The organism is Aneurinibacillus terranovensis DSM 18919 (genome assembly GCF_000430625.1).
Classification (GTDB): domain Bacteria; phylum Bacillota; class Bacilli; order Aneurinibacillales; family Aneurinibacillaceae; genus Aneurinibacillus_B; species Aneurinibacillus_B terranovensis.
Genome location: NZ_AUMJ01000009.1, coordinates 1 through 57,671 on the forward strand (window position 1 = coordinate 1; position 57,671 = coordinate 57,671).

At 47.2% G+C, this 57,671-nt stretch carries 45 protein-coding genes and 2 pseudogenes (1 of these 47 running past the window's edge); 8 read left to right on the top strand and 39 right to left on the bottom strand.

From position 1 onward, the window contains the following. Both H525_RS22405 and H525_RS28865 read left to right on the top strand, forming a co-directional pair. Positions 1 to 1,052: pseudogene (locus H525_RS22405) on the top strand (MFS transporter); the annotation flags it as partial. A 116-nt stretch (positions 1,053 to 1,168) separates the two neighbouring features. Beyond that, positions 1,169 to 1,303, top strand: a complete 135-nt coding sequence (locus tag H525_RS28865) for a hypothetical protein (RefSeq protein ID WP_281172560.1) — start codon at positions 1,169 to 1,171, stop codon at positions 1,301 to 1,303. A gap of 236 nt (positions 1,304 to 1,539) precedes the next feature. On the opposite strand, the gene H525_RS0101200 is transcribed toward H525_RS28865, so the two are convergent. From H525_RS0101200 to H525_RS0101270, 16 genes and pseudogenes are all read right to left on the bottom strand, one after another. Beyond that, the gene (locus tag H525_RS0101200) at positions 1,540 to 2,532 is read right to left on the bottom strand and encodes a zinc-dependent alcohol dehydrogenase (RefSeq protein WP_027414675.1); all 993 of its coding nucleotides are present in this window, start codon (positions 2,530 to 2,532) and stop codon (positions 1,540 to 1,542) included. Positions 2,533 to 2,616: 84 nt separating this feature from the next. Beyond that, entirely contained in the window at positions 2,617 to 3,924 is a 1,308-nt protein-coding gene (locus H525_RS0101205) for an MFS transporter (RefSeq protein ID WP_027414676.1), read from the bottom strand. Between the two features lie 301 nt (positions 3,925 to 4,225). Further along, entirely contained in the window at positions 4,226 to 5,134 is a 909-nt protein-coding gene (locus H525_RS22410) for a LysR family transcriptional regulator (RefSeq protein ID WP_051330716.1), read from the bottom strand. Between the two features lie 197 nt (positions 5,135 to 5,331). Then, positions 5,332 to 6,531, bottom strand: coding sequence for a CaiB/BaiF CoA transferase family protein (locus H525_RS0101215; RefSeq protein ID WP_027414677.1), 1,200 nt, complete (start codon positions 6,529 to 6,531; stop codon positions 5,332 to 5,334). A gap of 22 nt (positions 6,532 to 6,553) precedes the next feature. Then, positions 6,554 to 8,311: a thiamine pyrophosphate-binding protein gene (locus H525_RS0101220; RefSeq protein WP_027414678.1), complete on the bottom strand. Its 1,758-nt coding sequence runs from the start codon at positions 8,309 to 8,311 to the stop codon at positions 6,554 to 6,556. Between the two features lie 42 nt (positions 8,312 to 8,353). Next, positions 8,354 to 9,781, bottom strand: a complete 1,428-nt coding sequence (locus tag H525_RS0101225; RefSeq protein WP_027414679.1) for an aldehyde dehydrogenase family protein — start codon at positions 9,779 to 9,781, stop codon at positions 8,354 to 8,356. Between the two features lie 23 nt (positions 9,782 to 9,804). Next, positions 9,805 to 10,653, bottom strand: a complete 849-nt coding sequence (locus H525_RS0101230; protein WP_027414680.1) for a citryl-CoA lyase — start codon at positions 10,651 to 10,653, stop codon at positions 9,805 to 9,807. A gap of 67 nt (positions 10,654 to 10,720) precedes the next feature. Then, positions 10,721 to 11,158, bottom strand: coding sequence for a type II 3-dehydroquinate dehydratase (gene aroQ, locus H525_RS0101235; protein ID WP_027414681.1), 438 nt, complete (start codon positions 11,156 to 11,158; stop codon positions 10,721 to 10,723). Positions 11,159 to 11,252: 94 nt separating this feature from the next. Next, complete coding sequence (locus H525_RS0101240; protein ID WP_027414682.1) at positions 11,253 to 12,089, bottom strand: sugar phosphate isomerase/epimerase family protein; 837 nt, start codon at positions 12,087 to 12,089, stop codon at positions 11,253 to 11,255. Positions 12,090 to 12,794: 705 nt separating this feature from the next. Then, positions 12,795 to 13,046: pseudogene (locus tag H525_RS28370) on the bottom strand (group II intron reverse transcriptase/maturase); the annotation flags it as partial. 58 nt (positions 13,047 to 13,104) lie between these two features. Next, positions 13,105 to 13,296 (bottom strand): hypothetical protein, encoded by a 192-nt coding sequence (locus H525_RS0101245; RefSeq protein WP_027414683.1) that lies wholly within the window; start codon positions 13,294 to 13,296, stop codon positions 13,105 to 13,107. A 616-nt stretch (positions 13,297 to 13,912) separates the two neighbouring features. Beyond that, a complete protein-coding gene (gene glmS / locus H525_RS0101250) occupies positions 13,913 to 15,748 on the bottom strand; it encodes a glutamine--fructose-6-phosphate transaminase (isomerizing) (RefSeq protein WP_027414684.1) in 1,836 nt (611 codons plus the stop codon). 427 nt (positions 15,749 to 16,175) lie between these two features. Then, positions 16,176 to 16,727: a DJ-1/PfpI family protein gene (locus H525_RS0101255; RefSeq protein ID WP_027414685.1), complete on the bottom strand. Its 552-nt coding sequence runs from the start codon at positions 16,725 to 16,727 to the stop codon at positions 16,176 to 16,178. A gap of 135 nt (positions 16,728 to 16,862) precedes the next feature. Further along, positions 16,863 to 17,021 (bottom strand): hypothetical protein, encoded by a 159-nt coding sequence (locus H525_RS26865; protein WP_211236951.1) that lies wholly within the window; start codon positions 17,019 to 17,021, stop codon positions 16,863 to 16,865. Between the two features lie 22 nt (positions 17,022 to 17,043). Next, on the bottom strand, positions 17,044 to 17,208 hold the full coding sequence (locus tag H525_RS26870; RefSeq protein ID WP_155837056.1) for a hypothetical protein: 165 nt from the start codon (positions 17,206 to 17,208) through the stop codon (positions 17,044 to 17,046). Between the two features lie 44 nt (positions 17,209 to 17,252). After that, positions 17,253 to 18,272: an NADP-dependent oxidoreductase gene (locus H525_RS0101270; RefSeq protein ID WP_027414686.1), complete on the bottom strand. Its 1,020-nt coding sequence runs from the start codon at positions 18,270 to 18,272 to the stop codon at positions 17,253 to 17,255. Positions 18,273 to 18,608: 336 nt separating this feature from the next. Here H525_RS0101270 and H525_RS0101275 point away from each other — a divergent pair, with 336 nt between their 5' ends. Together H525_RS0101275 and H525_RS0101280 are read left to right on the top strand one after the other, a co-directional pair. Next, positions 18,609 to 18,908, top strand: coding sequence for a hypothetical protein (locus tag H525_RS0101275; protein WP_035099586.1), 300 nt, complete (start codon positions 18,609 to 18,611; stop codon positions 18,906 to 18,908). Positions 18,909 to 19,022: 114 nt separating this feature from the next. After that, entirely contained in the window at positions 19,023 to 19,574 is a 552-nt protein-coding gene (locus H525_RS0101280) for a DUF309 domain-containing protein (RefSeq protein ID WP_425387629.1), read from the top strand. Positions 19,575 to 19,619: 45 nt separating this feature from the next. Here H525_RS0101280 and H525_RS22415 read toward each other — a convergent pair whose 3' ends face one another. Continuing rightward, positions 19,620 to 20,645, bottom strand: coding sequence for a glycosyltransferase family protein (locus H525_RS22415; RefSeq protein WP_051330717.1), 1,026 nt, complete (start codon positions 20,643 to 20,645; stop codon positions 19,620 to 19,622). Positions 20,646 to 20,937: 292 nt separating this feature from the next. On the opposite strand from H525_RS22415, the gene H525_RS0101290 reads away from it, so the two are divergent. Next, complete coding sequence (locus tag H525_RS0101290; protein WP_027414689.1) at positions 20,938 to 21,957, top strand: DUF4855 domain-containing protein; 1,020 nt, start codon at positions 20,938 to 20,940, stop codon at positions 21,955 to 21,957. Positions 21,958 to 22,105: 148 nt separating this feature from the next. Here H525_RS0101290 and H525_RS0101295 read toward each other — a convergent pair whose 3' ends face one another. Together H525_RS0101295 and H525_RS0101300 are read right to left on the bottom strand one after the other, a co-directional pair. Further along, positions 22,106 to 22,972, bottom strand: coding sequence for a DapH/DapD/GlmU-related protein (locus tag H525_RS0101295; protein WP_027414690.1), 867 nt, complete (start codon positions 22,970 to 22,972; stop codon positions 22,106 to 22,108). Beyond that, positions 22,969 to 23,916 carry an NAD-dependent epimerase/dehydratase family protein gene (locus H525_RS0101300; RefSeq protein WP_027414691.1) on the bottom strand — a complete coding sequence of 316 codons (948 nt, stop codon included), beginning with the start codon at positions 23,914 to 23,916 and terminating at the stop codon, positions 22,969 to 22,971. Before H525_RS0101300 ends, H525_RS0101295 begins: the two co-directional genes overlap by 4 nt. 238 nt (positions 23,917 to 24,154) lie before the next feature. Here H525_RS0101300 and H525_RS0101305 point away from each other — a divergent pair, with 238 nt between their 5' ends. Continuing rightward, positions 24,155 to 24,796: a PIG-L deacetylase family protein gene (locus tag H525_RS0101305; RefSeq protein ID WP_211236952.1), complete on the top strand. Its 642-nt coding sequence runs from the start codon at positions 24,155 to 24,157 to the stop codon at positions 24,794 to 24,796. Positions 24,797 to 24,960: 164 nt separating this feature from the next. On the opposite strand, the gene H525_RS0101310 is transcribed toward H525_RS0101305, so the two are convergent. The 6 genes from H525_RS0101310 to H525_RS0101335 form a co-directional block, all read right to left on the bottom strand. Beyond that, a complete protein-coding gene (locus tag H525_RS0101310) occupies positions 24,961 to 28,458 on the bottom strand; it encodes an AAA family ATPase (RefSeq protein ID WP_027414693.1) in 3,498 nt (1,165 codons plus the stop codon). Between the two features lie 84 nt (positions 28,459 to 28,542). Further along, positions 28,543 to 29,715: an exonuclease SbcCD subunit D gene (locus tag H525_RS0101315; RefSeq protein ID WP_027414694.1), complete on the bottom strand. Its 1,173-nt coding sequence runs from the start codon at positions 29,713 to 29,715 to the stop codon at positions 28,543 to 28,545. 34 nt (positions 29,716 to 29,749) lie between these two features. Further along, a complete protein-coding gene (gene addA / locus H525_RS22420; protein WP_051330718.1) occupies positions 29,750 to 33,598 on the bottom strand; it encodes a helicase-exonuclease AddAB subunit AddA in 3,849 nt (1,282 codons plus the stop codon). Beyond that, entirely contained in the window at positions 33,579 to 37,148 is a 3,570-nt protein-coding gene (addB, locus tag H525_RS0101325; protein ID WP_027414695.1) for a helicase-exonuclease AddAB subunit AddB, read from the bottom strand. The genes addA and addB overlap by 20 nt, the downstream gene beginning before the upstream one ends. Positions 37,149 to 37,186: 38 nt before the next feature. Beyond that, the gene (locus tag H525_RS0101330; protein WP_027414696.1) at positions 37,187 to 39,322 is read right to left on the bottom strand and encodes a DNA topoisomerase III; all 2,136 of its coding nucleotides are present in this window, start codon (positions 39,320 to 39,322) and stop codon (positions 37,187 to 37,189) included. A gap of 7 nt (positions 39,323 to 39,329) precedes the next feature. Further along, on the bottom strand, positions 39,330 to 40,127 hold the full coding sequence (locus tag H525_RS0101335) for a helical backbone metal receptor (protein WP_035099594.1): 798 nt from the start codon (positions 40,125 to 40,127) through the stop codon (positions 39,330 to 39,332). A 178-nt stretch (positions 40,128 to 40,305) separates the two neighbouring features. Here H525_RS0101335 and H525_RS0101340 point away from each other — a divergent pair, with 178 nt between their 5' ends. Next, on the top strand, positions 40,306 to 41,097 hold the full coding sequence (locus H525_RS0101340) for a Cof-type HAD-IIB family hydrolase (protein ID WP_027414698.1): 792 nt from the start codon (positions 40,306 to 40,308) through the stop codon (positions 41,095 to 41,097). Positions 41,098 to 41,201: 104 nt separating this feature from the next. Here H525_RS0101340 and H525_RS0101345 read toward each other — a convergent pair whose 3' ends face one another. The 4 genes from H525_RS0101345 to cysK all read right to left on the bottom strand — a co-directional run bounded on the left by H525_RS0101345 (position 41,202) and on the right by cysK (position 46,915). Then, positions 41,202 to 43,241, bottom strand: coding sequence for a molybdopterin-containing oxidoreductase family protein (locus tag H525_RS0101345; RefSeq protein WP_027414699.1), 2,040 nt, complete (start codon positions 43,239 to 43,241; stop codon positions 41,202 to 41,204). Positions 43,242 to 43,481: 240 nt separating this feature from the next. After that, the gene (gene gnd, locus H525_RS0101350) at positions 43,482 to 44,378 is read right to left on the bottom strand and encodes a phosphogluconate dehydrogenase (NAD(+)-dependent, decarboxylating) (RefSeq protein ID WP_027414700.1); all 897 of its coding nucleotides are present in this window, start codon (positions 44,376 to 44,378) and stop codon (positions 43,482 to 43,484) included. Between the two features lie 282 nt (positions 44,379 to 44,660). Next, the gene (serC, locus tag H525_RS0101355) at positions 44,661 to 45,764 is read right to left on the bottom strand and encodes a 3-phosphoserine/phosphohydroxythreonine transaminase (protein WP_027414701.1); all 1,104 of its coding nucleotides are present in this window, start codon (positions 45,762 to 45,764) and stop codon (positions 44,661 to 44,663) included. A gap of 227 nt (positions 45,765 to 45,991) precedes the next feature. Further along, entirely contained in the window at positions 45,992 to 46,915 is a 924-nt protein-coding gene (gene cysK, locus H525_RS0101360; protein ID WP_027414702.1) for a cysteine synthase A, read from the bottom strand. Between the two features lie 139 nt (positions 46,916 to 47,054). Here cysK and H525_RS0101365 point away from each other — a divergent pair, with 139 nt between their 5' ends. Beyond that, positions 47,055 to 48,155 (top strand): deoxyribonuclease IV, encoded by a 1,101-nt coding sequence (locus H525_RS0101365; protein ID WP_027414703.1) that lies wholly within the window; start codon positions 47,055 to 47,057, stop codon positions 48,153 to 48,155. Positions 48,156 to 48,271: 116 nt separating this feature from the next. Here the strand turns inward: H525_RS0101365 and H525_RS0101370 are convergent, their stop codons facing one another. From H525_RS0101370 to H525_RS0101415, 10 genes are all read right to left on the bottom strand, one after another. Next, positions 48,272 to 48,460 (bottom strand): hypothetical protein, encoded by a 189-nt coding sequence (locus tag H525_RS0101370; protein ID WP_027414704.1) that lies wholly within the window; start codon positions 48,458 to 48,460, stop codon positions 48,272 to 48,274. A gap of 360 nt (positions 48,461 to 48,820) precedes the next feature. Then, positions 48,821 to 49,579 carry a DUF3050 domain-containing protein gene (locus tag H525_RS0101375; protein WP_027414705.1) on the bottom strand — a complete coding sequence of 253 codons (759 nt, stop codon included), beginning with the start codon at positions 49,577 to 49,579 and terminating at the stop codon, positions 48,821 to 48,823. Between the two features lie 163 nt (positions 49,580 to 49,742). Further along, on the bottom strand, positions 49,743 to 51,683 hold the full coding sequence (locus H525_RS0101380) for an ABC-F family ATP-binding cassette domain-containing protein (RefSeq protein WP_027414706.1): 1,941 nt from the start codon (positions 51,681 to 51,683) through the stop codon (positions 49,743 to 49,745). Between the two features lie 148 nt (positions 51,684 to 51,831). Beyond that, positions 51,832 to 52,854, bottom strand: coding sequence for a hydrogenase expression/formation protein HypE (gene hypE, locus H525_RS0101385; protein WP_027414707.1), 1,023 nt, complete (start codon positions 52,852 to 52,854; stop codon positions 51,832 to 51,834). Then, positions 52,851 to 53,981: a hydrogenase formation protein HypD gene (gene hypD, locus H525_RS0101390; RefSeq protein WP_245590373.1), complete on the bottom strand. Its 1,131-nt coding sequence runs from the start codon at positions 53,979 to 53,981 to the stop codon at positions 52,851 to 52,853. The genes hypE and hypD overlap by 4 nt, the downstream gene beginning before the upstream one ends. Next, a complete protein-coding gene (locus H525_RS0101395; RefSeq protein ID WP_027414709.1) occupies positions 53,965 to 54,189 on the bottom strand; it encodes a HypC/HybG/HupF family hydrogenase formation chaperone in 225 nt (74 codons plus the stop codon). The genes hypD and H525_RS0101395 overlap by 17 nt, the downstream gene beginning before the upstream one ends. Positions 54,190 to 54,203: 14 nt before the next feature. Further along, complete coding sequence (gene hypF, locus H525_RS0101400; RefSeq protein ID WP_027414710.1) at positions 54,204 to 56,606, bottom strand: carbamoyltransferase HypF; 2,403 nt, start codon at positions 56,604 to 56,606, stop codon at positions 54,204 to 54,206. Beyond that, positions 56,594 to 57,253 (bottom strand): hydrogenase nickel incorporation protein HypB, encoded by a 660-nt coding sequence (gene hypB / locus H525_RS0101405; RefSeq protein ID WP_027414711.1) that lies wholly within the window; start codon positions 57,251 to 57,253, stop codon positions 56,594 to 56,596. Before hypB ends, hypF begins: the two co-directional genes overlap by 13 nt. 6 nt (positions 57,254 to 57,259) lie before the next feature. Beyond that, positions 57,260 to 57,610: a hydrogenase maturation nickel metallochaperone HypA/HybF gene (locus H525_RS0101410; protein ID WP_027414712.1), complete on the bottom strand. Its 351-nt coding sequence runs from the start codon at positions 57,608 to 57,610 to the stop codon at positions 57,260 to 57,262. Then, positions 57,603 to 57,671, bottom strand: the final stretch of a protein-coding gene (locus H525_RS0101415; protein WP_027414713.1) for a hypothetical protein. 348 nt of this gene lie beyond the right edge of the window; 69 of the gene's 417 nt are visible here — the last part of the coding sequence; its start codon lies beyond the right edge, outside the window — the gene reads right to left on this strand; it ends in the stop codon at positions 57,603 to 57,605. The genes H525_RS0101410 and H525_RS0101415 overlap by 8 nt, the downstream gene beginning before the upstream one ends.

Here is a 57,671-nt window from a genome sequence, read left to right on the forward strand (position 1 = left end):
CTGGACGGCAGCCTGTCTTTTAACTGCGGTGGCCAATGGATGGGGATTAATTATATTATCCAGGGTGTTATTAGGGGTTGGTGAAGCTCCTTTTTTCCCGGCGGCTGCCAAGGCCACAAGTCATTGGTTTCCTAAAAATGAACGAGGGAAGGCGATCGCCTCCTATGACGCACAGTCTAAATTTTCCAATGCAATTGGGGCTCCGCTGATTGCCTTGATCGTGACGGAATGGGGATGGCGCGGCGGCTTTTATGCAACTGCGGTTCTTAGTCTTATCTACGCCGCTGTGTTTTGGGTGTGGTACCGTGAGCCACATGAAGATAAACGCTTAACAAAAGAAGAGTATAACTACATCGTCGAAGGCGGTTCGCAAAGTCCAAAAGAAGCCTCAGGAAATGCAATGGAAACTATACGGTACCTGTTGACAAAACGAAAGGTTTGGGCCGTGTTTATTGGTTTTGCAGCCTATGGATATTCCTGGTTTTTATTCCTCACCTGGCTTCCTGGATACCTCGCAACAGAGATGGGTATGTCGGTATTGAAATCCGGGTGGTATTCGTCGATACCATGGAGTCGTAGGTACAATCACAAAATTTTTCATTGGGGGTTGGCTCGTAGATCGTCTCGTAAATAAGGGCTACGATTCAGCACGTGTACGAAAAACTACTCTCATTATTAGTATGCTCTTCGGTTTGTCCATCATTGGTGCCGCATTTACCCATAATCCAAACATTGCCGTATTTTGGATTTCTATGGCGCTTGGTGGCCTTGTGGTTACGTCGGCGGTTGCCTACAGCATCCCGACCTTTATTGCACCGAAGGGAAGCGTGGGAACTTTAACAGGACTTTTGACCTTTGGAAATAATTCTATGGCTATTGTAGCCCCTATCGTCACGGGGTATATTGTTCAAGCCACCGGATCCTTTATGTATGCGTTCCTGGTAGCAGCAGCTCTTCTTGTCGTTGGGATTTTAAGTTATGTGTTCCTGCTCCCAGATTTGGAACCGATTGAAACTGCCATTCAAGAGGACTCGCAGCATATCTCAGCTTAGTTTATGAAACATCAATCTCCGGCGATTATGGAAAGAGCATCCTAAATTTTAAAGAGGATAATTAAAATCTTTATCAATCATTACCCTAGTTTCATAATGAGAAAAACTCGCGGGCGTTGCCGCTCGTCCTTTTTCTGCAGGGAAGCGAAACGGCCACACGCTCCACATCGAAAAAGCAACGTTCGGCACACTCCCGCGAGTTTTTCTCAGGTGACCCATGGAGGAAAGTATATGTTGCTTTAACACTGTAAAGCAACATATACTTTCTTTAACGTTAAAAAAAGCCTGTGGATTGACAAACATTAACCCACAGGCTTCGAATTTCTCTTACCTTTGATGGCATACTATACCCGCTGCCAAGATGACATACCGTCCGTATTACCAGTTTGAAGACAACATCCCCTCAAAATAAACGGCACTTGATGTTAAACGTCAGTTTACAATAAGGATAACTATCGACAGAACCTGGTGAGAAACCGTTTTGAGCCTAGTCATTATCTTTAAAATTCAGGACGACCTTCCCATAATCGCCGGAGATAGCTGTTTCATAGGCCATTTTATATTCTGTAAATGGCACAATCTTTGAAATTACAGGTGACACATTAAATTCTTTTTTCTTCAGATACTCTATGCTTTGCTCAAAGTCATGCGGGAAAGTATAAATAATACTCCCATGTAAAGTGATTTCATTTCTGACAATTTGTACAATTGGAAGGTCAGCTTGCTGTGCAAGCCCAATCAAAATAACGTCTCCACCTGGACGTACGAGTTGAACGGCCTGTTCAACTGCACTTTTAACGCCTGCCGCTTCAATGACAACATCAAACGCTTCATCCGTGATTTCTTCAGGATGAACCGCTTTTATGTCGCCCAAACTTCTCACTCTCTCCAACTTTACGGGGTTAATATCGATGGCCGTTACAACAGCGCCTAAATGATTTGCTAATGCTGCTGCTAACATCCCTTCATTTCCACACCCAATGATAGCAACTGTCATGCCGGGCGTTAGGCTCACCTTGTTAAGCGCATGAACAACAACGGCAAAAGGTTCAATTAAAACCGCTCTTTCATCAGCCATATCATCTGGAATTGGCAAAACATATTTTTCCGAAATAACGAGCTCCTCCGAGAATCCGCCATTGGTATTAACACCGATTGATTTCTTGTGACGGCATATATTCGTTTTCCCTTTTAGACAAAAATCGCACTCACCACAGAAGGAATTAGGGAAAATCACAACTCTCATACCTACTTTATAGTTCACATCTTTGCCGGCCTCTATTATGGTTCCTACTAATTCATGACCCGGACGAAGCGGATAAGAAGCATGCTTTAAGCTCCCTTTAAAGACTCCAAGATCCGATCCACAAATCCCCCCATAAATGACTTTAATTTTTACTTCCTCATTCGACAGTGAAGGTGCAGAATCACCCTCTCGTAATTGTAAATCACCCGGTTTATTTAAATATAATTCTAACATCTTCTTCGCCACCAATCTCTTTGTTGTGTTTGTTAATGCTTTCAATTTTTATTTAGTCGTTAATTTACCAATCTTCAGTATCTTCTATTCTACCATAAGCTCATTTGAAACATATTCAGATCCTTTCTGGGCAGCAGGTTCAATTTGTTCCAAATCCGTGAGCAGGAACGTGTAGCTTATAATCCCCAGGACAAGAAGAGCCGCTGCTACCAGGAACGCATACATAAAGGATCCGGTGGCTTGAACAATATACCCTGTGACGATAGGGGCTACAATGGCCATAGAATTATTTCCAAAGGTCAAAATTCCTGTCAAAGTTCCTACCGTTCCCTTTGGTGCAATAAAGGTCGGGATACTATAGGCAACCGCCGACGTAACGACAAGGCCACCAAGCGCCAGTGAAATCCAAAATACAGCGATGTTTGGGTTATGCGTAAATGCGGCACCAATGATGGATAAACCGAATAGCATACTAATAATGAGAGTAGTTTTGCGTACACGTGTTGAATCATAGCCCTTATTTACGAGACGATCTACCAGCCAGCCACCGATAACAATCTCTGATATTGTGCCTACAATCCACGGTATCGCTGAGTACCAGCCAGATTTCAATATCGACATGCCCATTTCAGTCGCAAGATATCCAGGAAGCCAGGTGAGGAATAAAAACCAGGAATATCCATAGGCTGCAAATCCAATAAACACGGCCCAAACTTTTCGTTTTGTCAACAGGTACCGTATATTGTCCATAACCGTACCCGTTGGGGCTTCTGCACTTTGTGAACCGCCTTCCCTGATATAGTTATACTCTTCTTTTGTTAAGCGTTTATCTTCATGTGGCTCACGGTACCACACCCAAAACACAGCGGCGTAGATAAGACTAAGAACCGCAGTTGCATAAAAGCCGCCGCGCCATCCCCATTCCGTCACGATCAAGGCAATCAGCGGAGCCCCAATTGCATTGGAAAATTTAGACTGCGCGTCATAGGAGGCGATCGCCTTCCCTCGTTCATTTTTAGGAAACCAATGACTTGTGGCCTTGGCAGCCGCCGGGAAAAAAGGAGCTTCACCAACCCCTAATAACACCCTGGATAATATAATTAATCCCCATCCATTGGCCACCGCAGTTAAAAGACAGGCTGCCGTCCAGATCATCGTACCTGTCCTCGTTACCCATTTCACCCCTATTTTATCTAATAAAGGACCTACAGGAATTTGAAGAAAGGCGTAGGACCATGCAAATGCAGATAAAAAGATTCCCATCTGGCCTGCCGTCAAATTAAATTCCTTTTTTAACAGTGGCATTGCGATTGACATATTGGTTCGATCAAAATAGTTCACGATAACCCCAACAGCTATTAAGAAGGCTATTGACCAACGATGTTTTTTCATAAATCTTCACTATCCCCTTATTTTTATTTTAGGTTACTCTTGTTTCGTCTAAATTTTATAACTTTCTGTAAGTTATCCAAGGCTATAGAAGTTAGCGCTTTCAATTTAATGTTAAATCCTCATATACTGAGGTATATACCGATCCACACTCCTTTTTCAGTTTAATTTTTAACCAATAAATGTTTTATTTCTAACTAATTAATTCACTCATAATATTCGAAAGTATTTGATGATTCTTTCTTTGTATACATTATAACCCGTCATGGAAACTTGTAAAAATAACTATAAATCATAAAAACAATCACTTTTTGTAATGGAAAGGTGTTGATTCGATCAAACAACTCCTTTCCTCTACAAATGTTTTAAATTGAGTTACGGCAGGGGACATGTAGACATTGTTCCGCCATGCCATATAAATGATTCTTCTGCATACTGGTTCACTTACGCGAAGGACTGAAAGTTTTGTCATATCCAAGCCAGGAACAAGGGGAATGAGGGCAACTCCAAAATCTGACGCAACCAGCCCAGCAATCGTTGCATCTCCAACACCTTCGAAAGAAATGGTGGGTTGGAACCCAACACTTCGGCAAAGCCTCTCAATGACATCACGTATACTACTTTCATGTTTATATGTGACAAATGGATCATTGGCTACTTCTTTCAAAGAAACTTGCTCTCTATGGGCCAAATTATGGTTCTTCGGAACAATTAGAAATAATTCCTCATTGACTATGGGTACGGTGTTGATATGGTCAGCTTGTTCATTCGGGGAACAAAATGCCAGATCTACTTCTGCAGACTCCAAATGATTCATAATTTTTTGTGTTGTATCTTGTGTTAATTGAAACTTTATACCAGGGAACTGTTCTCTGAACAAGCCAAGCAAATTGGGCACAAATCTTGACCCCAGTGTGTGAATAAATGCGAGTGATACAGTTCCGTGTAAAGGGTCAACCATATCCTTAAGTTCTTCTCTTGCAATATTCATTTCCTGCAGGATTTGATTGACATGCTTTAAGAATGACTTTCCATATTGATTTAAAATAACGCCGCGAATTTTCCGTTCAAATAATGGGACGCCTAATTCTTCTTCCAGCTTGGAAATAGACCGGCTTAGTGCAGGTTGGGTAAGAGCGAGTTCATCTGCAGCCCTCGTAAAGTTTTGAAACTTTGCCAATGTTTGAAAATATAAAAGCTGATACAAGTCCATTGAGTGCCCCTCCTGCAATTTGTTCTGATATAAAATCCATTATAAAGCAGGAAAAAAACACGATAAAGTTCCGCTTGCAAGAAGAAAAACAAAAAAGTACCTTCTTAACAAGAAAGCGGGCACTTCATAAACCCATTCAATGAGGTGAAAATTCAAGTAATGCCTCACTCTGTTTTGATTTACAGCACCAACCTCTTCTATATAATATTCTTTTTTTCTAAATCATTTATTTCTGCTTCAGTCAATCCTAACATTTTTTGAAGAACCTCATGATTATGTTCTCCCAGCTCAGGAGCAATGCTTCGGATGCTCCCAGGTGTTTTTTCAAACTTTGGCACAATCCCTGGCACTTTGATCTCCCCCAATCTTGGATGACTAACACTCACAATATTTTCTCTCGCTTTATATTGAGGATGTTCAAAAATATCTTTTATACTTAAGATAGGACTAACCGGAACGCCATGTTCGTCGAGTTTTTGTAATAACTCATCTCGATCTTTAGTACGTATCCAATCAGCAACAATCTTATTTGTCTCTTGATTGTTTTCCAGACGTTTTGAATTTGTATAAAATTTTTCATCTGACAGCATATCTTCCCGATTCATTGCCTTGGCTAATCGATTAAATGTAGAGTCGGTGCTTGTCACCAATACAATCCAATGATTGTCTTTCGTTAAAAACGTGCCTGATGGACTGGAATGCCCATTTAAACCAGGTGCTCTTTCCCTTACCTTACCGAGTTGGTCGTATTCGGCGACCAGAAACTCCATCATTCGGAATACGGTTTCATATAGGCCTATATCCACCATCTGTCCACTGCCATCCTGATTCGTATCCCGGTAATAAATAGCGGTTACGGCAGCAAACGCTACGTAAATCCCTGTAATATAATCAGTCAGAGAAAAAGAAGGACTAACAGGATGCCTATCAGTAAAACCTTGAAGATACGTAAATCCGCTAAATGCCGTAGCCGGCGTTCCAAAGCCCGCTTTTTCTCGATAAGGACCCGTCTGGCCGTAGCCAGAAACACGAACCATAACTAGATTGGGGTTATCCTTTTTCAGTTCCTCATATCCGGCACCCCATTTTTCTAACGTTCCAGGCCTAAAGTTTTCAATGACAATATCAACTTGCGAAGCTAGTTTCTTAAAAATTTCGACGCCCTCTGGTGTATGCAGATCTAATGTAACTGATTTTTTATTTCTAGATAATCCGGGCCAGCGAAGCGGTTCACCATCCCGAAAAGGTCCTACAGTCCGTAGGGTGTCCCCCTTTCCCGGCATCTCAATTTTAATAATCTCCGCTCCGAAGTCCCCAAGTAATACTGCCCCAAAAGGAGCAGCAATCATGGTGGAAACATCGAGTATTTTTATCCCTTCTAATGGCAATTGTTTCATTATGCTTTTTACCTCACTTTACTTAGACACTTACATGAGACTTCTTTTCATTAGGTGAATAAATGTCAAGAATATTCCAATGTCCGGTAGTCGGAACCGGATTGTTTAGCATGCCGACGTCAATCACAACTGGTTTATTGGATTCAATTGCCCGTTTGAGCGCAGGCTTAAATTCTGCCGCGGATTCAATTTTGATGCCTTCTACACCGTACCCCCGGGCAATGGCGGCGAAATCCGGAGAATAGGCCTCGCCATCTTTCTTAAATACAGTGCCATACGTTGTATCGTAGTGGGCTTTTTGCAAACCAGCAATTGTACCAAACGCACCGTTGTTCATAATAACCCAGACAACAGGGATATTTTCTTCGACAGCTGTAGCCAACACCGAAGGATTCTGCCCAAAACCGCCATCACCAACAAGGGAAACAACCACCCGGTCCGGTTGTGCCAGTTTGGCTCCTAAAGCGGCCGGAGCTCCAAATCCCATCGTACAAAAGCCGCCGGGCGTTAAAATGGTGCCTGATTCATATACAGGGAACTGCTGTCCAACACCATTCTTATTCCAGCCTACATCGGTTGTAATATAAGCATCTTTCGGCAGTACTTCACGAACCTCTGCCAGGATGCGTTCCGGCTGCATGGGATACGAGTTGCTTGCAATATTCTGTTTATTGCTGTTCCTAAATTCTTCTCGATAAACGGCAATTTCCTGTTTTAGCTTCTCATTCTGCAATCCATTGGGCAGGATTTTCTTCGCTACGCGGTTCAAAACGGTTAATGCCTGCTTCAAATCAGCCACCGCACCGATTTCCACTGGGTAATTTCTTCCCATTTCGTTCGGGTCGATGTCAATATGAATTAATTTGGTGGGCGGGAAGTTGAAGGTGTATTTCGATTCCCAAGAACTCGAATCCGCTTCAGCAAAGCGAGTGCCTAACGCAAAAATATAGTCGGCCTGCTTGCATTTATCATTAATAAATTTCGTGCCCCAGAACCCAGTCATCCCAAGCGTGAAGGGATGATCATCCGACACAGCCCCTTTGCCCATCAGCGAATAGGCCACAGGTATACTTAAACGGTCTACAAATTCCCTTAATTCTTCGGAAGCATTAGCGAGCATAATCCCGCCACCCACATAAAGAAGAGGATTCTTAGCGTTGATAAGCGTTTCAATGATTCTTGTTGCCGTTTCATCATCAATCGACGGTTTGTGTAACGTTTTCGTATGATGCCCCAGCTTTTCAAACAGAGCCACATCCACCTCTTTCGAGAAAATATCCATGGGTACAGAGACAAGCACTGGCCCCGGCCTTCCACTTTCCGCTAACTGGAACGCCTTCTCAATAATTTCAGGAAACAAATCCGCACGATCTACGCGCCAGGCACGCTTTACAAATGGGCGATAGATTTCATATTGAGAGGCATCGGCATGCAAATTGATTTCCTGGTGTGGATGCTTTCCGTAATAGTGACTCGGGACATCACCGGCAATGACCACCATGGGAATGGAATCGAGCGCTGCGTTGGCTACGCCTGTCGCTGCGTTTGTTAATCCAGGGCCCAGGTGGCTCAACACCACTGCAGTCTGCTTCTTGGCACGGGCATATCCATCAGCGGCATGGGCAGCAATTTGTTCATGACGGACATTTATGAATTTAATAGGGCTATTATCCAACGCTGACAATACAGCGATGTTGGTGTGTCCACAAAGACCAAAGATATGTTCGACCCCTCTGTTTTCGAGATACTTTACCAATTGATGAGAAATTAGGTCTTTCATTTTTGAGCCTCCTCATTAAAATTTAAACTTGAAGAAAATAGATTAATTAGGAAATTGAAATACGATCATTTTCGTTTCCGTCATATCTTCTACAGCATAACGAGGACCTTCACGTCCAATCCCACTGTTCTTCACTCCACCGTATGGCCAATGATCCAGTCTAAAATTAGATGTTCCATTAAGTACTACGCCTCCTACTTCCAGTGCATGGGCAACCTTATAAGCCAGATCCATCCGGTTCGTAAACAAACCCGCTTGAAGACCAAAGGAGGAATCATTTGTTTCTTTAATCGCTTCCTCAATGGTTTCGTAAGGAATGATGCTCACAATGGGCCCAAAAACTTCCTGACAAACAACTTTACTATGCTTAGGCGGATTTAATAGGACAGTGGGCTCCACTGTTGCTCCATTTCTATGGCCGCCATGCACCAGTTCTGCACCTAAATGAATCGATTCTTCAATCCATTCCATGATCCGTTGCGCTGCATTCGTATCTACCAAACAACCAACATCGGTATCCGGAAGAAGAGGATCGCCAATTTTTAATTTTGATACTTGTTTTTTTAGAAGGTCCGTAAATGCTGGTACCACAGATTGATGTACGTAAATTCGTTGTACAGAAATGCAGCTCTGCCCCGAATTGCTAAAGCCTGTTTTTGCACACATGGCTGCAGCACGATCTAAATCCGCGTCTTCATGGATAATCGTCGAGGCGTTTCCGCCCAATTCAAGCAATACTTTTTTCATACCGGCCAATTCACATATATTTCTTCCGGCAGAAACACCGCCCGTAAAGGATATGATATTCACGCGCTCATCTTTCACAATTCGCTGTCCGATTTCCACTCCGCCCAGGACCATGTTGATAGCGCTATCAGGAAATCCTGCTCTTAGCAACAATTTCAAAAGTTCAGTCGCTATGAGAGCTGTTTGCGGGGCAGGTTTTAATACCAGGCTGTTTCCAGCGGCAAATGCGGGGCCAACCTTATGGCAAACAAGGTTCAATGGCGCATTAAAGGGTGTAATGGCGCCCACCACACCGACCGGAACACGAAATGTGGCAGCAATGGCCCTGGTTCCTCTTTCTGAGGCATCTCCCGGCAGTGTTTCACCGAACAATCTTTTCGCTTCTTCGGCAGATTGTTCTAGTGTTTCAATGGAACGTGATACTTCATCCCGTGTGTTCTTTAATGGTTTGCCTAATTCAAGAGAAATTAGCGCAGCAAACTTCTCTTTTTCCTCTTCTAGTAATGAGGCAGCACTTTTTAAGATTTTTGCCCGCTTATTTGATGGAATACTTGCAATTTCCTTTTTAGCAGCATGCGCGGAAGCCAGTGCATGCTCAACATCCTCTTTTGTTGCCAAAAATTGCTCTCCAATTACTTCGCCAGAATATGGGCTTTTTATCTGAAGAGTTTCCCGGTCCGAGGAAATCCATTTTCCGTTAATATAAGGCTGCGCCTGCTTCATGATCTGTTCCACCTGCTTTATACTCATACTCTCTCACCCTCTTTTTCTAAGTGCCTGATAGAAGGGCCAGAATAGTGAACCAAATCATCCCGGTTTGGACAAGGCCCTTTAATTAATACGCCATTTTTGAGCTCTTCAAAAGCGTGTGCCACAATTCCCATTCCACGTGACAAGGCGAATACTCCTTTTGCAGCTTCTGCTGGAATTGCTAACTCACACTGAATAGCAGCGGATACCCCATCTACATTCATTGTCATTCTCTTCTTTTTCTTTTCTTCCAGAATGGCTCTATACTCTTCGGCGATTCTCAAGTACTGACCTGAGATTTCACCTTCCTCTATTAACGATTGTGCCAGATGATAGAGCCTTGTTACACGTGGATCATCATCGTGCAGTTGGTGACCAAATCCCGGCAATTTTTCTTTGTCCCTTTGTAACCGATCAAATTGTTCCCTAGCTACAAGTGTTATATTGCCCCCATCGCCCGCAAGTTCGTTCGTTGCATAAAATAATTTCATTGCTTTTTCAGCGGCACCTCCATGTATGTCCCCTAGTACATTGATTCCAGTAGCTACACAGGAATTAAAGGAAATCCCGCATGTGGCTGCCATTCTTGCCGCTGCAATGGAAGGTGCACGAGGTCCATGATCCGCTCCTGCAACAAGAACGCTTTCAAACAAACGTGCTTTCTTTTCACTAAGGATGTCTCCACACAAGAGAAAATAGAGCATTTGACTGTACGAGAAGTTTCCAATTAACTCTTCAATTGGATATCCTCTTATTATGATTTCATTTTTCTTAATATTGCTGATAGATGTATCCCACCAAACAGTTCCGTTAGAATACGCTTCCAGAGCACTTCTTCCTTCCATAATGATCCTCCTTGAATAATTAGCCAATTTGATTGATACGCTTGCCTTTTTTAAAATTCATACAGGATCAGTCTATCGCCGCAACGGCTGCTCTCAGGCCAAGGAGGTAGCTGTCCACCCCAAATCCGCAGATTTGACCCTTCACAATTTCAGCAAACACAGAATGATGCCTAAACTCTTCCCTTGCGTGAATATTGGACATATGAATCTCAACAATGGGAACCGTGAGAATCGCCAGGGCATCCCGTATACCATAACTATAATGCGTCCATGCACCGGCATTGATGATAACGGCATCCTTATTCTCGATAAATGCCTGATGAATCCTTTCACACATTTCGCCTTCATGATTGGTGTGAAAGGTCTCTACCTCCACACCTAGCTCATTTGCAAGATGATTTAGTTGCTCGTTGATCTGACTAAGAGTGATCGTGCCATATTGTACAGGATCCCTCTTCCCAAACATATTGTGATTGATTCCGTGCAGCATAAGAATCTTTTTCATATAATCTCCTCCTACACTTTAAAAAGCTGAGTTTCCCTTGATTTTATGGCAATAAATATCTTGTGAACAGAAACAACCTTTATATTTAAACATCCTACAAACCAGAGATATTTTGCATGCGCGGGTGAGAAGCGAGATAGTCCTTTGCCGTTTGCAAGCAGCGCCGCGCAAATTCCTCATACCCTAATTCCTGAGCACGCTTGACGTTTGGCAGCTCAATTGAACAGGGAATTTCAGGGAGTCGGTTCACGATACTCGCAACATCAATACCGTCTTCACTTAAATACAAGCGTTCCTCACGAAGGATACGGGTCATCTCTTGTTTCCAGGGCGGAATTTCCGCTGGTGCATTGCACAGGTGGAGATAGCGGAACCACTCGCGCGGCACCATGTCCAGATCCTCAACCTTGTCCCTGGAGCGATGGAAATGATGTACATCGATCATAAGACCGGCATTTTCCCGCTTTGCGGTGCGAAGAACGTCAAGTGCACCTGCAAGGTTGTATACACTGGCAATAGGGACGAACTCCAGTTCAACCGTCAGTCCGAACGGTTTGGCCAGATCACAAAGCTCGGCAAAACGTTCGATAGCAAAATTGCGATCGTCCGTCCAGATGCTACTAAGAACATGGCGTCCGCCAAGTTCCGCCGCGACTTCCATAGCGGGCACATAACGTTTCGGATCAACGCCGTCATAGATGCGTGCCAGTTCGATGTCGAGCAGCCTGACCCCCGTCTCATCAAGCGCCGTTTTAGTTTGCTTCAGCATCTCTTTGTTTTCGGCCAATCCGTAGTTGGGCTCACCGGGCAGACCCATGTAAATGAGGCGAAAGCTGACGAAATCATAGCCAGCCCGCGCGGCAATGTAAGTCTGTTCGGGCGGTGGACACCCAAGCACTGTAAGGTGGGCTAGAGAAAATTGTCTTTTCATCTTCATCTTCTTTATTCCTCCAATCATGCGGTGATACTATACGATTAACGTCCGTCATTAGCCCTTAAAATGAAAGGGATTACATTCCTTAAAATAAGATTGTTAAACATCTTCAACACTCGTTTGATTGGGAGTGATGCATTGTATAACCTTTTTTGAATACCTACTCTTTTCTGAATTATAATTCGTTTTTATCTATTAATAAAATTACTAAAAATCATCATTTCAATAATTTTTAGTAATACCTATGGGGTGACATGTAACCGAGTCAATTGAAACTGCATACCCGGCTACTGCCACTAGATAAAACGAAAACAGTGATCCTAGTTTTAGCCAGGATCACTGTTTTTGTTTGCAAAATGAACTTTTCATTAAAAACGATCATCATTATTAGGACGTAATGATGCAAATCTTCACTCTGCTTAGCGGTCTCGGAGTTTTTGACGACTCTTTATATCATTACTATAGTCTCCAATGAGATGAGCATTATCCGTGATAAAGAATCGGCTGCGTGCAAAAAATTACAAAACAAAATATGTATTCATAAAGATTGCGAAACGTTAATATACTTTTGCCTATTCCCGGTTCTCTCATCTCCTTGCCCAGTATGAAGGTTTGTCTTTTTTCGTGAAATCGAGTAGGAGAGGGCGGTGAACCCTCGTCCTCTCACACCACCGTACGTACCGTTCGGTATACGGCGGTTCATTAAGTACTCCGTAAAGAGTGATATCGTTCTGCCAGGCTTTTCAGTTGACACGATTCGAAGAATCGTTTATCCAACGTTCTGTGTAATACAGGACTTTTGGAGATACGCCAGTATCCCTTACGGGAATTTCCCCATTCATAGGCTTTTCCTTTAGGGACTCCTAAAGCGATGAGCCTTTTTACTTTTGTGCGGGGAAGCTTCCATTGTTTCCACAAGCACATTCGCAGTCGTCTGCGAATCCACTCATCAAATCGCCAGGTTTCAAACCTGGCGAGAGAGAGTAACATTCTTGATTTTCTGATAAACGGATTAATGCACTTTTTTAGGAGAAATTTTAATTTTTCCGTTTAAAATATCGTTATAAGCAAAATTCCATTTGTTTTGTAACCTATTCTCAGTTACAATCACCTCTTGCTCATTCCATTGCTCAATTTTTCCGTGAAACGTAATTCCTCTTTCCCAAATATTAACGGTTACATTACTTCCGGAAGTTAATCTCATTTCGTTTACCTCCAAGTGGTTTTCTTACCTCTATTATATTCTATATAAGACATTTTTGAAAGCGTTTCCAAAAAATATTTAATTAAGAAACTTCAATTGGAATTAGAATGTGCTGATATGGAAGAACAGCCAGTCATTATCCTAAGAAGAAAAAAAGCATAGAAAAAGGATCTGTTTTAAAGGAAATATTCTGGAATACCGCATTTCTAAACGTTGAATTCAAAAAGTACTGGAAACCGGCTTCCCATCGTGGCAAGAAAAAAGCATCCGCCGCGGGATGCTACCTAACAGTACATCAAATTTCTGATATCTTTTCGATTCTCATAACCAAATATTTATGGAGGAACAATATAGTTTAATTAAAAATTAATCTTCTTTTGATAACAAGTATTCTCCTCCTATTGTTAAATAGTTCCTTCTTATAATTATACAACAAATTTATGATCTGCCTTCCGCGTGAGGATTCTTCATAAACTTGCTGAGTATGATGTGAAGAATTCCTTCCACCAAGTGAGGTTATGTTCGTATCCGCTACCCATCCAAAATAAATGACCTGGATCTAAATGCAACCTCATTCCATTGATCGACAATTTTATATTTACTCCTATTCCCTCCCCTAATGCACCGTCAAGCTCTTGGCAAGGTTGCGGGGGCGGTCGACGTCGTGACCGCGGACCGTTCCGGAGTAATATGCGAGAAGCTGCAGAGGAATCGCGGCGAGAACCGGCATTAAAAACGGGTGGGTAGACGGGATATACATCACCTCGTCAACGACTTCCCCTACCAGGCTGTCTCCGACGGTTGTGATTCCGATGACAAACGCGTCCCTAGCTTTTACTTCTTTAATATTGCTGATCGTCTTATCGAGCAGTTGATGCTGGGTTGCCAGCGCAATGACTGGAACACCCGGTGTGATGAGCGCCATCGTGCCATGCTTCATTTCGCCGGCTGCGTACGCATCCGCGTGGATATAGGCAACTTCCTGCAGTTTAAGCGCACCTTCCAGCGCCAGGACATAGTCCAACCCCCGGCCAATCAAAAAAATATGATCCTGGTCGTAAATAACCTGTGCGAACTGGTCGATTGCATCCTGGGTCATGATGAGGGTAGATTCCACATCCTGCTTCAACCTAGCGAGCGATTTAATAAGATCAGGAATTTGCGCACACCCGGTACCTCCCAACTTCTGTGCCAGCCAGATGGCAAGAGCGGTAAACACCGCCATTTGTGAAGTATATGCTTTAGTTGAGGCGACTGCCAGCTCGGGACCGGCCTTTGTGAAAACGGTACACTCTGCTTTACGGGAAATGGTACTGCCCGCCGTATTCGTAATGGCGATCGTGGAACACCCGTATTTTTTTGCCTCGCGCAGCGCTGACAGGGTATCTCCGGTCTCGCCGGATTGGCTGAGAAAAACAACGAGAGTATGCTCGTCAAGCTTCGGGTGTTCAGAAAGAAATTCAGACGAGAGGGAAACCGCGACAGGAATTCCCAGCAATTGCTCCATTACTCTTTTACCGATAATTCCGGAATGAAACGATGTCCCGCTTGCCACAATATCAATTTTACGCAGGTTTTGCACTTTTTCTTCGGACCATACCTCTTCTAACTCCGGGAGGTACACCATATCCTCTGACAGGCGGCCGGCTAACGTTTCTTCAATCGCTTTCGGCTGTTCAAAAATCTCTTTCAGCATGTAATGTTCATAATCATTGAGCATCACGTCCTGCGGGTTCAAATCAACGACGATCCGTTTCGGGATTAACACGTCTCCCGTTACCGTTTTAATCGAAACTTTCTCCGGGGTTAATATCGCCATTTCCCCATTTTTTATCGGGTAGAATTCACGTACATACGTGAGAATCGCGGGAATATCGGACGTAAGAAATGTCTCGCCTTTGCCAAACCCGAGAATAAGCGGATTATCCTGTGACACGGCAATAATGGTATCCGGACTGGCCTGGCTCATGATCGCCAAGGCAAACGTACCTTTTAACATCGGTAAAACAAGGCGGACCGTTTCTTCAAAATCGCCTGTATCATGCTGTTCCAGCAAATGGGGGATTACTTCCGTATCTGTTTCGGTTTTAAATATATGCCCCTCCTGCTCCAGTTCTTTTTTTAGCTGGGGGTAATTCTCAATAATTCCATTGTGGGCGACAATGAACCGTGCATCACATCCTGTTAACGGATGGGCGTTTATCGCGCACGGTTGGCCGTGAGTTGCCCAGCGGGTATGGCCGATTCCCAGTTGGCCACCCGGCACCGGCTCCCGCAGAAGCACGTCCCGCAAATCCTTTATGCGCCCTTTTGTTTTTCTTATTTCAACGCCTTCTAAATTAGAAATCGCAATACCCGCTGAATCGTAACCGCGATAATCCAGCCGGTCGAGACAGTCCAAAAGAATAGGCTGTGCCTTTCGTTTTCCCATAAATCCGACAATACCGCTCAAAAAGTTCACCTCGTTCTTATTCCCATTTCTTCTATTATACTGAATCCTGCTGCATGAAAGCGAGCAACGAAATGACTAATGTCAAATTTGGCCTGTGAAGCATGAGTGTTGTGGTATAATGAGAAAAACTCGCGGGCGTTGCCGCTCGTCCTTTTTCTGCAGGGAAGCGAAACGGCCGCTTAGTGACCGGAAGGTCGGACCGACAAAACATCCGGGTACCTCAATGATGGAGACAATTGTCGGTCTGATCGACCTTCCGGCCACACGCTCCACATTGAAAAAGCAACGTTCGGCACACTCCCGCGAGTTTTTCTCGGGTGACCAATGGAAGGAAAGTATATGTTGCTTTAACACTGTAAAGCAACATATACTTTCCTTAACGGCAAAAAAGGGAGAAGCCGCACCGGCTTTCTCCCCGCCTACTTTATTAGCGCAAAAGTTTAAGAAAAGCTGCCATAAATCCCGGCAAATCTGGCCAGGCGTGTCCGGAGACAAGATTGCCGTGGGTATGCAGTGTTTCATCAACATAGGTAGCTCCACAGGCAATTACATCCGGCTTACACGCGATGTACGCTGTATACTCGCGGCCTTTCATCAGGTCCGGCACAACGGAAAGCACCTGCGCTGCATGGCATATAGCCCCTACAGGCTTGTTGGTTTCAAAGAAGTGGCGGACGATCCCCGGGAGGTCTTTGTCTAAACGAATGTATTCAGGGGCGCGTCCTCCCGGAATGATTAACCCGTCGTAATCCGCTGGATTGATTTCCGCGAACGCAGCATGTGAATCGAGACCATACGCGGGTTTTTCGGTGTATGTTTCCATTCCTTCCACGAAATCATGGCACACAGTCTGGAGTTTTTTCACACTCGGCGACGCGACCGTGACCTCGTATCCTTCCTCCAGGCAGCGGTAGTACGGGTAAAAAATTTCGAGCGCCTCGACAGCATCTCCTGTAACAAGCAGCACTTTTTTACTCATGAATCCTTCCTCCATTCGTTTGAAAAATGGCAAAGAAAACTGGTTAGCGCCAGCCAAAGGCGTAGGCGGTAGCCTTATTCTTTCCTTTCACCCTTTCGACGGAAGCCTTTCATTTCCTTCTTTCTCCTGCACACCTTAACTCTCCTGCTGTAATCTACCCTCTAAAATCTCTATCGCTTGTTTCATTACGTTCTCTGCCGGTATTTCTATATCGGTCGCTCCCTGCGCCAGAAGAGGGTTCCCCCCTCCCCTGTCGCCGCAGCGTGCAAACGTTTCTTTTAATACTTCGTTCATTGATCGTTCCTGTGTCACACGGCTAGCCGCCTGTCGGATAGAAGACGGTTTGGTTCAGCACAACATAAGCCTGTCCATCGTCTTCCGCACCGTATTCGATAATCACTGCTGTAAATTCTTTTATGTAGGGGTTTTCGTAATAAAGCCTGCCTTTCAATTCGTTTGCTCTTCTCTCATCAAAAAACATTAGGGAAAATCCCTGGTAACATTCCCCCATATGGGTATTAGCAATTATCTTACATCATTGGCCACTTTGACCAATTGTTTACCCAGGTTTTCTCCGCGGAACAATCCCAAAAAGGCCTCGGGAGCGTTCTCCAAACCTTCCACGATCGTTTCATGATATTTTATCTTCCCGTCCTTTACCCATTGAGCCAACTGGACGATGCCCCGGGGATGTTCAGCCGCATAGTCTGAAACGATAAAGCCCTTCATCATTGAGCTGGTTTTTATTAAGGAGGTCGTAATTCGCGGTCCTATGTCAGGTTTTTCAAGGTTGTACATCGAGATTTGGCCGCAGAGAGGAATGCGGGCCTGATGGTTTAAAAACCTGAGGACCGCATCGGAAATGTCCCCGCCTACGTTGTCAAAGTAGACATCTACCCCGTTCGGACATGCTATTTCAAGATCTGCTTGAATATTTTTGGTTGTTTTATAGTTTATGGCCGCATCAAAGCTCAATTCATCCAATAGGTAGCTGATTTTTTTCTCCGATCCGGCAATGCCGACGACACGACAGCCTTTAATTTTAGCAATTTGTCCGACAACCATGCCGACAGCGCCCGCGGCACCTGACACCACTACCGTTTCACCGGGCTGAGGTTTTCCAATTTCAAGCAGCCCAAAATAAGCGGTAAGTCCCGGCATGCCAACCACGCCGAGATAAGCGGTAAGGGGGGCTGCCTCAGGGTCAATTTTCGTCAGGTACTGGCCGCTGGAAACAGAATAATCCTGCCAGCCAAGCATGCCCACTACTATATCTCCCCTTTGAAAGTTCTGATTGCGGGATTCCATCACTTCTCCTACAACTCCGCCTGTCAGTACTTCATTTAATTTATACGGCGGTACGTAGGATTTGACATCACTCATTCTTCCGCGCATGTATGGATCTACCGATAAATAGAGGGTTCGAATAAGCACCTGGCCATCTTCCACATCAGGAATAGGACTCTCAATTAGCTTAAAGTGCCGGTCATCCGGCATTCCTTGTGGCCTTTCTATAAGAAAAATTTGCCGATTGGTAGCTGTCAAGTCTATCACTCCATCTTTTTTAAATTTAGTACATTATTAACGTCTTTGGTCTGTTTTCAACTTCTATAGTATTCCCCGCTAGCAAATATACCCACCTATCATGCAAAAATGTTGCCCTTACTGATTCTATACCCTAATCATTCACCGTTTACCGCTCATTTTCCTTTTTTGGTGAAATTGCCCGGTCAATCCCTGATAAAGAAACTCAGCTTATTTTCACTTTAACACTTTTCTGCCAAGTTTCTTAAAAAGTTTTACATAAAAAGGAACGGGAAGGGAAAACTATAATACGATGCAACCAGGAAAAGTTTGAAACAGAAAAAAGGAGGCATACCTTTGGGTAAAAAGAATAATCCAACATATCCGAATCAGACATTTACGCCGCTATCAACGGAATACGATCAAACCCATACGATTTTTTTGGAGGAATTTCCGGAGGGTGCGTATGGTGCGTCAAAAAACTACGATTTGTCAAAGGATGAATGGAAAGAAAATATGCATTCGGCTCCGCAGTTTACCTACGAAAACAGAGGTTTTCATGAAGGAAACCCACGGCAGGATCCGGCCGCTCATCCAACACATGATAATCCGGATAGCAATGAACAGGATCCGTACGTTACAAACTCCAGCCAGTAACCCCGTAGAAGCGGGGCTTTTTTTATAGCGAAGGCTATCACCAGCGCCTGCCGCCTGACGCTGCCCAGGTTTTTTTATTGCTGAAGGGATAAGGGAAACACGGACTCTTTTAAAGTGTGCTATACTCAGAAGAAAAACATCACGGTGAGGCTGCCTATGTATCCACAGCAGTATATTGATTATCTTGTTTATTTCCATGCGGATCGCGATTATTTTGAATGCCATGAAATTCTTGAAGAATACTGGAAAAGCTTCCCTATTGAAACGCGAAGCGCTGTTTGGGTCGGCCTGATCCAGATTGCGGTTGGCCTCTACCACCAGCGGCGTGGCAATCTAACAGGGGCTGAAAAAATGTTCGCCGGTGCGCTTGCCATATTACGGGATAAGCAGCTGTCAAATCTTGGAGTCGACAGAGAAGCTCTTCTGCATGATTTACAACACAGACTTCAAACGCTCCATACCACTCCATATGCTGATTTAAATCTTCCGCTAACCGCTCCCGAACTGGTTCAATCCTGTAAGACTCATGCAAAAAAACGCGCGGTGACCTGGCTGGCTCCGAGCGACTTCACCAATTCATTTTTAATGCACAAACACACGCTCCGCGACCGCTCGCACGTGATTAGAACGCGTGAGGACACAATAAAGCGACGACAAAGAAACTAAGACGGAGTATACCGGTGATTCGGTATACTCCTTTTTTTCTTGCTGTTAAGAAGAGGAAGTGGTCACCTTCGTATTTCTTTTGGACGTGAGAAATCTCTCATAAATTGGCAGCAGCTGTTTTGCTACGATACGGTTATCATGATAGCTCTCCACGAATTTTCGTCCATCCATTCCTTTTTTTCTTCGAAGCTCCCCAGAAGATAGCAACTCCTTTAAAACGTCGTATATTGTATCAGGATTCGCCGTGCAGATTGGGGGCTTTGTATTATATTGACACATCAAGTCGTCACGAACATAGCAGATAACCGGTTTACCAAGCGCCATTGCTTCTACACTGAAAAGGCCATAAGAACCGCAAAAGATTTGATCAATAATAATATCCGCATTTCTGTACAGTGCCGTTGCTTTTTCATTGCTCATTTTCTCGATGCGTTGATAACGAAAAGAAAATTCTTTTTTAAGTTTTTCAATGACTTCTTCAATTCTTGCGGTTCCCTTAAATTCAGGTTGTGTAGGAGCATGAATAATAAGCGGTGTGTTCTCGGAAGGATTCGGATAAACCGGCTCAAATTTTTCAAGGTTGATCGCGATTGGAATAACATGAACTTCTTTATAGTACGGGGAAACATAGGGTAAAACCTCATAATCTTGCACAAAACCTACGGGTATATATTTGGAAATTTTCATCATTTTTTGATGAATTTCTTCTTCCGGAGGAGAATCTGCTGTATTGACATATGGGTTAAACAGCTTAGCTATACTCCCCTTACGTACATCGCTTCCCCAGTGGTGCATGAAAGCCGGCTTTCCAGCCTCTGCCAACAACTCAAGGTCTCGAAAATCATTAAAAAATGTCAGGGCGTAATGATAGTGAAAAATCTCAAAATGATTAATCGCATCCCCGGTAATCCTCGTAATTTCATTACCGTCTGCAGGCAGAATATTATCTTTATAGCCAAGCGAAGTATGATAGTAGTTGTATCCCATGGCCTGATGACCCTCTTTTTTGAACGCATCGTTTAATATTCCCATTTGGCCTGCTATTTCAAGAGGACCTTGGATGATTTTCATTTACCTCACCTTTCTTACGTTTACTCTTCCGCTGTTTTTTCTCCACTCACATCTTTCTTTTATATAAGGCCCTTACTAACCACCTCTCTCTTACTTATAGCATCATACTGCACGAAAACCGACAACACATTGCTTTTATCCATACTATTCAATCTCTACTTATGTTTTATTCATAAGAAAATAATTGGTTAGTATTTGCAGCAAAAATAGTTTTCTGCCACATAACAGCAACTCTTTGCTTTTCATATGCTGTACATGTAGCCAATAATATCGGGAAAGGTGTGAAAAATTGATGATTGAAACATCTCCAGTTGGATTTATCGCCCCAAAACCGGCAATTTTTCGCAATCATTTATGTGTTTTGCCGTGTGGCGGCGTAACAGAAGAAGCACCACAAAATTGGACGGTTCCAGAACTTGAAAGGTATGTTTCCTATTATTCGAACGGAAAACCAGTCGATAAATTATTCGGTGGGTTTATTTTTAACGGTGTATCAGTACAACCGAATCGTTATATGTATCCAATGTATGTTGGCTTTGGTGAGGCAGCAGATATTGATGATTGGTCTAAATGGCTTGAAATGTTATTTTCACCGGGAAAAAATTTAAAAGCATTATATTTACTTGCGACTCAATCACCATCTGTTGACGTATGGGTATCTATTCCTTACCCTTATATCAATCAAACCAACTTCGGTTCCGTTCATGGTAAATCGTTGAATTTTAAAGCAGATGATCATGATCGCTTTAAAGCGGTAGCATGGTGGATCGACGAGTTTATCGAACGCTGGAAAAAGGAAGTACTTCTCCATAAAAGACTAAGTTTCCGCGGGTTCCTCTGGCAAAGAGAATCGATTCATGATTATGATGAAAATCTTGTGATTCGGACGACTCAATACATTAGGGATAAAGGGTATTTCAGTTTATGGCTGCTAAACTATGGATCGTATGGGTGTATAGATTGGCAAAAATTCGGATTTGATATTGCTGTAGCCAATCCAAATTACTATGGCAACGCCCATTACGATGTACAATGGATTAACAATACATCAGGATACGCCAAACATTATCACACAGGATTACAAATTATTTATGGAAAAGGGCTAATTTTCAACGAGACTCATTTTGTAGATTATCTTAATTTAGGGCTGCCGTACTACAATAATTACATGACTGAGTCTTTTCTTGTATATCAATTTGTAGGCCAGACACTAAGAGAGATATGTGAACAATCTCCTGAAAATTATGACCGTTTATATTCTTTCATTAAAGGAACGTATGTGAAAACATTTTATCCAGGTATAACCTATTAAAATAAAAAACCATGTAAGGGTAACAACCATTGTTTTTTGGTAGGACAGAAAAAAGCTTCTATACCATCAGTATAGAAGCTTTTTTCTGTCCTATATATCCAAAACTTATCATGTGAATATCCTTACATATTCCATTAGATTGAAAGGATTATGACGGAAGCATCCTAGCCGGGTTTCCAACAACTTTTGCGCCTGTCTCCACATCTTTCAATACAACGGAACCCATGCCGATCAGAGCATGGTCCCCAATTTTTACATTTTGTTTTGTTAAAGCATTGATCCCAACCCAGGCGCCTTTCCCGATTACTGTACCGCCCGAAAAAATACAACCTGCGGTCACGATAGCATTTTTCTTAACCGTCACATTATGGCCAATGTGGTTATGGTCATCGATTTTTGCATAATCTTCTATGATTGTATCCTCGATAGTCCCCTTACAAACAGTAGTAAGGCTCCCTACCTCAACACAATTGCCGATTTTCACAGATCCCAGGTGCTTGATCCGCATGGGCTGTCCAACATCATCCCTCTCAAAACCAAACCCGTCTTCCCCAATAATCGCCCCCGACTTTATCCTGCAGTTACGGCCAATTTGAACCCCATCTCCAATCACAACATAGTGGTCGATGACCGTTCCCTCATCGATGATTACATTGCGTCCGATGACAGTGTACTGTCCTACCTTTACGCTTGGGTGAATTTGCGGCGGATCATCGGGTCGCCCAAAGCCTATCGCTTCATCCAGCAGTTGCAAAGCACGGGCAAAATCCAGCCTTGGATTTTTTGATATAATTACGGAGACCTTTCCTCCTGATACTCCCGGAAACCCAATGACCAGAACGGCGTTATTTATTTCAATGGAAGGAGCTTTACAAAAAGTAAGGGAGGAATCGACTAAACGGTGTAATGAAGAAACTCGGATGATTTCTATGTCAGGGCCCTGTAACGTAAGATTTAATTTGTTAGCTAACCATGAAGCTTTGACAGGTTGTTGTAATACGTTTCCAGTTATCATACTTTTCCCTCTCGCAGCCAGTCATATGTTTTCCTCAGGCCATCTGTAAGGCTATACCGTGGTGTCCATTGGACATCCGTTTGCAATGCGGTAACATCGACCGCTCTCCGGTATACTTTATCTACCACCCTTTTCGGTTTGTACAGGGTCGGGTATGAAAGATGCCCGGTAATCGTGGAAATTGCCTCGGCAAGCTCATTTACACTCGTTTCTCTTCCCGTCCCAACGTTATACACATTACCAACAAAGCCCGGTTCCCATGCCGCCCGCAGCAAAACGTCCATGACATCCTCTACATACGTAAAGTCTCTTGTCTGAGTACCATCCCCGTATATAGTAAGCGGTTCACCCTGTTCAACCGCGTCGAAAAACTTGGCAACAACACCGCAATAAGGATTTTCAATCAGCTGCCCGGGCCCGAATACATTCGACAGGCGCAGGATGGTTACAGGGACTTGATACATATGGTAAAAAACCTTGCAGTAATGTTCGGTCGAAAATTTACTCGCTGAGTAGGGAAGTGTAATGTTGAAATAGGATTCGGGGGTAGGAATGACAGGGGCATTGCCATAAACGGAAGCCGTAGAAGTATAGACGAACCTTTTTAGATGTGAACAGCATTCTTTTGCCTTGCGGAGGAGCAAAAATCCACCGTACAGATTCGTGTGCAAATCCCCTTCTATATCCTGGACGGATAAAAGAATATTGCGGCAGGCTAAGTGAAAAATACATTCTACTTCAGGCAGAATCTGTTCCAGTAACTCTTCATTCGTAATGCTTCCCCTATGAAACGTAAGCGTAGCAGATTGAGGAAGTGCGTTTACATTACCGGTCGAAAGATCGTCTATCACATGTACGTGTTCGGAAATCGACAGCAATTTTTTAACTAATTGCGACCCCAGGAAACCTGCGCCTCCTGTAACCAGGACGTTTCCATATTTCATGCGGTTCATCCTTTCTTCATTTACTAACATTAACGCTACTACTTGGTTTATGCGAGCGTTCGTTAGATTGCGATTACTTTACTGGAAAATGGATGAATGCAGGAATGATATTCTCCTATTTTTGAATCCGGCGTAATAAATAGGTGTAATTTCGTTGCAATTGCTCATTCCGAATCAAGAGAAGTGATTATAATAGTAATAAATTTTAGAGTTTTTGCTTGAAAAGGGTTGAAAGAGGGTGATTGCTATTCATTCATTTACTAGAATCCTTATTGTTGCACCCCACACTGACGATGGTGAACTTGCATGCGGTGCGTCCATCAATAAATGGGTAAATGAGGGGAAAACAATTTATTATGTGGCTTTTTCCGCAGCTGAGGACTCTGTGCCGGAAGGATTCCCAAGAGATGCATTACGAAAAGAAGTGCTACTGGCTACGTGTACTTTGGGTATTTCTCCACAAAACGTACGTATTTTAAAATATCCGGTACGAAGATTCCCGGAATACCGGCAGGATATTCTGGAAGATCTCGTTACAATCAAAAAAGAGCTGCAGCCGAATCTTGTACTGCTCCCCTCCCAAAATGATATCCATCAAGACCACCAGGTGGTCACTTTGGAAGGAATCAGGGCTTTTAAAACACACTCCGTTTTAGGATACGAACTTCCCTGGAACCAATTAAAAACTTCTAATACATGTTTTTCAGTGATCACGCGGGAAAACCTGATTAAAAAATATGAAGCGCTGAAATGTTACCAAACGCAGCAGCATAGACCGTATCTAAAAGATGATTTTATCCATGGTTGGGCAAGAATGAGAGGAACCCAGGTAGGGCTGGAATATGCGGAATGTTTTGAGATTATCCGATGGTTTTTGTAAACTTGGCTAACGCCAAGCCAAAGGCGCAGACGATAGACTTAGCTGCACTTATGCGTGTAGGAAAGTTATACTTTACTATACGCTAAAAAAAGAAGCCCTCGGAGACGCGCGTACGCGTTTGGCTAAGGGCTTTCCTTTATGGTGAAACAACTGTTTACCGGTGATTATAATAGTTCATGCTTAACCAGACTGCCTCGTCCGGAGGGCTCGGCCGGTTCAACGATAAGGCGGCGCGAGAGGCGGGCCCTCAGTTCCGGAACGTGGCTGATAATCCCGACAGACAGGCGATCAGTGTGCAGCTTTTCCAGAGCGGTTACGACCGTATCTAGCAGTTCCTGGTCGAGCGTCCCGAATCCCTCATCCAGGAAGAAAAATTGGAGCGGATATTGACCGCGCAGTTGAATCTGGCTTGAAAGGGCCAGCGCAAGAGACAGGGATGTCAGGAATGTTTCACCGCCGGAAAGTGTAGTAACAGGCCTCCTCACTCCGCCGTTCGCATCATCACGGATCACAAAACCACCGCTTGAATCCACTTCGATCGCGTACCGCTGCCGGGTTAGGCGGGCAAGGCGCATGGACGCTTCATAGCTTACCTGCATCAACTGTTCCTCCGCAATGTACTCGATGAATGTATTTCCACGAAACGCATATTGCAGTTTCTCCAGCCGGTTAAGCGTATCCTGCAGCTCCTTCCGTTCGTCCTCCAACTCTTTCCAGCGGGCATGCCGCTGTTCGATATCTTCCAGGTCGCGTTCGGCCCGTATTTTTTCCCGGCCGCTCCGTTCACTCTCTTCCATTATGCTGTCGCGTTTGGCTTTCGTCCGTTCCCATTCATCCTCGGCAAGCGTTTGTCCGTTAAGCGCCTTTTCAATGCGGAACCGTTCATGCTCCAGCTTCTTTTCTGTATCCCGGTAGAATGTAATACGCTCCTGCCACTCTAGCTGGAGGCTGGCATCCGTAAATGCCCGCTCTGCTTCTTCCCGGGAGGTAAAGGCGGTCTGCGCCAAAACACCGTGCCATGCGGTTTCTGCTTCCGCTTTACGCTGTTGGGCCAGCGTAAATGACTGGCGGGCAGCGCTCATTTGATTTTCCAGCGCCTGATGGGTGCTTCGCATCGCGTCTTCTCTCCCCGCTTTGTTTGTCACATCTTCGCGAAGAAGCGCAAGCCGCTGCTCTGTCTCCCTTATGAGCTGACGCACGTCTTCTTCCCCGACCATAAGCTTTAACCGGCCCGCTTTTTCCTCTAGCGCCTGATCTTTTCCGCTCAGCTCGGTTTCCAGCCGAATGCGTTCTCGTTCCTGCCGCTCGATTTCGTCACGCAGCTGGCTAATTTCCTTTTCTTTTTCTTCGATAAAAGGTATGCTTCGTTCCAACCGGCTTGCCAGGTCGGCCGCCTCCCGGTCCATCGTTTGAATGCGGGCAGCTTCCTGCTCAACGAGTTCAAGGGTAAGTGGAGAGAAGGCTGCATGCCATTCCTTTGTCTGGGTTGAAATTTTAACGTCAATCTCCCCTATTTTTCGCTGCTGGCTGTCGAGCGAGCGCTCCTCACTTTCATGACGGGCATCCGCTGCGATCTTTTGTTGCTGGAGCTGTAAATACCGCTGCGATAACCGGCGGCTTTCCTGCTCGACTTCACCAATCCGCCTACGGTACATCGAAATTGACTTCTTCAGTTCCTGCCATTCTTCCCTCCACTTTTCGGAAAGGGAACTTCCTGCAAGGCGGGTATCTGCAGTGAGAGAGTCACCTGCGGCGGACAAGTTAGGGATTTTATCCGGTTGGCCTGCGTTAGCCAGCGGTTCCTGCGCCGCAGATGTCTCACGAAAGTTAGCAAATCCGTCAGAGTCCGCGGAAGTAAAACATCCATACAATAACTGGAAGAGCTGATCTAAGCGATAGAGAAAACCGTTCACTTCATGCTCGGCTTCTTTTGCTTCCCGGCCGGCTTCAGTAAGCAGATGAATCATTTCTTGGGATTCTTGTATACGGCTGTCAGATTCTGTCCTCCCCTGCGCCGGTGCCGGATGATTCGTTGAACCACATACCGGGCACGCGTGACCGTCTGTTAGATGCTGTACAAGCTGTACCGCCAGCTGCTGCTGTGCCACTTCTTCCAGCCGCTGCTTATGTTCCGCGGATAGTTCAGCGGTAAGCGCGTATATATGACGGAGTCTGCAGCCTTCTTCAGACAATTGATCGTAAAGGGATTCGATTTCGCGAATCGCACCTTCTACCTGTTTATCTAATTCTCTGCATGCATCACCGCTAAGTTCCTTATCCCGTTTGGCAGCGAACAAGCGGAGTTCAATCGCTTTCCGGTCATTTTCGAATTCCTCCCGCTGCGTACAGTGCATGACCAGCGTTTGTTTATCCTGCATAGCCCGGTGTAAGCGGTGGCGCTCCTCCGGGTTCACGCTTTTGTCCTGCAGCTCCTTTTTCAACTCGGCCTGTTTGGCGACCGCTTTATCTTTTGTAACCTTAGCCTTATCATATGTATCGTTTGCCTGCTGCAGGGCAGATAAACAATGCCGCACCCTTTCTCTTTGGCGGGCGATCTCCTCCCGCAACGTGAAGATGTCGGCCTCAAGCTCTTGTGCCTGCTTCAGTTGTTCTAGGCGTGCGGTCATTACAGGTTCGTCCCGCGCGAGGCGCTCACGAGCTTCTTCGAGTTCGCGGGCTGCCTGTGCATAGTCCTCGCGGGCAAGAGCCAGCTTCTCCGCAAGAACCTGCGTGTTTTGTTCCCAATGCATCGCTTCTTTTTCCGCCCGGCTGAGTTCTTCCACGTACGGGCGAAGCTTTTCTGCCTGCTGCGCCTGGAAAAGGCGGGCTTCAAGCTCAAGAATCTCATCCTGGTTTTGCTTATGCAAACGCAGCTGTTCTTCCACAGCGAGCTTTTCCGATTGCCATTCCCAAATCTTTTTTCGAGCTTCAAACAGTTGCTCAACCTCGGCCGCTTTGGTCTGCATAAGCTCGAAGGCAGCGGTCGCCTGCTCCAGGCGCTCTTTTGCCATGGTGAGCTTTTCTGCGGAAGCATCGCCTAACCCCTGCTGTTCGGCGGCAAGTTCGTTTACCTTGGCGCGCGTCTTTTCCACCCGCCTGCGGATTTTCATCGTTAATAGGTCCCCGTACTTTTCCAGGTGAAAAAGCCGCTGCAGCATTTGCCGCCGTTCGCTTCCTTTCAGCGAGAGGAATTCGGCGAATTTGCCCTGGGGCAGGACAACCGCACGCGTAAAATCATCGACGGTTAATCCGAGAATATCCTGCACCTGCTGTGTGACGTCCCTGTCTTTGTCGGCAAGCACCTTCTCTTCTTCTCCGATTTCGATAAACCGGCAGGTGGCGATTTTCAATTTAATCTCGTCGGTCCGCTTGTACCTTCGTTCCACGCGGTATCGTTTCGTTCCAGCGGCATTGCCCAGCTCAAAGGTAAATGACACAGCCAACTGATCTTCCGCGTGGTTCATGATGCCCTGGGTGTTGTTGTTGGCGCGTTCGACTTTTCCGTACAAGGCAAGCGTCATGGCGTCCAGCAGTGACGACTTTCCGCTTCCGGTCGGCCCGAAGATACCGAAAACTCCCCCGCCGCACAGGTGCTGAAAATCCACTTCCTGCTCTTCACGAAAGCTGTGCAGACCTTTTACTTTTAAAAAGATCGGGCGCATCTTTCCGCTCCTTTCCTCTTTTTGCTTCTTTTTACATTCCGCTTCTGCTTTTGTTCTTCGTCAACCATTATTCTTTATCTGCCATTATTCTTCGCCTTCCTCTTCCTCACCGATCAATTCGAGAAAGAGTTTACGCGTTTGTTCATCCGGCGTACCGCCCCCTGTTTGCCGCTCATAAAAGCGGGCAAACAGCTCGTCAATCGGCAGACCCGAACGGGCAACCCGGATTTCTTCTCCTGTTACAGCGGGATAAACCGGCTGAATAGTAATAAGGCCTGAATGGCTTTTGCGCAATTGATGGATTTCTTCAATCGGAATCGCATCGCTTACGTGAATTTTCAGGTCGATCCAAGCATTGGCATCCTGCCCCTCGTCGATCCAGGCGTACACCTGCTGTAGTCCTTCCTTCGCTTCCCATTTGACAAGCGGTCGGCCGCTTGTCAGGAATATTTCTTCCATCTGCGCACTTTCACCGGGTGCAGCGTCAACAACCGTAACCGACTTGGCCTGCCCGGCTTCCGAGAAGCTGTAGGCAAGCGGAGACCCTGAATACCTCGCAAGTGTTGGGGCCTTCGCCACGTTCTGCGGTTTATGCAGGTGTCCAAGCGCTACATACTGCGCGGCGGCGGGCAGCGTTGTGGCGGAGACTGTGTACGCTCCGCCTACCTGAATCGGGCGCTCCGAATCCGACTCGGAGCTACCCAGCACATAGAGATGGCTCATCGCCAAATTCACGGTCGATGGCGTAAACTCCCGGCTCTGCAGCGCAAATAAGTAGGCGAGCCGCTCATCGTACGCCTTTCGCAGAATGTATTCCTCGCTGCTGCTGACAAGCAGTTCCTGCAGTCGCGATTCCGACGGATACGGCAGCGCAAAAATGCGCGCCTGTTCCTGCGTAGAGGTCACATTCAGTGTATAGACGGTTGGAACCGGCATACCCTGCAGGATAATCCCCTGCTTATCTGCCAGCGGGCGGGAAGCGGCCAGCCGTTCCGGGTTATCGTGGTTGCCCGCGATAATCACAACATGACGCCGCCCTCCGTCTGAGAGGCGAGCCATGCTCTCGTAAAAAAGCTGCTCGGCCACTGCCGGCGGGTTGACGGTATCATAAACGTCTCCTGCGAGCAGGATCACATCAATTTTTTCCCGCTCAACAATATCGCACAATTCATCGACAAACGCTTCCTGCTCTGGCAGCCGGCTCCGCCCTTCAAGTGTGCGCCCAAAATGCCAGTCGGCCGTATGCAGAATTCGCATTCCTATTCCTCCTTCCCCCGACAATCATCAGCGCCTACGTCTTGGCACTAGCCACGTTTTCTTTTAAGTTTTCGTTATCGATATAGATCGTTCGGGATCCATCGAAAAAATACAGGACTTTTTCCCGAACGGGTTTGTTGGCAATGCGTTCGACCGCTTTTGCATACCAATCCAGCTGGATTCGGTACCTCTCCGCCAGCACGCTATCGCTTATGCCTGCGGTATCGTCCGTTTTATAATCCAGCAATAGATAGGAATCTCCCATGTCAATGAGACAATCGATCACACCCTGCAAAAGGATCGTTTCCCGTTCCTCTTCTGACCCTGCTGTCCAATCCGGGTAGGCTTCGTCAGCAGGCAACGCCAGAGTAAAGGGAATTTCCCGTTCTACATTGGATGCCGCTAGCAGCTTCCCGCCAATCGACGTCCGATAAAACTCTTCTATCTGTGTACGGTCGATCGCTTCGGCCTCCGCCTCGGATAACAGTTCATCACTGACCATCGCGCGAATAGACTGTTCAAGTTCATCTCCCGTTACCGCCCGGTTTTGCGGAAGGTGCTGCATTACCGTATGCATCGCGGTTCCGCGTTCGGCTGCATTGATTTTCTTCTCGCTTAAAAACTGGGGACGTTCGGCAGACTCGCGGCGAAAAATGCCTGTCCGGCTCACCGGGATTGCTTCATCAATCATGAGCGCCTGCATCCGGCGTTTTAGTTCGGAAACGGACTGCTTCGCCAGGTGCGCCTGTGCCTTGGAATATCCATACTGCCAGGCAAGTCGGCTTTCCACATCTTCACGATGCGGACCGGTATAGGGAACGGGCAAACCGTTGGCAAGCGCGTGTTCAATCTCGGTCTTTGCTTCTTTTTCATCGTCCAATGATTGGACAAGCTCCTCCGCCCGATACAGGGAACAGGTAAAAACTGACGCATCCAAACGCAGGAAATCGTCCGCGCGTCCGGCTTCACCGGTGCAGGCAAGCCAATCGTCAGCCTCCCTGTGCCGCATAAGCGCCGGGCCAATCCAATCAAGGTAGCACCGTCCCCTGACAAGTTCATAATCGGGGAGGGTCCAGTGCGGCCAGGAAACCGTCCCCGACCATTTTCGCACCATTTTATCAAATTTTTTAACGGTTCCAACAAGGTAAAGCTTTTCGCGTGCCCGCGTTAAGGCCACATACAAAATACGCATCTCCTCGGCCAACTGTTCGATGCGCATCCGGCGCTTCATGGCAGCAAACGGCAGGCTTGGATAGCTGATCCGGAGGTTGGTGTCCACATATTTCGGTCCAAGTCCAAGCTCTTTATGGAGCAGAAACGACCCGTTTACATCCATAAAATTAAACGACTTGGCCAACCCGGCAACAAATACAACCGGAAATTCAAGGCCCTTACTTTTGTGAATCGTCATAATGCGAACGACGTCTTCCTGCTCGCTCAGCGCACGGGCGGTACCGAGGTCGCTCCCCTGATCCCGCATCCGTTCAATAAACCGGAGGAAGCGGAACAGGCCGCGAAACGAAGTCGATTCATATTGGAGCGCCCGGTCATACAAAGCCCGAAGGTTCGCCTGCCGCTGTCTTCCACCCGGAAGCCCTCCGGCAAAATCGTAATAACCGGTTTCGCCGTAGATTTGCCAGATCAATGAAGAGAGCGCGCCCTGTCTCGCTTCTGTACGCCAGCGGTTGAGCTGCTCAATAAACTGCTCCAGCTTCTCCTGCAGGTGGTTTTCTTCGGCATCGTGTGTCTCCCGCACATACGCCAGCACCGCTTCATAGAAGCTTCCATTGTTTGAAGCAAGGCGAATTTGAGCTAAATCCTCTGCCGTTAACTGGACAATCGGGGACCGGAGAACACCCGCAAGCGGGATATCCTGGAACGGGTTGTCGATGACACGAAGCAGAGATGTCATCACTTCAACTTCCGTCGCAGAAAAATACCCTGTAGATATCTCCGCATAAGCAGGTATCCCCTCCAGCCTGAACTCTTCCGCCATCGTCGGGGCCCATTCACTGCTTGCCCGCAGTAGTATCACAATATCACGGTACATGACGGGCCGCATCGATTTTGTTTGTTTATCATACACAAGGTGTTTCTTGCCGTTTGCCCCGCCAATTATCTCCTTAATTTTCCGGGCAATCAGCCGCGCCTCTAATTGCGCTATCTCCCATTCGGACGGGTCGGGCGATGTTTCCGTTCCTTCACCGGCAGCCGCGGTTTCATCGGCCTCCGCATCCGCTCCGGACTCAGAATGGGTTTCATCGTCCTTTTCAACGTTCCGATCAATGAGCAGCAATTCGACAGCATGATCGACTTCCGCCGTTTCCGGGTAGTCCGCTGCCCCAAGCACGAGTTCGGCTGCTTCATCATAAGCAATCTCACTTACAGTTTCGTTCATGATTTGACGGAAAATAAAATTCGTGCCGTCCACTACTTCCCTGCGGCTGCGAAAATTTTTCGCCAGGTCAATCCGCTTACCCGGACCGCTTCCATCTCTCATAAAAGTCTTGTATTTCGCGAGGAACAGGCCGGGCTCAGCTAACCGGAAGCGATAGATACTCTGCTTTACATCGCCCACCATGAATAAATTTCCTCCCGACTCATCATCCCGGCTGACAAGGCGTACAATGGCTTCCTGCACCAGGTTCGTGTCCTGATATTCGTCGACCAGGATTTCAGAGAACTGCACCCGGTAGTCAAGTGCAGCGACGGAAGGTTCAAGTTTTTCCGGCGTGGAAGACGGGTGCCGCAGGATTTGCAAACAGAAGTGTTCCAGGTCCGCAAAATCGACAAGGCCTTTTTCCCGCTTGGCCATCCGGTAACGCTCTTCAAACGATTTGACAAGTTCCACAAGCTTTCTGACGAGCGGCGCATTTTGCCTGACGTTTTCCAAATACTCCTCGGGTGATATCCGGAAAAGTTCGGCCTGTAAGGACTGAACGCGCTTCTTTACCTGCTCGCGAATGTCTTTTACCTTGTCCTGCAAACTCTTGTCGTAGCCGTCCCCACGGCACGGTTTTAGCTTGTCAAAATGGATGCCGGAAAAGGCATCAAATAACGCTTGCCATGAATGGTCCGCAGCGAGGCACAGCTTATGGAGCATCATTTGGTCTTTCCGGATCGTCTCAACGTACGGCAGAGGCCCCCCTTCCGATTCGCTGATGTCCGCCGCCAGCTGCAAAAGCGCGGCTGAACCGCGCAGTTCCATAAGAACGTCGGCATGAAGCGCATGAAACCACGGCCGTTGGAAAAATGTTGGAAGATCCGAAACGGTAAACATATCCGCCATGTCATCCAACCACGCATCCGGCCACGGGTGACTGCGCGAGAAATCATACAACTTCTGGACGAGCCGCTGCAGCGCAGCATCGTTCCGGTCGCCGGCATAGGCATCCACAAGTTGAAAAAAAACCGGATCCGCGTTTCCATATTCCTCTTCAAACAACTGTTCCAATGTGTCCTGGCGCATCAAAAACGCTTCCGTATCATCCGCAATCCGAAAGCCGGGATCAAGGTCAAGGAAATAATAGTATTTCTTCAAAACCTCCATGCAGAATGAATGGAGGGTCATAATCGAAGAACGGTTTAACAGCGTTAACTGGCGGCGCAAATGCAGGGAGGCGGGATTGGCGGCAAGTGCTTTATCAAGTGCCGCGCCGATGCGTTGCCGCATTTCCGAAGCAGCCGCTTTCGTAAACGTAACGACAAGCAGGCGGTCCACATCAACCGGACGTTCTTCTTCCAAGATGCGCCTAATGATTCGTTCGACTAACACCGCTGTTTTACCAGATCCGGCCGCGGCGGCCACCAGTGTGTTTGTATCCCGGGAAGCAATCGCCTCCCACTGTTCGTCCGTCCATGTGCTATTTTCCGGCTTGATCATCGGATCTCTCCTTTCCTGCCACCTCACTGAATTGCAGCCAGAGCTTGTTTGCTTGTTCGGCCCGCAATACGTTAAACCCGTTGTCCGTAAACTGCTGGTCAAACTGGCAAACAGGCTTATATGCACAAAACGTGCATGCGGTTTGTTTTTTCTTGCGATATGGGTGGATCGCAACGACACCGTCCATGATCTCCGATCCGATTGTTTGAATCATCTGCCGTGTATAACGGCGCAATAAATCAAACTGTTCAAGTGTGGCGACGGATGAACTGCTGTAAAATCCGCCGTCCTTCTTGAGGGCAACCGGCAAAATATCCGAGTATCCGCCCTCAAGCGTCGTATCCATAAGTTGTACGACTTCCGTATCCGCTAGCAGCAGCCCCTTCATCTTGAACCGTCTGGCCACTTCGCGCCTAACGTCTTCCGGTGAAAGCGGGTGCAGCGTTTGCAGAAGAGGATTGTGAACATGGAAATACAGCACGCCTGCCGGCAGCGCCTTTTGTCCGAACAGGATTTCCGCATGGGTTATCAATACATCCAGGTACGTGAGAACTTGCAGCGACAATCCGAAATAAACATCTGGCAGGTGGAGGGCCGTTTGGCTCGATTTGTAATCAATAATGCGCAGCAGGAGGCCGTTTGACCCTACAGCACCGTCCACCCGGTCAATGCGGCCGACAATCTCCATTTTTAGTCCGTTCGGAAGGGGGATCTCAAGCGGCGGAACCGTTCCATCCATGCCAAAAGCAAGTTCCAACGCGAGCGGCTCAAACTTGCTGCGCCGCGCGTGTTCACCAAGTACGCCTGCCGCGCGCCCGACAACGTTTTTCAGCTTGTGGGCTAAATAAAGATTTCGGTTTGAACTTAACAAAACTTCACGCTGCAGTAGCGGGGTTAGCTCATCCACTTTTTCACCGGATAATTTTTCGATTTCATCCGGCGTAAGTTCGCCCCAGCTTACATTTTCGGAGCGGAGCTGCTCCCCGATCATCCGCAGTGCAGCATGGAAAAGCTGCCCGATATCCGGCGCTTCCAGCCGGTACAATTCCCTGTCCTTCAGCCGGAGGCCGTGTGAGACAAACTGCGAGAACGGACACGCTTTAAATGCTTCCATGCGTGAAACGCTGGCTCGTAATTTTTCTCCATATAACTTGCGGCTCGTAGGTACTTGTAAATTTTTCTCCTGGTTGTGGTAAAACAGACTTTCAAGTACGCGGCGTGTTTGATGATGCGCACGGCCGATTAACCAGTTATACACATCCCACCAGTGAGCGTCTAACGGATAGCCTCGGCTCCACTGCTGGAGCTGGACTGTCAAATAAGAGAGCGTGCGCGCCGGATTTGACACAAAACGCAGCGGTTCCCCGTCTGCCGATTCTCCCGGTTCCATCGCGATAAATGATTCTTGCAGATGGGGAAACATTCCTTTTATCTGCTTGACAAGGCTGGCCGGTTGGAGCGCTTTTCCCTCTTCGTCCGCAAGAGGATAGCTCACCCACAGCTGCCGGGACGGCGCGGTAACCGCCCTGTAGATCATAAATTCTTCTTCAAGGAGCCGATGTCGACTGCCCGGCGCTAATTTCATCCCGCTGTCGATGAGAAAACTCCGCTCGCTTTCCGCCAGAACTCCGTCTTCTTTTGGGCGTGCGGGCATTACCCCGTCGTTCGCACCAAGGATAAAAATACAGGGCATGTTGCCTGCGCGCGTCCGGTCAAAGCTTCCTGCCAGCACCTGGTCAAGTGAAGGCGGCACCAGGCTAAACCGCAGGCTTTCCATCCCCGTCTCGATCATGCGGGCAAAATCGTCGAGCGCTACTTTTTCATCACCCATCATTTCTACCAACTGATCAAGCATCCCGATGATTTCCCGCCAGACCTGCCCGTGCTCACGCGCCCGCTCCAGCTTCTCGCCGGATAAAGCCTCTTCACTCCACGCTTCAAGCTGCCGTGGAACATCCAGAGTGATCAAAAATCGGTATATTGCCTCACACATCTTACGGCAGGATTTTGCTTTTTGCAGCTGCTCCTGCAGGCTGCGCAATGGTGCCACAATGCGATCACGCAGTCCGTTCATTTTCGCTTCCATCTTTATTTCATGCTCGGTTGGCGGGCGGAGCGCGCTTTGCGCCTCCTCGTCCAACCCGCGGTATGTTTTATAGCGCCACGGTTGTTTGTCCGTCCAGCGAAAGCCTTCTATGCCATAAGCCAGAACGTAATTTTCCAATTGATCCGCGTCTTCCCGCAGCTGTTGAATCGACTCCCCTGAATGTGGTGAAAGCAGCAGGTCGGTTTTGATACAGCGGAACACCGCATCATAGCGCCAGCCAAACCGGATAACCTCCAGAGCAGAACGAATCAGTTCGGTTAGCGGGTGATGGAGCATCGAACGCTTGTAATCGAGAAAGAGCGGAATTTGATAATCCGCAAAAACCGTTTCCAGTATGTCTGCATAATCCTCTATACTGCGCGTCAATACCGTAATATCGCGAAACCGCATCCCCCGGTCACGTACGAGGCCAAGTATTTGCTGGGCAGCTCCTTCCACCTCGGCACGTCGGTTAGCGGCAGAACTTACTTGTAATCCGTCGGGCTTTCCCGGGTAAGGAACTGCAGGACGAACCGAATAATTGGCTTCAAGGTATTCAAGTGCCGGATTATCCGCAAAGCGGAGGGGCGGATACTCGCGTGAATGCAGCGGTGATGCCGGCAGACAAACCGGCTCCTCCACGACAATCCCATGCTTGCGCGCCATTTCGCTCAGCCGTTGATATGTTACAGCGGTGGAATAAAATAAATCGAGCGCGTCAGGGCGTGCTTCTTCATACGGTTTATCAAGGGTAAGTGTTATCGTCACCCTGTTGGAATGATTTAGCATTGCCAGAACGACGGCGGATTCCTGCGGGGTGAACCCATCAAACCCATCGATCCATACCGTTGCGTTGCGCACATAATCCGATTGAGAGATTCGCTCTGCCAGCAGGGGCAGGTAGTGTTCGGCATCCAGGTAGCGGTTGGCAAGGTAATTTTCCAGTTCTTCATAGACAAGGTGCATATCATACAGCTTATCCGCGAGAAAACCCGCGCCGTTTCCATTGCCGGCTTGCTTTACCAACCGCTCGTGTTCTTCCAGCAAATCTTCCGGGCTTATACAATATCGCTTGAATTCACCGTACATGTCCTCCAGTTGGTCGATAAACCCTGCCTGCGTGGCGGCGCGGCCAAACACGAGGAAATCGTTTTTTCGTTTTTCAATGATTTTGCGCAGCACCATTTTAATGCCGGTACTATCGATATGTATGCGCGATAAACCGCCGACTTCCTGGAGCACCTTCCAGGCCAGGCGGCGAAAACTAAGAACCTGCGCACGCATCATGCCATGCAGCCCCGGGGTCATCGCCAGTTCGCTTTCCGCTTGAAAGCTCATTTGCTGCGGGACTAAGTAAATCAACGGTTTTCCTATTGGTTCGTCCCGTAGCATCCCACGTATTTCATCCAAACAGAACCGGCTCTTGCCTGCACCTGCACGGCCTATTACAAAACGCAATGTCATGGTTTTTGTTTCTCCCCCTTTTCTCCACCCCTTTAGTTTTACTGCTCTTCCTTTTGTTTTTCCAAAGCGGCTTTCAGCATGTCTCCCAAGTTAGACGTCAGGCTATCCTCACTGCTGTATTTTTGGACAAGCATACGCTCCTGCCGTTTGTTCATTTTCTTACCGCCGCCTTTATCCTCAAGCATTTCAATCACATTGCACGCTTTACACTGAAAATACTTGCCCGCTTTTCCTGTGCGGATTTCCATTTTCTTTTTACACTGCGGACATCGCTTGTTTGACAGTTGATTCTCAGCGTTCCTCCGGTATCCGCAGGATCGATCCTGGCAAACCAGTATCTTGCCTCTCTTCCCCTTAATCTCCTGAAGATATTGTCCGCATTCCGGGCAGCGTGAGCCGGTGAGATTGTGCGGTTTGTAGGCGGAAGCGCTCGCCTTGATATCTTTGATCATCTCTTTCGTTTGGTGGCGGATGCCTGCCAGGAACTGCTTACTGTTCCCATTCCCGCGGGCGATTGCCTCAAGTTCTTTTTCCCAGCGTGCCGTCAGCTCGGGCGAACGCAGTTCTCCCGCGACGAGGTCCATTAATTGAAGCCCTTTTTTCGTCGGAAATAGGCGGTTTCCCTGCCGTTCAATCGTATCCGTCTGCAAAAGCTTTTCAATAATATCGGCGCGCGTAGCCGGCGTGCCTAGGTTATTTTTTTCCATTAGCGTCAACAGGCTCGCTTCCGTATGGCGGAGCGGAGGTTTTGTTAGCAGGCCGTTCAACTGGCAGCGTTTGACCGTAACCGTATCGCCGGCCTTTACGGCAGGGAGTTCCTGCTCGGCTTCCCCGTCATTCTCTTCCTCGTTATGCGCGACCGTTTCCTTCCCGTATACGGCCTTCCATCCGTTATCTTTTATTACTTTGCCTGCCGCATGGAACGTCTCCCCCGCCGCTTCAGCCGTGACTGTCAGGCTGTCATACCGGTAAGCCGGATAAAACAGAGAAATAAACCTGCGGGCAATCAGGTCATACAGTTTCTTCTCGTCATTAGACAGCGTGCCAAGGGCAAGCCTTTCTTCCGTCGGAATAATGGCGTGATGGTCGGTAACTTTGCTGTCATTGACAATGCGGCCGGACACGGGGAGCGTGTTTTTAAGCAGCGGACGGATCAGGGGAGCGTAGGGACCTACAGCCATGTTTTCCAGGCGGTTTTTCAACGTAGGAACCATGTCCGTCGTTAAATAGCGTGAATCTGTTCGCGGATACGTGACCAGCTTATGCTGTTCATACAGGCGCTGGAGGACATTCAACGTCTGCTTGGCGGAAAATCCGTACCGCTGGTTCGCATCGCGCTGCAATTCGGTCAAATCATACGCGAGCGGGTGGGATTCGCTTTTTTCTTTCGTTTTCACCCCAGCAATCCGCCCTGCTGCCGCCTGCAGTTTTTTATGCAGGATTTTTGCCTTTTCTTCTTCAAACAAACGGCTATCCTGTTTTTTTGCATCCCGCCATACTCCTGTAAAAGAACCGAAGTCGGCTTGAATCGTCCAGTATGGCACCGGATTGAAACTTTTTATTTCATTTTCACGCTGAATAATCATGGCTAGCGTCGGTGTTTGGACGCGCCCGGCAGCCAGTTGAGCATTGTATTTGCTTGTGAGGGCCCGTGTCACATTCAGGCCGATCAGCCAGTCCGCTTCCGCCCGGCATACCGCTGAGTCATACAAAGGATCATAATTTTTTCCGGGTTTGAGGCTGGCAAACCCGTCTTTAATCGCTTTATCCGTCTGCGAGGAAATCCATAGCCGCTTAAACGGCTTTTTCCAATTCACCATTTCCATAATCCAGCGGGCGACAAGTTCGCCTTCCCGCCCTGCATCGGTGGCGATAATCCATTCACCCAGGTCAGGCCGTTTGACCAACTGGGAGATGGCGCGAAACTGGTGGTTCGTTTCTTTCATTACTTTGAGTTTCATATGTTCCGGAAGAATCGGCAGATCCTCCAGATTCCACGTTTTATATTTCGGGTCATAATCCTCAGGTTCTGCCAGGGTAACAAGGTGCCCCAGCGCCCAGGTCACCACGTATTTCGGTCCTTCTATATACGTTTTATGCTTTTGATTACAGCCGAGTACGCGCGCGATTTCACGCGCGACACTAGGCTTTTCTGCCAGTACGAGCGATTTCATAGGCTGTTTACAATCTCCTTATCTGATCTAGTAGCTGATTTATATAGTCTGTCGCCTGAACCATGTGTGACCCGTACCAGGTAAACATTTCTCCATCCACGAGAAGGATGCGGCTTGACGGCAGGAACTCCGCGAATTCCTGCCTGTGCTTTTCCGCAAACGGAAACGGTTCAGACGATAGAAAAACAACGTCCGGGGCTGCTTTCACAAAATCATCTTCAGCCACAGCCGGATAGCGGTCCGGACAGTCGGAAAAGACATTGATGAAACCGCAGCGTTCGAGGATAGAGCTGATAAATGTGCTGTTTCCCGCCGCCATATACGGTTTGCGCCAGATCACGTAGGCGGCTCTCGTACCCGACAGACTTTTTACTCCCTGGAAACGACGCTCAATTTCTTGTACGAGCGCATGCGCGACTTCGCTTCGGTTCGTGATCCGGCCCACGTCTTCTATCATGCGCAGCGCGTCCGCGTAGCTTTCTACGTCCGTAACGTATACGGGAAAGCGTTCAGCCAGCCGCTCTACCATTTCTTTCGGATTCTCTTCTTTTTCGACAATAATAAGATCGGGATCGAGGCGGGCGATCACTTCTTCATCCACCTGCTTGGTTCCGCCTACAACGTCCGCGCCGGAGACTTCTTCGGCCGGATGAATACAATAACGGGTCCGTCCGGCTATTTCATCCGCCAGATTCAGCGCATATAACGTTTCTGTTATGGACGGGCATAAGGATATGATGCGCTTCGGAGGAAAGTCTACCCTCACTGTCCGCCGCACATGATCCATAAATGTTTTAACGGCCATTCTTTGTCACCGCCTTTGGTTAATGATGAACGCTCCTGTCGCTTCGGACCAGCGCCTCAAGATGGAAAGTGATGGGGCAAGCCCTGACAGCATAGAACCTGTCTGGAAAAGAAATGTGTTATCATAAAAGTATAATGGTAAAAGAACACAGGTTAGTACATAGAAAAGGAGCTTATCCATGTATAAAATGATTGCAATTGACCTCGATGATACGTTATTGACCGATGATTTAACGGTTACGCCGGGCACTGTAGAAGCGATTCGTAAAGCGGTCACACAGGGTGTGGTCGTCACGATCGCAACCGGCCGCATGTTTCCGGCAGCTAAACCGCTTGCCGAGCAGCTCGGCCTAAACGTCCCGCTTATTACCTATCAGGGTGCGCTCATTAAAGATATCGCGGAAAAAGAGGTGATCTACGAGCGACTTGTTCCGCCGGATATTGCACACCGTTTAGTCGAAATCGCGCAGGAAAAAAATCTGCACCTGCAGGTATACCAGAATGATATTTTATACACGGCATCCGATAACGATCGAATCCGTGAGTATGTAAACATTAGCAAAGTCCCCTATACGGTAAAACCTGACCTCGCTGAGTTAGCGGATAACGGGTTTACCAAAGCGTTATTCTTTGATGACCCGGAATATCTGGACGATCTGCAAGAGGAACTGAAACCGGCGTTCGGCCAACGGGCACATGTGACAAAGTCTAAAAATTATTTTCTTGAAATTCTGCACCCGGAAGCGACGAAAGGCGCTGCCCTCCTGTATCTGGCAAACCGGCTAGGCATTGACCGCTCCGAAATTATCGGAATCGGTGACAGCTATAATGATCTTGAACTGGTTACTTCAGCGGGTTTTGGTGTCGCCATGGGCAATGCTGTCGATGAGCTAAAGGAAATAGCGGCTTATGTCTCGTTATCAAACAATGAAGAAGGCGTCCGGCATGTGATTGAGAAGTTCATTCTGTGAAGATTTAAACATTGCTTGGACAGCGCCAAGCAGTAACGCGGGGAGCGCGATGAAAAAGTTTGCATATGATGCATCTGCGAGCTTTTTCCCGCCTCCCTTTTTTATCATTTTCCCGCCACGTTTACCCGGCCTGAAAAGAAGGTAGCCCCTCCGCCCATGTCAGCCAAACGACTGGGTGTAAGAGAATTTACGAGCTGCTTCGTTCCGGGCATATCCGCCCATAATCCCTGGCTTACCACCACTCCCGGCAGCACCTGCTCCCCTACAGATGCGGTAAGCTCACATTCTCCCCTGCTGTTCCAGATTCGCACGGTGTCCCCGTCCTTAATTCCACGCGCTTCCGCATCAGTGGTATGGATATACAGGCGGGGCACCTTTTCCAGGTGAACATGCCTGTTATTGTTCGAAAATGTGGAGTTTAAGAAGTTATGGTTTGGCCCGCAAACAAACTGAAGCGGGTAATCTCCGTCTTCCTGCAACGGCGTGTATGTTGGCAGTGGCGGGAACCCTTTTCGTTCCATTGATTTTGAATAAAGCTCGATTTTTCCGCTTGGGGTAGACAAACGTCCCGGGAAAAGCGGTTTGACTTTCGCTTTTACATATTGCTGCTCAATGAGTGCTTCATACGTGATCCCCTCAAGGTAAGGATTGCGCGGGTTATCGAGCGCCTGGCGAATCATTTCTTCTTCCGTATCCCGAAACGCCTGCTCCTCAAAACCCATTGCGTCTGCCAGCAGACGAAAGACATCGACATTGGATTTACTTTCTTCATACGGTTCAATTACCGGCCGCTGAATCTGTATATAGTGATGCCAGTACGACGTATAAAAGTCCGTGTTTTCAAACGAAGACGTTGCCGGCAGAATAAGATCCGCATACCTCGCCGTTTCGGTGATAAACAGATCGTGGACAACCGTAAATAAATCTTCACGTTGGAGGCCTTGCCTTACCCGGTTGCCGTCCGGTGCCACAACGGCGGGGTTGCTGTTGTAGACATACAGGGAGTAAACCGGGGATTCAAGGCCGAGCAGTGCATCGCCCAGCTGGTTCATATTAATCAGGCGTGTTTTCTTATTTTCAAGCAGATCAGGCCGTTGCAGTGCGGTTGCGTTATAAGCCAGATATCCGCTATTTCCCTTAATCGCACCGCCACCTTTGACAAGCCACTGGCCGGTAAGCGCCGGCAAACAGGCCAGGGTACGGATACACATTCCTCCGTTATCATGGTGCTGCAGTCCGTTGCCAATCCGGATGAGCGATGGTGATATCGTGCCATACAGCCTGGCCAGTTTATAAATATCCCCCACCGGCACACCCGTAATCGAAGATACGGTTACCGGGTCATATTGAATGACATGCTGGCGCAGTTCCTCATGTCCGATCGTATAGTTTTGCAAAAAATTCTCATCCACGAGATTTTCCGCAAAGAGAATGTGCATGAGTCCAAGCGCAAGAGCCGCATCAGTTCCGGGAAAAACCGGAATAAACCAGTCCGCCCATCGCCCCGTCTGATTTTTGTGCACATCGATAACGACCACCTGAGCCCCGTTTTTACGGGCTTTCTCAGCGATGGCTACCTGATGCATGTTTGTGCTTACCGTATTGCAACCCCATATAATAAACAGCTTGGTATGAATCGTATCCTCAGGGTCTGTGCCAAAACTGCCCCCCATCGTGTACGCATATCCTTCCGTTCCGGCAGACTGGCAAATCGTCCGGTCAAGCCGGCTGGCACCGAGGCGGTTGAAAAAACGGCGATCCATCCCTTCCGTCCCAACATTGCCCATGTTTCCATAGAAACTGTAGGGAAGAATGCTTTCCGGCCCATGCGTACGAATCATTTCTTTCCAGCGATCCGTAATCGTGTGGATGGCCTCCTCCCAGCTAATTCGCGCAAACGTTCCTTCACCTTTGGGCCCCACCCGCTTCATCGGGTACTTGAGCCGCTTCGTATCATAAATCCGTGCTGTCATGTTGCGCACTTTATTGCAGATCGCCCCCTGTGTAACCGGATGGTGCGGGTCGCCTTCAATCTTTACGATTTTTCCGTTTTCTTTATGGACAAGCAGGCCGCACTGATCCGGGCAGTCGAGCGGACAAACGGAAGGAAAAACACCGTCAGGATGCTGCGTATAAGATGGCATAGTAATTCCCTCTCCTATCTCTAAGCTGTAGCCGTACATTTTGATTTGGCATGCAGCACACGTTTTTCTTTATCCTATCATAACTTTCAAAGAATCGTAATGCCGGATGCGGCATGAACCTACAGGGTACACGCATATTCCTTAGCAGGCGGCATAAAGATTGACACAATAAAAACCCAACGGTTTGCCCTCACTTGTGGCAAATTGTTGGGTTTTACACTCGGTGCAGAAAAAACGGATTTATTTCTTCACGACTGCATGACCACCGAATTCGTTGCGCAGTGCGGCAACTACTTTTCCATGGAATGTATCATCTTCAAGCGAACGGAAACGCATAAATTGAGACATCGCAATAACCGGTGCGCTTGCCTGGTACTCAAGCGCCGCTTCAATCGTCCAAACCCCTTCCCCGGAGGAATGCATCACGCCTCGAATGTCTTCCAGCTTCGGCTGTTTGGAGAAGGCATTCTCCATAAGCTCCATCAGCCAGCTGCGAATGACAGACCCGTTGTTCCACACACGGGCGACTGCTTCATAATCATAATCAAACGGGCTCTTGTCCAGGACCTCAAACCCTTCACCAATCGCCTGCATCATCCCGTACTCAATTCCGTTATGCACCATTTTGAGAAAATGGCCGCTTCCGGCTTTTCCGGTTTTCATAAAGCCTTTCTCTACCGAAATTTGTTCAAAAAGCGGCGCAATATGGTCAACCGCTTCCTGGTCGCCGCCGATCATCGTACATACGCCGTGACGTGCACCTTCTGTTCCGCCGCTTGTCCCACAGTCAACAAGATAAATTTCCCGTTCCTTAAGCTGCTCATAGCGGCGCAGCGTATCTTTATAATTAGAATTGCCGGCATCGATCAAAATATCTCCCTTTTCAACAAGCCCGGAAAGTTCGTTCATCACACCGCCGACAATTTTTCCAGCCGGAACAAGCAGAATAATGACGCGGGGCTTTTCAAGTTTCTCCACCAGCTGTGCCAGGGAATCTACGCCTGTTGCACCTTCTCCGGTAATTTTTTTAACCAATTCGCTATCGCGGTCATAGGCCACAACTTCGTGCTTTTTATCAAGCATATTTAAGCACAAATTGAAGCCCATTTTTCCAAGACCGACTAATCCGACTTTCATTATGTAACACTCCTTTTTCTTCATGATTACCCAATTCAGTTTCGTACCAATACGGACCGTCATTTGCAACACTTTTCTAGGATATGTAAGCAAAAGACATTTAAACCGTACGTTCCAATCCGTTACTACTATATACAAACATTTTTTATATGTAAATATTACTAATGAAATTTATTTCGTGGATTCCCCCTTAAACGAGGCTGCTACAAATGTAAAAGAGGACGTGAAACACGTTAATGTGTTTTTCACGTCCTAAGAATATCGAATCTCCATCACATTCTGTTATCCGTTATTTTTCTGAAAATCTTTCATAAATTGGCTGAGTGCCAGGCAGCTCTCATATGGTACGGCATTGTAAGCAGATGCGCGGCAGCCGCCAACCGAGCGATGGCCGTTTAATCCGACAAAACCCGCATTCTTTGCTTCCGCCAGGAATTTTTTCTCCAGTTCCGGAGAAGAAAGAGTAAACGTAATATTCATCAAAGAACGGCTGTCCGGTTGGGCATGTCCTTTGTAGTATCCGTTGCTTGCATCAATGACATCATAGATAAGCGCGGCCTTTTTCCGGTTGTTTTCTTCCACTGCAGCCAATCCGCCCTGCTGCTTCGCCCATTTAAGCACAAGGCCGAGCATATAGATCCCGAACGTTGGCGGCGTGTTGTACAGGGAGTTGTTTTTCACATGCGTATCATAACGAAGCATGGTCGGGATCCGCTCCGCGTTCACAGCGCGTTCCAGCATGTCGGGACGAATAATAGCAACCGTTACACCGGATGGGCCCAGATTTTTCTGTGCTCCTGCATAAATCAGGGCAAATTTGCTTACATCAAACGCATGCGATAAAATATCGCTCGACATGTCGGCGATCAGAGGAACATCCCCGGTGTCGGGAAAATCGTGCCACTGTGTGCCGAAAATCGTATTGTTGGAGGTGATATGCAAATAAGCGGAATTCGGTTCCATGGTAAGTTCATCAAATGATGGAATGCGGTTATAATTCGTTTCTTTTGCAGTCGCTGAAACATACGTCTCCCCAATTAATTTCGCTTCTTTCTGCGCTTTTTCCGACCAGGAACCTGTCAACACATAGCCGGCTTTTTTACCCTGTGCAAGAAAGTTCATCGGTACTGCGGCAAACTGTGTGCTTGCACCACCCTGGAGAAATACGACATGGTACTCTTGCGGAATGTTCATTAATTCTTTTAACAGCGCAATGGCTTCATTGTGCACATTTTCGTACACAGCACTGCGGTGGCTCAGTTCCATTACGGACATTCCCGTTCCCTGAAAGTTCACGAACTCCTTCTGCGCCTGTTCCAGTGCAGCAAGCGGCAGAGCAGAGGGACCGGCGTTAAAATTATAAGCACGCTTCTCCTGTTGCAACATCAATCTCTCACTCCTTTAGTGTTGGAAAACAAAAACTTTGTTATCTATCCTACATCTATTTATTGAAAATGAAAAGACATGTTTTCATAATTTAGCAAAAACAAAACAAAATGTTCATAGTTTTTTCGATTTCTCCGTAAATTAACTACAAAAAAACAGAAAAGGCGAACATTCCTTTTCCGTTCTATTTATATCATACATAAAATTTGTATCTAATTATATATCATTTACCCAAAGATATCCATACTTAAATACCGTTCACCGGAGTCAGCGGTGATCGCTAAAATCCGCTTGCCTTTCCCCAGCCGTTTTGCCTCCCGGAGAGCCGCGAATACAGCGCCACCCGAGGATGGCCCTACGAGAATGCCTTCTTTGCTGGCCAGATCCCTCATCGTACGCAAAGCGTCCTCGTCTTCACATTGGATAATTTCATCATACACGCCCGTGTTTAGAATGGAAGGAATAAAGCCCGGACTTGTGCCGACAAGCTTATGCGGCCCCGGCTCTCCCCCGGATAATACGGGTGAGCCTTTCGGTTCCACGACAACAACACGGAGCCCCGGCAGCTTCTGTTTCAGCACTTCCCCCGTTCCGGTAATCGTGCCACCCGTGCCCGCCGTCGCTACAAAAACATCAAGGCGGTATTCCATCTGTTCAAGAATTTCAATCGCAGTCGTGCGGCGGTGAATTTCAGGATTAGCCTCATTTTCGAACTGCATTGGAATAAAGCTGCCTGCAATACCGTCAGCAAGCTCACGCGCCTTTTGAATGGAACCGGGCATTTTATCTGTAGCCGGCGTAAGAACGACTTCCGCTCCATATGCTTTTAAAATGCTGATTCGCTCCTTTGTCATATTGTCAGGCATCACGAGAATACAGCGGTAGCCTCTCGCCGCCGCATTCATGGCAAGCCCGATGCCGGTGTTGCCGCTTGTTGGTTCAATAATGGTCGACCCTTCCTGGAGCAGCCCTGCTTTTTCGGCGGCCACGATCATACTGTATGCGGCGCGATCTTTGACACTTCCACTCGGGTTAAACTTTTCCAGCTTTACGTATACATCCGCATCTTCCGGACCTGTAAGCCGTCGTAATTTAACAATCGGCGTATTTCCAATCAATTCGTAGATGTGATTCGCTACCCTCGCTCTCATCCTTTTCCCTCCTGTTGCATTGTCCTTAACAGCAAGTATACAACTACGTTTACAGGATATCTACTATGGTGTCGGCGTTATCAGGAAGTATCACTTTCTTCTCCTTTTCTGCTACAATAAACCGGAGGAGTGATAATCAATGAAAATCGGATCCCATGTATCCTTTTCGAAAAAGGGATTGTTAAACGCGGTTCAAGAAGCACTCAGCTACGGCTCTACTTCTTTTATGATTTATACGGGTGCCCCGCAAAACACGAAGCGCAAGCCGATGGAAGAACAGTATGTAGAAGAAGGGCTGAAGGTGATGGAAGATCACGGCATCCATGATATTGTTGTCCATGCCCCATACATCATTAACCTTGGTTCTTATAAAAACCATACATTTGAACTTGCCGTCTCCTTCCTGCGGCAGGAAATTGAACGGGCCGAGTATATCGGTGTGAAAAACATTGTGCTCCATCCCGGGGCGTATACGGATAAAGATGCAGAATACGGGATTAACCGGATTGCCGAAGGCCTCAACGAAGTGCTTCACGAGGGGCAAACTGCCAACATCGCGCTTGAAACGATGGCAGGCAAAGGGTCGGAAATCGGCCGAAGTTTTGAAGAACTGGCGGCCATTATCGAAAAGGTCAAGCTCAATGACAAATTAGCCGTATGTTTTGATACGTGCCATACGCATGATGCCGGGTATGACATTGTGAATAATTTCGATGGGGTTATGGAAGAGTTCAACCGCGTCATCGGGCTGGACAGGCTTGCTGTCCTCCATATTAATGACAGTAAAAACTTTCGGGGAGCCGCCAAGGACCGACACGCTCCTATCGGGACGGGCTTGATTGGATTTCAGGCTATCGATTATATTGTACACCATGAAGCAGCTAAGGATAAACCGATTATTCTGGAAACCCCCTGGATTGGAAAAGATAAAACAGACCAATCCCCGATGTATGAAGTGGAAATTGCCTTGCTGCGCCATAAGCTGAATGAGCGTTTCACAAACAATTTTTTGGGCGATGTCGAACAGTTGACATATTATTTTGCGAAAAAGGATATTAAGCCCCGCGATTATATTATTGGGGGCTGGGAAAGGTTGCAGGATAAAAAATTGAAAAAGGAAGATGCCCGGGAGCCGTTCGACCGGTTATTCGATATGGTTGTCGAAGATGGCGTTCTGCCGGATGAGTCGGAAGAGGGAATCAATAAGCGTATTATTGCCTGGCTCGCCGGTGTGGTGTAACAAATCGGCGTGTGAGAATGGTTTGCTTTCTCATACGCGAAAAGAAGGAGGCTCGTTCGCCTCCTTCTTCCATTATTCCTATAAACTTATCGTATAACGGTAACTGACTTCTAAGATTATGTATCTCCACGTTTGTTGCGCGACGGAGTCCAAGTGACAGTAAAATCTGGGTTGGATTTTTTTAGCTTCATCTGCCCTTTTACAAGCTCCACACCAATCCGGCCGTATCCCAGTTTTTCCTGAATCTCCTTTGGTAGAAGAATTTCCCCGTTTTCGTTCACCCTGCATATATACCGTATGTCCATAAGTTTATCACCACCCCTGCCATTGCATTATATACTGAAATAAAGGACGAGAATAGGAACACTTTTTTCCTGTAAGATTGGATACTCAGCCGCCAACTTTCACCGCGTGTGCACGATTAACGCTACGGGAATTATAACTTTGTTTATTTTAAAGCACAAATAAATTGGTAATACTTTGATTGATGGTAGTTGGTCAACCATCACTCTACTAAACTTGTATCGGGAAGAACATTATCCTTTTGGTGTGGGATAGGGGTTCTTCTCGTTGAAAATCTTTGAATTTATTAACACCCACCACTTCTTCTGAACAAAGGAACTGCACAACTGCTCCTGAACAGAACGATCTCCGTTAGAGTAAAACTATATTCCTTTTTCTTCAATTTCTGCCAAAACTCCATCCCACAAATGCTTTCGCATTTGCAGTGAAATCTGAGCGATTTTTAATGCTTCCTCATTTTTTATTGGATCATCATTACATAAATTTTGCAGAAGTTTTTTTGCAAGAGGACCATGCTCATCTTCATCCAATTCAATGTGTCGCTTTAAATAGTAGTCTAAGCGTCCATTTGAAGCACCTTCCTTTTTTAAGGAATCCACTAAAAGCTGAAACATTTCAGGAATTAACCCTTCTCTTCCATAGAAAAAAGCTGAAGCAACTTCATGAATTTGTCCATTTAGAGCTAAATTCAAATTAAAGGTAACAAATCTAGCCGCCGAAGGAGGGACTACCTCCTGTTTTAGTGCTTTTTCATATTCAATACCGTTACGTATTGCATTTAGAAATGTATTAATAGGAGTAACGTCCGCTCTAACTTCCTCCATTGCTTCAAGGTAAAGCTGAAAATGACTTGCGAATCCTCCTTTACCATCTTCATCAGATTCTTCAGCAAGAACAATTTCATTAATAAAACGAGTATATAAAGGTGTTTCATAGGGGACCCAGGGTACTGATACGGATGTTACAGATTGCTGAAGTCTTTTTAATAAACTCATAAAGTCCCAAACCGCAAATACATGATGTTTCATTAGTATCCTTACTCGATCCGGACTATTGATCTCTTGATACATGGGATGAGTAAGAAGCTCATTACGAATTACTTCTAACTGATTAAGTTCCATTTTTTGTAATCTCCTTTTTTTCTATTGTACCAGTTTATCCATCATCAGGTTAAATGATATTTTTTAATAATAAGCATCAGAAAATTTCATTATAAAATTCTACATTTTTATCTATTCAATGACTGTCTATACTGGATGATGATGAGATACGCTCCCATTTCTTTCACTGATTCTGATTAAAATCTTCCACCATCAGGCTCAGTTCTGCCCAGCGGTCCATTGTTTTATCCAGTTCTTCGTCAATACGTTCTTTTTCCGCTGTTAACTCCTGAAGTTTCACATAATCCGATGTAATCGCAGCGATTTCCTGTTCAAGCCGGGCGCTTTCGTCCTCCAGAGATTTAATTTTTTCCTCAATCCCGTCAAATTCACGCTGCTCGTGGTAGGAAAGCTTATTTTTCACCTTCTTATTCGGTTCATTCTTATTTACGTCATCCTTCTTATTTGATTCAAGCGCGGTGCCTTGTTTCTTTTCTCCAGAAGGCCGGGCAGTGTGCTCATTTTCCTGCTGCATTTTCTTTTCCACGTATTCGCTGTAGTTGCCGGTGTACTCCAGGATCACGCCGTTGCCTTCAAAAGCAAACAGGCGGTCTACCGTACGATCGAGAAAATAGCGGTCGTGGGAGACAACGATAACGACGCCGCTAAATTGTTCGAGGTAATCTTCCAGCACTGACAGCGTCTGAATGTCAAGATCATTCGTCGGCTCGTCAAGCAGGAGCACATTCGGTTCGCCCATGAGGACACGCAGTAAATAAAGCCGGCGTTTTTCACCGCCCGATAGACGATTAATGGTCGTCCAATGAATAGCGGGCGGAAAAAGAAAACGTTCGAGCATTTGTCCGGCGGTAATCGTTTTCCCATCCGCCAGATGAATCACTTCTCCCGCTTCTTTAATATAGTCGATAACCCGCATGGATTCATCCATCTCTGTGTTTTCCTGCCCGTAATAGCCTAAACGAACCGTTGACCCAAGTGTGACAGAGCCTGCTGTAGGTGTTAACTCGCCCTTCATCAACTTCAAAAGGGTGGATTTACCGCTGCCATTCGGCCCCACAATCCCAACACGATCTTCCGGTACCGCTATATAAGACAGATCATCAACGAGCGTTCGGTCCCCTACTTTCATAGAAACATGGTCCAGTTCGATGATTTTTTTGCCGAGCCGCTGTGTTTTCAAGGCGATTTCCAGATTATCCGGTGCAGCATGCGGTTTGTTCTCCTGCAGCGTATGCACCCGGTCGATGCGCGCTTTTTGTTTGGTTGTCCGGGCTTTGGCTCCCCGCTTTAGCCAGGCCAGTTCACGCCTTAGCAGGTTTTGCCGTTTATCTTCCGACGCGGCTTCCTGTTCCTCACGCATTGCCTTTTTTTCAAGGAAATAACTGTAGTTGCCGTCGTATTCATAAAGATTGCCGCGGTCAAGCTCAATGATGCGGTTAACGACACGATCCAAAAAATATCGGTCATGGGTAATCAGCAAAAGCGCCCCTTTAAAACGGGATAAATAACCTTCCAGCCAATCGACCGTTTCATTGTCGATATGGTTGGTCGGTTCGTCAAGAATGAGCAAGTCTGCCGGATTAATTAAAGCCCGGGCCATAGCAACCCGCTTGCGCTGCCCCCCGGAAAGTTGACGGACAGGGGTTGAGAAATTGGTAATGCCCAGCCGGGTGAGAACGGCTTTCGCGTTCGTCTCCACATCCCAGGCATCCGTCGTGTCCATTTGCTGGGTAAGCGCGGCAAGGCGTTTTTGCAAGGCATCATTGTTTGGCTGTACCTGCAGCCGTTCGAGCGTGTTTTCATACTCTTTCATCAATTGAATCACAGGGGATGTTCCGGCAAAAATTTGGTCAAGTACCGTACCCTCTTCGTCAAAAAGCGGGTTTTGCGCCAAATACTCAATTCTCACATGGTTGCCTACGGTAATCGTCCCGCTATCTGGCGGCACAAGCCCGGCGACTATTTTTAAGAAAGTAGATTTTCCCGTGCCGTTTACACCAATAATACCGATTCGATCGCCCTGACTAATGCCGAGCGAGATATGATCAAGTAATGTTTTCATGCCGTATGATTTTGAAATCGATTCTAGTGATAAAATATTCATATAAATGGTATCCCTCTTTGCATTTATAATCAGCCTAAGAGAATTATATCATTTGATACAATAAAAAACGTTCACTAAAAAAGGAAGGTTCGCTTTATCAGCAGCCCCTTCCTGATATTGATATGTCTGACCTTCCGGACACATTTCCCTAGCAAATCCGTGGAAGCTGGACACCATTGAGGCGGTGAAGCCGCCTGTGAATCCCAAGCGGAGTTTTAAACAAAAGCTGTCTCCCGCCTTTTTGCTTCACGGTTCCGATAATGGCCGCGCCTTTACCGGCTTCATGCGATTGCAGCTTGGCAAGAACTTTCTCCGCCTCCGCGTTTTCAACGAGCAGAACAGCCTTTCCTTCATTCGGCAAATATAGCGGGTCATAACCGAGCAACTGCGCAATGCCTTTCACAGCGTCGGAAACGGGAACTTTTTCTTCCACAAGTTCAATCGTCAGCCCAAAGTCTTCAGCCCACTCAACAAGTACGGTTGCAAGCCCGCCGCGCGTCGCATCCCGCATTAAGCGAATCCCGCTGAAACAATCAAGCGCGTCTAACAACATGTGATTTAAACAGGCACAATCGCTTACCGCATTATGATCGATTTCAAAACGTTCCCGTTCCATCAGAATCGCCGTCCCATGGTCTCCTACTGTACCGGTAACGATGACCGCATCTCCTTCTTCGATCTTGGAAGCTGAAAGTTGTAAAGCGGATTCCCGGCGAATGCCCACTCCTGTCGTGGTAATAAATACACCATCCGTTTTTCCTTTTTGCACGACTTTCGTATCGCCTGCTACGATTCGCACACCGGCTTTTCGTGCTTCCGACGCCATCGTGGATACAATTTCTTCAAGCTGGCTAATGAGAAACCCTTCTTCGAGAATAAAGGCGGCCGTTACATAGAGCGGCACAGCACCGGAGACTGCCAGGTCATTGACCGTTCCCGCTATCGCCAGCTTGCCGATATTGCCCCCGGGGAAAAAAAGCGGTTTGACCACAAAACTGTCCGTTGTGACGACAAGTTCCCCTCTTCCTATGCGAAGCAAGTCAGCTGCCGGAAGAATGGCACCGTCATACTTTGCTTCTTCCCCGTGGGAAAAATAAGGGACGAAAATGTCTTGAATCAATCGATGGCTTTGTTCGCCACCTTCTCCGTGGGCTAAGGTAATCATGCTCATACCAGTATATCCTCCCGCAAGTACTGAAAATAGGCACCGCATGCGCCTTCGCCCGAAACCATACAGGGACCGATCGGGTTTGCCGGCGCGCAGGCTTTTGCAAACAACGGACAGTCAGCAGGATTTGCCGTCCCCCGTAAGATATCCCCGCAGCGGCACGCCGTTTTACGTGGTTTTATTTCGGGCAGTCCCGAAAAAATTTTACGTGCATCCCAGCTGCTGTACTCCTCCCGAATCATTAACCCGCTTTGCGGAATCGAACCCATTCCCCGCCAAACGGTACCACACGGGGTAAAGTATTGTTCCATCAGGGATTTTGCATGCGGATTTCCTTCTTCTCTCACAACCATCGGATAGCAATTGTCAATCTCGAACGTTTTATCAATAAGCCGGGTTAGTATTTTGTATACCGCCCCCAACATCTCAACCGGTTCAAATCCGGCAATCGCCCCCGGTATTTGGTAGGGGGCAAGTGTTTCATCGTAAATCGAACGGCCCAGAACAACGGAAGCGTGCCCTGGGAGCAAAAAACTATCGATTTTGACTTCGGCACTTGCCAGGATCGCATGCATAATTGGCGGCACCAGCTTGGCAGCCATCCAAATCGAAAAATTGTGGATATCCTGTTCAACGGCTAATTTAAGCGCAGCGGCATGCAGCGGCATCGTCGTTTCAAACCCAATGCCAAGCAGCACGATCTTTTTGTCCGGATTCTCCTGCGCCACGACAACGGCCTCCACCGGGTTATAAATCATTCGTATGTCGGCCCCGGCCGATTTACGCGTAAGCAGCGATCCATGGGAACCGGGGACGCGCAGCATATCGCCAAACGTGCACACAATTACTCCCGGTTCGTCTGCAATACGAATCATCTGGTCAATATCACTCTGGTCGGTGACACAGACCGGACACCCGGGTCCGGCAATAAAGGTAATTTCATTGTGTAAAGCCTGCTTGATTCCCGATTTCGCCAGCGAAACGGTATGGGAACCGCACACTTCCATCATAACAGGTGAACGTCCATGCTGTTTTTTATAGCGGACGGCTTTCTCCCGTACTTTTTGCAGAAGGCCGCGGCTTAATGTCGGGTCAGCGAAGCGGGACAGAAGACTATTCATCGATGGCATGTATAATTTTCTCCCATTCTTCCAGGCTCAGCCGCGCCGACTCTTCATCCATAATTTCCATGGCCTGTCCGGCATGGACCAGTACGTACTGCCCGACTGCGACTTCGGGTGTCATCATAATTCCGACAGTTATTCGATTGCCCATAATGTCCACTTCGGCGGAAAATTCGTGCCGCGCACAAACGCGTGCCGGGGCTGCAAGACACATCTGATATTCCTCCTCTATATTCGATTCTTTTTCGCGCTTGCTACGGCAAGCTGCCCTACCGCTAACCCTCCGTCACCGGACGGGTACGTTTCCGCGCGAAAAACCGTGTAATTTTCTTTCTGTAATAAATCGGTCAACCGCGATACAAGCAGGTGGTTTTGCATACTTCCTCCGGCCAGGATTACAATTCGCGCCTTTCTCCAGGAATCCGGCCCGGCTTTCCGCGCTTTCTGCAGCGCTTCAAAAAGCATTTGGCACACCGTTTCATGAAAAAACCAGGCTATATGTTCGGCCAATTTTTTTTCCATATCCTGTACCACCTGTGAAATGAGCCTTTTCCACTGGATGCGCAGCATGGGGGTTAGTCTGTCAGGGGTGGCCGAAACGGTTTCGAGTGAATCCCTATAGAAAGAAGGTTGATCCGATTCCTTTCCCCTTGCCCCTGTTTCCGCACACTCCATCAGACGAATCGCTGCCTGGCCGTCAAATGTCGCCATTTCACACAGTCCAAGAAGTGAGCTGACTCCATCAAATAAACGCCCGCAGCTGGACGCATAAGGCGTATTGATCCCTTTATCAATCATGTGTTTGATAAAGACGGCTTCCCCGCTTTTCCCTCTCGCCGCAAGATAGCGGTTCACCGACTCTTCGCCGCAAGCGAGATAAAGCATCGACGCACCGATTCGCCACGGCTCTTTAATCGCCGCTTCCGAACCAGGGAGGGGGATGGGATCGAGAGAAGCGACGCGGGTAAAGTCTGTGTAATTTCCATATAAAATTTCCATTCCCCACAGTGTTCCATCAAGTCCGTATCCGGTTCCGTCAAGCACGATGCCGAAGCAGTCGTCAGTTAGCCCATGTTCAGCCATGACCGCTGCCATATGGGCGTGATGGTGCTGGACCTGGATGAGTGAGCCATTCAATTCGTTTGCCGCTTGTTTAGCATAATCCGTTGTCCAGTATAAAGGATGTGCATCGCATGCGACCGTGTCAATACCGCTGCCGAACCAATGCTTATAGCGGCCGAGTGTAGAAAGATAGCGTTCCTGTATTTCAACGTGTGATGCTGTACCTATATAGGGACTTACATAGATTCGTTTTTTCCGCCCGAGCGCAAACGCTGCGTGCTGTTCGCCGCCAAGCGCTAAAATTCGGTCCGTTTCAAACGGAACTTCCACCGAAACAGGCACATATCCGCGCGCCCGGCGTAAAATAATAGGGGATTCCTTCTTTTCCCCGGCCTGAGCCTGCACTACGATAACGGAATCGTCAATCGGGTTAGCAATCGGTCGGTTATCGGTCAGGAGGAAATCCGCAAGCAGCGCCGCAGACGGGTCCTCAAACCATACATGTTCCTTCGAAATAAGCGGTTGTCCGGAACGATTGGCGCTCGTCATGACGACAGCATCCAACGTCTCATGTAACAGCAAATGATGCAGAGGTGTATAAGGAAGCATCACGCCAAGCCGACGGCTCTCAGGCGCAATGGAAGCGGCAAGCCTTTCCGCTCCCTTCCGCCGGTTAAGCAGGACAATGGGTGCTGCCTGTGACGTCAACAGCACTTCTTCCGCCTCGCTAATTTCACAAAATAAACGAACCACACTCAGGTCTTTTATCATGAGGGCGAGCGGTTTATCCGGCCTTACCTTTCGGCAGCGCAATTCCCGCACCGCTTCTTCATGGTAAGCAGAAGCGGCCAGATGGTATCCGCCCAGCCCTTTAATTGCAACGATTTTTCCTGTAGCCAGCGCATTTCTGGCCATGACAATGGGTGTATCTGACGTGTCCGTGTGCATGTCATTTTCCGACCGGATGACCCAGCCGCCCTTTTTTGTCCGTTCGTACAGCCGCAAAGAAGGGCCGCATTCCGGGCACGCAACAGGCTGAGCATGAAAACGTCTGTCAAGCGGGTTGGTGTATTCCCCTCGGCATGTATCACACATAAGAAAGGACACCATTGCAGTAGTATGCCTATCATACGGCATGTCTTCGATAATTGTATAACGCGGTCCACAATAGGTGCACGTCGTAAACGGGTACTGCGCTCTTCTATCTTTCCTGTTGTAAATATCTGCAAGGCATTCCGGGCAAACAGCGAGGTCCGGAGGGATTTCTGTCAGACCGGTCGCGCCTTCCTCGCTTTCTAAAATAGAAAACGCCCCATACAACTGGGGTTCCACTTCCTCCTGCTTCACGCCAGTATAAATAGCGTGTGCCGGAGGATCGGCAAGCAGCTGTTCGAAGAAAAGGTCGACTTTCTCCGCTCCCGCTTCCCCCCATATCGTTACACCGGAAGAATCGTTGTATATCCAACCGGCTATCTCAAGCCGGTGTGCACGTCGATAGACTTCGGGGCGAAACCCGATTCCCTGGACGCGCCCATTGATGCAAAGCTTACGCGCAATTATGGCCGACATATCGCGTCACGCTTTTCTTTAATCCAGCGAATCCACGCATCGAATCCTTCGCCGGTCTTTGCAGACAGAGGAAGGATAGCAGAGGAAGGATTTAATAGTGAAAGGTCTTGTGCAGCCTGCTCCGTATTAAAGTCAAGGTAAGGCAGGAGGTCAATTTTATTTAACAGGACAAGTTCCGTCCGGCGAAACATGTGTGGGTATTTTGGAATTTTATCGTTTCCTTCCGGTACGGAAAGAACAACAATCTTGTGATTTTGCCCAAGGTCATAGCCTGATGGGCAAACGAGATTGCCGACATTTTCTATAAACAAAATATCAAGCACATCCATATCAAGATGTTCGTTGGCTTTTTCTACCATTCGGGCATCCAGGTGGCAGCCTCCCCCTGTATTAAGCTGCACGGTTTGGGCGCCGACCGCCCGTATCCGGTCGGCATCAAGCGTTGTTGCAAGATCGCCTTCGATAACCCCAATCCGATATTCCTTGGACAGCTCTTGAATCGTTTTTACGAGGAGGCTGGTTTTCCCCGCTCCCGGCGAACTCATGATATTCAGCACTAAAATATCGTTTTTCGCAAACATTTCCCGAAGAGCATCGGCTGATTTTTGATTTTCCGCAAGTACACTATTTTTTACGTCTATTCTCATTGCTGTCTACTCCCCTTCAAAATAAAGCACCTGAAGATCTTCTCCCTGCGTAATGACACCGCCTGGCATATGGCATGACGGGCACTGCAGCAGTTTTTGATCCGGTTGATAGATTGTGCCGCAAAGCTGGCACTCTGCCCTGGTTTCTTCCCATTCAATTCGCAGTATACAGCTGGAAAAAACCTGAAACTCTTTCTGCCTGTGCAGGACATCGTAAGCAAATGTTAACGCATCCGGCATTGCATTCGATAATTCGCCGACTTTCAGGCAAATTTCACGAACGGACTTAATGTCCCTTTCGCCCGCCATCGTTCGAACCATCGTTAATGCACTTTCCATCAGTGACATTTCATGCATGAGGTTTCCTCATTTCCACATACATTTTTCCGCTTTCTTCCTTTACGCGCAACCTGGGAAA

Bases quoted from the DNA above. Each gene is read 5' to 3' on its own strand.
- H525_RS0101200 (WP_027414675.1), bottom strand. From the start codon at position 2,532: ATGTTAGAATTATATTTAAATAAACCGGGTGATTTACAATTACGAGAG.
- H525_RS0101205 (WP_027414676.1), bottom strand. From the start codon at position 3,924: ATGAAAAAACATCGTTGGTCAATAGCCTTCTTAATAGCTGTTGGGGTT.
- H525_RS22410 (WP_051330716.1), bottom strand. From the start codon at position 5,134: ATGGACTTGTATCAGCTTTTATATTTTCAAACATTGGCAAAGTTTCAA.
- H525_RS0101215 (WP_027414677.1), bottom strand. From the start codon at position 6,531: ATGAAACAATTGCCATTAGAAGGGATAAAAATACTCGATGTTTCCACC.
- H525_RS0101220 (WP_027414678.1), bottom strand. From the start codon at position 8,311: ATGAAAGACCTAATTTCTCATCAATTGGTAAAGTATCTCGAAAACAGA.
- H525_RS0101225 (WP_027414679.1), bottom strand. From the start codon at position 9,781: ATGAAGCAGGCGCAGCCTTATATTAACGGAAAATGGATTTCCTCGGAC.
- H525_RS0101230 (WP_027414680.1), bottom strand. From the start codon at position 10,653: ATGGAAGGAAGAAGTGCTCTGGAAGCGTATTCTAACGGAACTGTTTGG.
- aroQ (WP_027414681.1), bottom strand. From the start codon at position 11,158: ATGAAAAAGATTCTTATGCTGCACGGAATCAATCACAATATGTTTGGG.
- H525_RS0101240 (WP_027414682.1), bottom strand. From the start codon at position 12,089: ATGAAAAGACAATTTTCTCTAGCCCACCTTACAGTGCTTGGGTGTCCA.
- H525_RS0101245 (WP_027414683.1), bottom strand. From the start codon at position 13,296: ATGAGATTAACTTCCGGAAGTAATGTAACCGTTAATATTTGGGAAAGA.
- H525_RS0101255 (WP_027414685.1), bottom strand. From the start codon at position 16,727: ATGAGTAAAAAAGTGCTGCTTGTTACAGGAGATGCTGTCGAGGCGCTC.
- H525_RS26865 (WP_211236951.1), bottom strand. From the start codon at position 17,021: ATGAACGAAGTATTAAAAGAAACGTTTGCACGCTGCGGCGACAGGGGA.
- H525_RS26870 (WP_155837056.1), bottom strand. From the start codon at position 17,208: ATGTTTTTTGATGAGAGAAGAGCAAACGAATTGAAAGGCAGGCTTTAT.
- H525_RS22415 (WP_051330717.1), bottom strand. From the start codon at position 20,645: ATGAAAATCATCCAAGGTCCTCTTGAAATAGCAGGCCAAATGGGAATA.
- H525_RS0101290 (WP_027414689.1), top strand. From the start codon at position 20,938: ATGATTGAAACATCTCCAGTTGGATTTATCGCCCCAAAACCGGCAATT.
- H525_RS0101295 (WP_027414690.1), bottom strand. From the start codon at position 22,972: ATGATAACTGGAAACGTATTACAACAACCTGTCAAAGCTTCATGGTTA.
- H525_RS0101300 (WP_027414691.1), bottom strand. From the start codon at position 23,916: ATGAAATATGGAAACGTCCTGGTTACAGGAGGCGCAGGTTTCCTGGGG.
- H525_RS0101310 (WP_027414693.1), bottom strand. From the start codon at position 28,458: ATGCGCCCGATCTTTTTAAAAGTAAAAGGTCTGCACAGCTTTCGTGAA.
- H525_RS0101315 (WP_027414694.1), bottom strand. From the start codon at position 29,715: ATGCGAATTCTGCATACGGCCGACTGGCATTTTGGGCGCACACTTGAA.
- addA (WP_051330718.1), bottom strand. From the start codon at position 33,598: ATGATCAAGCCGGAAAATAGCACATGGACGGACGAACAGTGGGAGGCG.
- addB (WP_027414695.1), bottom strand. From the start codon at position 37,148: ATGACATTGCGTTTTGTAATAGGCCGTGCAGGTGCAGGCAAGAGCCGG.
- H525_RS0101330 (WP_027414696.1), bottom strand. From the start codon at position 39,322: ATGAAATCGCTCGTACTGGCAGAAAAGCCTAGTGTCGCGCGTGAAATC.
- H525_RS0101335 (WP_035099594.1), bottom strand. From the start codon at position 40,127: ATGGCCGTTAAAACATTTATGGATCATGTGCGGCGGACAGTGAGGGTA.
- H525_RS0101340 (WP_027414698.1), top strand. From the start codon at position 40,306: ATGTATAAAATGATTGCAATTGACCTCGATGATACGTTATTGACCGAT.
- H525_RS0101345 (WP_027414699.1), bottom strand. From the start codon at position 43,241: ATGCCATCTTATACGCAGCATCCTGACGGTGTTTTTCCTTCCGTTTGT.
- gnd (WP_027414700.1), bottom strand. From the start codon at position 44,378: ATGAAAGTCGGATTAGTCGGTCTTGGAAAAATGGGCTTCAATTTGTGC.
- serC (WP_027414701.1), bottom strand. From the start codon at position 45,764: ATGTTGCAACAGGAGAAGCGTGCTTATAATTTTAACGCCGGTCCCTCT.
- cysK (WP_027414702.1), bottom strand. From the start codon at position 46,915: ATGAGAGCGAGGGTAGCGAATCACATCTACGAATTGATTGGAAATACG.
- H525_RS0101365 (WP_027414703.1), top strand. From the start codon at position 47,055: ATGAAAATCGGATCCCATGTATCCTTTTCGAAAAAGGGATTGTTAAAC.
- H525_RS0101370 (WP_027414704.1), bottom strand. From the start codon at position 48,460: ATGGACATACGGTATATATGCAGGGTGAACGAAAACGGGGAAATTCTT.
- H525_RS0101375 (WP_027414705.1), bottom strand. From the start codon at position 49,579: ATGGAACTTAATCAGTTAGAAGTAATTCGTAATGAGCTTCTTACTCAT.
- H525_RS0101380 (WP_027414706.1), bottom strand. From the start codon at position 51,683: ATGAATATTTTATCACTAGAATCGATTTCAAAATCATACGGCATGAAA.
- hypE (WP_027414707.1), bottom strand. From the start codon at position 52,854: ATGAGCATGATTACCTTAGCCCACGGAGAAGGTGGCGAACAAAGCCAT.
- hypD (WP_245590373.1), bottom strand. From the start codon at position 53,981: ATGCCATCGATGAATAGTCTTCTGTCCCGCTTCGCTGACCCGACATTA.
- H525_RS0101395 (WP_027414709.1), bottom strand. From the start codon at position 54,189: ATGTGTCTTGCAGCCCCGGCACGCGTTTGTGCGCGGCACGAATTTTCC.
- hypF (WP_027414710.1), bottom strand. From the start codon at position 56,606: ATGTCGGCCATAATTGCGCGTAAGCTTTGCATCAATGGGCGCGTCCAG.
- hypB (WP_027414711.1), bottom strand. From the start codon at position 57,253: ATGAGAATAGACGTAAAAAATAGTGTACTTGCGGAAAATCAAAAATCA.
- H525_RS0101410 (WP_027414712.1), bottom strand. From the start codon at position 57,610: ATGCATGAAATGTCACTGATGGAAAGTGCATTAACGATGGTTCGAACG.